Origin of the sequence: Flavonifractor sp. An100 (assembly GCF_002161175.1) — a bacterium.
GTDB lineage: Bacteria > Bacillota > Clostridia > Oscillospirales > Oscillospiraceae > Lawsonibacter.
Genome location: NZ_NFMA01000013.1, coordinates 1 through 54,649, shown reverse-complemented (window position 1 = coordinate 54,649; position 54,649 = coordinate 1). Strand labels below are relative to the sequence as shown.

At 61.0% G+C, this 54,649-nt stretch carries 64 protein-coding genes (1 of these 64 cut by a window edge); 50 read left to right on the top strand and 14 right to left on the bottom strand.

Features of this window, described 5'->3' with window-relative positions:
- The 32 genes from rplC to B5E43_RS08690 all read left to right on the top strand — a co-directional run.
- On the top strand, positions 1–207 hold the end of the coding sequence (gene rplC, locus B5E43_RS08845; protein WP_087395900.1) for a 50S ribosomal protein L3. It extends 522 nt beyond the left edge of the window; 207 of the gene's 729 nt are visible here — the last part of the coding sequence; its start codon lies beyond the left edge, outside the window; it ends in the stop codon at positions 205–207.
- Positions 208–226: 19 nt separating this feature from the next.
- Positions 227–847, top strand: coding sequence for a 50S ribosomal protein L4 (gene rplD, locus B5E43_RS08840; RefSeq protein ID WP_087395898.1), 621 nt, complete (start codon positions 227–229; stop codon positions 845–847).
- Positions 847–1,146 (top strand): 50S ribosomal protein L23, encoded by a 300-nt coding sequence (gene rplW, locus B5E43_RS08835; RefSeq protein WP_087395896.1) that lies wholly within the window; start codon positions 847–849, stop codon positions 1,144–1,146. The genes rplD and rplW overlap by 1 nt, the downstream gene beginning before the upstream one ends.
- Before the next feature lie 15 nt (positions 1,147–1,161).
- Positions 1,162–1,995, top strand: a complete 834-nt coding sequence (rplB, locus tag B5E43_RS08830; RefSeq protein WP_087395895.1) for a 50S ribosomal protein L2 — start codon at positions 1,162–1,164, stop codon at positions 1,993–1,995.
- A gap of 14 nt (positions 1,996–2,009) precedes the next feature.
- Positions 2,010–2,282 (top strand): 30S ribosomal protein S19, encoded by a 273-nt coding sequence (gene rpsS / locus B5E43_RS08825; protein ID WP_087395893.1) that lies wholly within the window; start codon positions 2,010–2,012, stop codon positions 2,280–2,282.
- Positions 2,283–2,296: 14 nt separating this feature from the next.
- Positions 2,297–2,629, top strand: a complete 333-nt coding sequence (gene rplV, locus B5E43_RS08820) for a 50S ribosomal protein L22 (protein ID WP_087395891.1) — start codon at positions 2,297–2,299, stop codon at positions 2,627–2,629.
- A 15-nt stretch (positions 2,630–2,644) separates the two neighbouring features.
- Entirely contained in the window at positions 2,645–3,508 is an 864-nt protein-coding gene (gene rpsC, locus B5E43_RS08815; protein ID WP_087395889.1) for a 30S ribosomal protein S3, read from the top strand.
- Entirely contained in the window at positions 3,508–3,939 is a 432-nt protein-coding gene (gene rplP / locus B5E43_RS08810; RefSeq protein WP_087395887.1) for a 50S ribosomal protein L16, read from the top strand. Before rpsC ends, rplP begins: the two co-directional genes overlap by 1 nt.
- A complete protein-coding gene (gene rpmC / locus B5E43_RS08805; RefSeq protein WP_087395885.1) occupies positions 3,939–4,136 on the top strand; it encodes a 50S ribosomal protein L29 in 198 nt (65 codons plus the stop codon). Before rplP ends, rpmC begins: the two co-directional genes overlap by 1 nt.
- Before the next feature lie 15 nt (positions 4,137–4,151).
- Entirely contained in the window at positions 4,152–4,412 is a 261-nt protein-coding gene (gene rpsQ, locus B5E43_RS08800; protein ID WP_023346506.1) for a 30S ribosomal protein S17, read from the top strand.
- Between the two features lie 12 nt (positions 4,413–4,424).
- The gene (gene rplN, locus B5E43_RS08795) at positions 4,425–4,793 is read left to right on the top strand and encodes a 50S ribosomal protein L14 (RefSeq protein WP_087395882.1); all 369 of its coding nucleotides are present in this window, start codon (positions 4,425–4,427) and stop codon (positions 4,791–4,793) included.
- A 15-nt stretch (positions 4,794–4,808) separates the two neighbouring features.
- The gene (rplX, locus tag B5E43_RS08790) at positions 4,809–5,126 is read left to right on the top strand and encodes a 50S ribosomal protein L24 (protein ID WP_087395880.1); all 318 of its coding nucleotides are present in this window, start codon (positions 4,809–4,811) and stop codon (positions 5,124–5,126) included.
- A 20-nt stretch (positions 5,127–5,146) separates the two neighbouring features.
- Positions 5,147–5,698, top strand: coding sequence for a 50S ribosomal protein L5 (rplE, locus tag B5E43_RS08785; protein WP_087395878.1), 552 nt, complete (start codon positions 5,147–5,149; stop codon positions 5,696–5,698).
- Positions 5,699–5,713: 15 nt separating this feature from the next.
- Positions 5,714–5,899, top strand: a complete 186-nt coding sequence (locus tag B5E43_RS08780) for a type Z 30S ribosomal protein S14 (RefSeq protein ID WP_087395876.1) — start codon at positions 5,714–5,716, stop codon at positions 5,897–5,899.
- A 642-nt stretch (positions 5,900–6,541) separates the two neighbouring features.
- Positions 6,542–6,940 (top strand): 30S ribosomal protein S8, encoded by a 399-nt coding sequence (rpsH, locus tag B5E43_RS08775; protein ID WP_087395875.1) that lies wholly within the window; start codon positions 6,542–6,544, stop codon positions 6,938–6,940.
- Between the two features lie 14 nt (positions 6,941–6,954).
- On the top strand, positions 6,955–7,500 hold the full coding sequence (rplF, locus tag B5E43_RS08770; protein ID WP_087395873.1) for a 50S ribosomal protein L6: 546 nt from the start codon (positions 6,955–6,957) through the stop codon (positions 7,498–7,500).
- A 17-nt stretch (positions 7,501–7,517) separates the two neighbouring features.
- On the top strand, positions 7,518–7,877 hold the full coding sequence (rplR, locus tag B5E43_RS08765) for a 50S ribosomal protein L18 (RefSeq protein WP_087395872.1): 360 nt from the start codon (positions 7,518–7,520) through the stop codon (positions 7,875–7,877).
- An 18-nt stretch (positions 7,878–7,895) separates the two neighbouring features.
- Positions 7,896–8,396, top strand: a complete 501-nt coding sequence (rpsE, locus tag B5E43_RS08760) for a 30S ribosomal protein S5 (RefSeq protein WP_087395871.1) — start codon at positions 7,896–7,898, stop codon at positions 8,394–8,396.
- Positions 8,397–8,410: 14 nt separating this feature from the next.
- The gene (gene rpmD / locus B5E43_RS08755) at positions 8,411–8,593 is read left to right on the top strand and encodes a 50S ribosomal protein L30 (RefSeq protein WP_087395869.1); all 183 of its coding nucleotides are present in this window, start codon (positions 8,411–8,413) and stop codon (positions 8,591–8,593) included.
- 18 nt (positions 8,594–8,611) lie between these two features.
- Complete coding sequence (gene rplO, locus B5E43_RS08750; protein ID WP_087395868.1) at positions 8,612–9,052, top strand: 50S ribosomal protein L15; 441 nt, start codon at positions 8,612–8,614, stop codon at positions 9,050–9,052.
- A gap of 1 nt (position 9,053) precedes the next feature.
- Positions 9,054–10,451: a preprotein translocase subunit SecY gene (secY, locus tag B5E43_RS08745; RefSeq protein WP_087395866.1), complete on the top strand. Its 1,398-nt coding sequence runs from the start codon at positions 9,054–9,056 to the stop codon at positions 10,449–10,451.
- Positions 10,452–10,475: 24 nt separating this feature from the next.
- On the top strand, positions 10,476–11,108 hold the full coding sequence (locus tag B5E43_RS08740) for an adenylate kinase (protein WP_087395864.1): 633 nt from the start codon (positions 10,476–10,478) through the stop codon (positions 11,106–11,108).
- 11 nt (positions 11,109–11,119) lie between these two features.
- Entirely contained in the window at positions 11,120–11,872 is a 753-nt protein-coding gene (gene map, locus B5E43_RS08735; protein ID WP_087395949.1) for a type I methionyl aminopeptidase, read from the top strand.
- A 3-nt stretch (positions 11,873–11,875) separates the two neighbouring features.
- On the top strand, positions 11,876–12,157 hold the full coding sequence (locus B5E43_RS08730; protein WP_087395862.1) for a KOW domain-containing RNA-binding protein: 282 nt from the start codon (positions 11,876–11,878) through the stop codon (positions 12,155–12,157).
- The gene (infA, locus tag B5E43_RS08725) at positions 12,150–12,368 is read left to right on the top strand and encodes a translation initiation factor IF-1 (RefSeq protein WP_020989775.1); all 219 of its coding nucleotides are present in this window, start codon (positions 12,150–12,152) and stop codon (positions 12,366–12,368) included. The genes B5E43_RS08730 and infA overlap by 8 nt, the downstream gene beginning before the upstream one ends.
- A 246-nt stretch (positions 12,369–12,614) precedes the next feature.
- Positions 12,615–12,728: a 50S ribosomal protein L36 gene (gene rpmJ, locus B5E43_RS08720; protein WP_008982609.1), complete on the top strand. Its 114-nt coding sequence runs from the start codon at positions 12,615–12,617 to the stop codon at positions 12,726–12,728.
- Between the two features lie 18 nt (positions 12,729–12,746).
- A complete protein-coding gene (gene rpsM, locus B5E43_RS08715) occupies positions 12,747–13,115 on the top strand; it encodes a 30S ribosomal protein S13 (RefSeq protein ID WP_087395859.1) in 369 nt (122 codons plus the stop codon).
- Positions 13,116–13,128: 13 nt separating this feature from the next.
- A complete protein-coding gene (gene rpsK / locus B5E43_RS08710; protein WP_087395857.1) occupies positions 13,129–13,533 on the top strand; it encodes a 30S ribosomal protein S11 in 405 nt (134 codons plus the stop codon).
- A 23-nt stretch (positions 13,534–13,556) separates the two neighbouring features.
- Positions 13,557–14,156: a 30S ribosomal protein S4 gene (gene rpsD / locus B5E43_RS08705; RefSeq protein ID WP_087395855.1), complete on the top strand. Its 600-nt coding sequence runs from the start codon at positions 13,557–13,559 to the stop codon at positions 14,154–14,156.
- Between the two features lie 132 nt (positions 14,157–14,288).
- Positions 14,289–15,239 carry a DNA-directed RNA polymerase subunit alpha gene (locus tag B5E43_RS08700; protein WP_087395853.1) on the top strand — a complete coding sequence of 317 codons (951 nt, stop codon included), beginning with the start codon at positions 14,289–14,291 and terminating at the stop codon, positions 15,237–15,239.
- Positions 15,240–15,405: 166 nt separating this feature from the next.
- Entirely contained in the window at positions 15,406–15,750 is a 345-nt protein-coding gene (rplQ, locus tag B5E43_RS08695; RefSeq protein WP_087395852.1) for a 50S ribosomal protein L17, read from the top strand.
- 437 nt (positions 15,751–16,187) lie between these two features.
- Complete coding sequence (locus B5E43_RS08690; protein WP_087395850.1) at positions 16,188–17,015, top strand: amidohydrolase family protein; 828 nt, start codon at positions 16,188–16,190, stop codon at positions 17,013–17,015.
- 48 nt (positions 17,016–17,063) lie between these two features.
- On the opposite strand, the gene B5E43_RS08685 is transcribed toward B5E43_RS08690, so the two are convergent.
- Positions 17,064–18,452, bottom strand: a complete 1,389-nt coding sequence (locus tag B5E43_RS08685) for an aldehyde dehydrogenase (RefSeq protein ID WP_275533004.1) — start codon at positions 18,450–18,452, stop codon at positions 17,064–17,066.
- A 101-nt stretch (positions 18,453–18,553) separates the two neighbouring features.
- Here B5E43_RS08685 and B5E43_RS08680 point away from each other — a divergent pair, with 101 nt between their 5' ends.
- The 3 genes from B5E43_RS08680 (at position 18,554) to B5E43_RS08670 (ending at position 21,735) form a co-directional block, all read left to right on the top strand.
- On the top strand, positions 18,554–19,780 hold the full coding sequence (locus B5E43_RS08680) for a Zn-dependent hydrolase (protein ID WP_087395846.1): 1,227 nt from the start codon (positions 18,554–18,556) through the stop codon (positions 19,778–19,780).
- Positions 19,781–19,931: 151 nt separating this feature from the next.
- A complete protein-coding gene (locus B5E43_RS08675) occupies positions 19,932–20,375 on the top strand; it encodes a MarR family transcriptional regulator (protein ID WP_087395845.1) in 444 nt (147 codons plus the stop codon).
- Positions 20,368–21,735 carry an MATE family efflux transporter gene (locus tag B5E43_RS08670; protein WP_087395843.1) on the top strand — a complete coding sequence of 456 codons (1,368 nt, stop codon included), beginning with the start codon at positions 20,368–20,370 and terminating at the stop codon, positions 21,733–21,735. The genes B5E43_RS08675 and B5E43_RS08670 overlap by 8 nt, the downstream gene beginning before the upstream one ends.
- Positions 21,736–21,811: 76 nt before the next feature.
- Here the strand turns inward: B5E43_RS08670 and B5E43_RS08665 are convergent, their stop codons facing one another.
- Positions 21,812–22,201, bottom strand: a complete 390-nt coding sequence (locus B5E43_RS08665; RefSeq protein ID WP_087395842.1) for a hypothetical protein — start codon at positions 22,199–22,201, stop codon at positions 21,812–21,814.
- Positions 22,180–22,575 (bottom strand): PadR family transcriptional regulator, encoded by a 396-nt coding sequence (locus B5E43_RS08660; RefSeq protein WP_087395840.1) that lies wholly within the window; start codon positions 22,573–22,575, stop codon positions 22,180–22,182. The genes B5E43_RS08665 and B5E43_RS08660 overlap by 22 nt, the downstream gene beginning before the upstream one ends.
- 147 nt (positions 22,576–22,722) lie before the next feature.
- On the opposite strand from B5E43_RS08660, the gene B5E43_RS08655 reads away from it, so the two are divergent.
- The 7 genes from B5E43_RS08655 to B5E43_RS08625 all read left to right on the top strand — a co-directional run bounded on the left by B5E43_RS08655 (position 22,723) and on the right by B5E43_RS08625 (position 31,677).
- Positions 22,723–23,481, top strand: coding sequence for a hypothetical protein (locus B5E43_RS08655; protein WP_087395838.1), 759 nt, complete (start codon positions 22,723–22,725; stop codon positions 23,479–23,481).
- A 245-nt stretch (positions 23,482–23,726) separates the two neighbouring features.
- On the top strand, positions 23,727–25,325 hold the full coding sequence (locus B5E43_RS08650; RefSeq protein ID WP_087395836.1) for an ATP-binding cassette domain-containing protein: 1,599 nt from the start codon (positions 23,727–23,729) through the stop codon (positions 25,323–25,325).
- Between the two features lie 269 nt (positions 25,326–25,594).
- Positions 25,595–27,286 (top strand): Na/Pi cotransporter family protein, encoded by a 1,692-nt coding sequence (locus B5E43_RS08645; RefSeq protein WP_087395835.1) that lies wholly within the window; start codon positions 25,595–25,597, stop codon positions 27,284–27,286.
- A 125-nt stretch (positions 27,287–27,411) separates the two neighbouring features.
- Positions 27,412–28,425: an alpha-hydroxy-acid oxidizing protein gene (locus B5E43_RS08640; RefSeq protein ID WP_087395832.1), complete on the top strand. Its 1,014-nt coding sequence runs from the start codon at positions 27,412–27,414 to the stop codon at positions 28,423–28,425.
- Positions 28,426–28,556: 131 nt separating this feature from the next.
- Entirely contained in the window at positions 28,557–29,030 is a 474-nt protein-coding gene (locus tag B5E43_RS08635) for an RNA polymerase sigma factor (RefSeq protein ID WP_087395830.1), read from the top strand.
- Positions 29,027–30,442 (top strand): hypothetical protein, encoded by a 1,416-nt coding sequence (locus B5E43_RS08630; RefSeq protein WP_087395828.1) that lies wholly within the window; start codon positions 29,027–29,029, stop codon positions 30,440–30,442. Before B5E43_RS08635 ends, B5E43_RS08630 begins: the two co-directional genes overlap by 4 nt.
- A gap of 197 nt (positions 30,443–30,639) precedes the next feature.
- Positions 30,640–31,677, top strand: coding sequence for an LCP family protein (locus tag B5E43_RS08625; protein ID WP_087395827.1), 1,038 nt, complete (start codon positions 30,640–30,642; stop codon positions 31,675–31,677).
- 60 nt (positions 31,678–31,737) lie between these two features.
- Here B5E43_RS08625 and B5E43_RS08620 read toward each other — a convergent pair whose 3' ends face one another.
- From B5E43_RS08620 to B5E43_RS08595, 6 genes are all read right to left on the bottom strand, one after another.
- Positions 31,738–31,977 (bottom strand): hypothetical protein, encoded by a 240-nt coding sequence (locus B5E43_RS08620; protein ID WP_087395826.1) that lies wholly within the window; start codon positions 31,975–31,977, stop codon positions 31,738–31,740.
- Between the two features lie 54 nt (positions 31,978–32,031).
- Positions 32,032–32,511: an 8-oxo-dGTP diphosphatase gene (locus tag B5E43_RS08615; protein WP_087395824.1), complete on the bottom strand. Its 480-nt coding sequence runs from the start codon at positions 32,509–32,511 to the stop codon at positions 32,032–32,034.
- Between the two features lie 15 nt (positions 32,512–32,526).
- Entirely contained in the window at positions 32,527–33,777 is a 1,251-nt protein-coding gene (locus tag B5E43_RS08610) for a trypsin-like peptidase domain-containing protein (protein ID WP_087395822.1), read from the bottom strand.
- A 30-nt stretch (positions 33,778–33,807) separates the two neighbouring features.
- Positions 33,808–35,247, bottom strand: a complete 1,440-nt coding sequence (locus B5E43_RS08605; RefSeq protein WP_087395820.1) for a HAMP domain-containing sensor histidine kinase — start codon at positions 35,245–35,247, stop codon at positions 33,808–33,810.
- 20 nt (positions 35,248–35,267) lie between these two features.
- Entirely contained in the window at positions 35,268–35,960 is a 693-nt protein-coding gene (locus tag B5E43_RS08600) for a response regulator transcription factor (protein WP_087395819.1), read from the bottom strand.
- A gap of 100 nt (positions 35,961–36,060) precedes the next feature.
- Positions 36,061–37,227, bottom strand: coding sequence for a cation diffusion facilitator family transporter (locus tag B5E43_RS08595; RefSeq protein ID WP_087395817.1), 1,167 nt, complete (start codon positions 37,225–37,227; stop codon positions 36,061–36,063).
- Between the two features lie 427 nt (positions 37,228–37,654).
- Between B5E43_RS08595 and B5E43_RS08590 the strand changes: the two genes are divergently transcribed.
- From B5E43_RS08590 to B5E43_RS14895, 3 genes are all read left to right on the top strand, one after another.
- A complete protein-coding gene (locus tag B5E43_RS08590) occupies positions 37,655–39,226 on the top strand; it encodes an AbgT family transporter (RefSeq protein WP_087395816.1) in 1,572 nt (523 codons plus the stop codon).
- Positions 39,227–39,318: 92 nt separating this feature from the next.
- Positions 39,319–40,425, top strand: a complete 1,107-nt coding sequence (locus B5E43_RS08585) for a M20/M25/M40 family metallo-hydrolase (RefSeq protein WP_087395814.1) — start codon at positions 39,319–39,321, stop codon at positions 40,423–40,425.
- Positions 40,426–40,441: 16 nt separating this feature from the next.
- Positions 40,442–40,666, top strand: a complete 225-nt coding sequence (locus B5E43_RS14895) for a hypothetical protein (RefSeq protein ID WP_143382979.1) — start codon at positions 40,442–40,444, stop codon at positions 40,664–40,666.
- Positions 40,667–40,956: 290 nt separating this feature from the next.
- Here the strand turns inward: B5E43_RS14895 and B5E43_RS08580 are convergent, their stop codons facing one another.
- On the bottom strand, positions 40,957–41,865 hold the full coding sequence (locus B5E43_RS08580) for a prephenate dehydrogenase/arogenate dehydrogenase family protein (protein ID WP_087395811.1): 909 nt from the start codon (positions 41,863–41,865) through the stop codon (positions 40,957–40,959).
- A gap of 201 nt (positions 41,866–42,066) precedes the next feature.
- On the opposite strand from B5E43_RS08580, the gene B5E43_RS08575 reads away from it, so the two are divergent.
- A complete protein-coding gene (locus B5E43_RS08575; protein WP_087395809.1) occupies positions 42,067–42,627 on the top strand; it encodes a hypothetical protein in 561 nt (186 codons plus the stop codon).
- A gap of 78 nt (positions 42,628–42,705) precedes the next feature.
- On the opposite strand, the gene B5E43_RS08570 is transcribed toward B5E43_RS08575, so the two are convergent.
- The 3 genes from B5E43_RS08570 to B5E43_RS08560 form a co-directional block, all read right to left on the bottom strand.
- On the bottom strand, positions 42,706–45,255 hold the full coding sequence (locus tag B5E43_RS08570; protein ID WP_087395808.1) for an S-layer homology domain-containing protein: 2,550 nt from the start codon (positions 45,253–45,255) through the stop codon (positions 42,706–42,708).
- Positions 45,256–45,693: 438 nt separating this feature from the next.
- The gene (locus tag B5E43_RS08565) at positions 45,694–47,352 is read right to left on the bottom strand and encodes a ribonuclease J (RefSeq protein ID WP_087395806.1); all 1,659 of its coding nucleotides are present in this window, start codon (positions 47,350–47,352) and stop codon (positions 45,694–45,696) included.
- Positions 47,353–47,691: 339 nt separating this feature from the next.
- A complete protein-coding gene (locus B5E43_RS08560; protein WP_087395804.1) occupies positions 47,692–50,055 on the bottom strand; it encodes a sugar phosphate nucleotidyltransferase in 2,364 nt (787 codons plus the stop codon).
- A 141-nt stretch (positions 50,056–50,196) separates the two neighbouring features.
- On the opposite strand from B5E43_RS08560, the gene B5E43_RS08555 reads away from it, so the two are divergent.
- Positions 50,197–50,529 (top strand): ArsC/Spx/MgsR family protein, encoded by a 333-nt coding sequence (locus B5E43_RS08555; protein ID WP_087395801.1) that lies wholly within the window; start codon positions 50,197–50,199, stop codon positions 50,527–50,529.
- A gap of 65 nt (positions 50,530–50,594) precedes the next feature.
- A complete protein-coding gene (locus B5E43_RS08550; RefSeq protein WP_087395799.1) occupies positions 50,595–51,584 on the top strand; it encodes a WYL domain-containing protein in 990 nt (329 codons plus the stop codon).
- A gap of 83 nt (positions 51,585–51,667) precedes the next feature.
- Here the strand turns inward: B5E43_RS08550 and ilvD are convergent, their stop codons facing one another.
- Positions 51,668–53,329, bottom strand: a complete 1,662-nt coding sequence (ilvD, locus tag B5E43_RS08545; RefSeq protein ID WP_087395797.1) for a dihydroxy-acid dehydratase — start codon at positions 53,327–53,329, stop codon at positions 51,668–51,670.
- Between the two features lie 123 nt (positions 53,330–53,452).
- On the opposite strand from ilvD, the gene B5E43_RS08540 reads away from it, so the two are divergent.
- Positions 53,453–54,127: a FadR/GntR family transcriptional regulator gene (locus tag B5E43_RS08540; protein ID WP_087395795.1), complete on the top strand. Its 675-nt coding sequence runs from the start codon at positions 53,453–53,455 to the stop codon at positions 54,125–54,127.
- 105 nt (positions 54,128–54,232) lie between these two features.
- The coding region (locus tag B5E43_RS08535; protein ID WP_087395793.1) for a TRIC cation channel family protein at positions 54,233–54,649 on the top strand (417 nt) is incomplete at its 3' end.

The following is a 54,649-nucleotide window of genomic DNA, read 5'->3' as shown; positions in this document are numbered from 1 at the left end:
CTGAACCTGGACGTGGTCAAGGTAGACGCCGAGCTGGGCCTCATCGCCGTTCGGGGCGCCATTCCCGGCCCCAAGGGCGGCGTGGTCTTCGTGAAGAACACCGTCAAGCACAATGTGGAGAAGAAGGGCGCCGCCGGCATCAGCGTCAACCCGCAGAAGGCCTCCGCCCGCGTCAATCCCCAGAAGGCTTCCGCCCGCAACAAGTAAGGAAAGGAGAGATTGAGTCATGCCTAAAGCGAACGTGTTTAACATGGCCGGTCAGCAGGTCGGCGAGATCGAGCTCTCCGAGGCCATCTTCGGGATCGAGCCCAACCAGGTCGTGGTCCACGAGGTGGTCAAGAACCACCTGGCCAACTGCCGTCAGGGCACCCAGAGCGCCCTGACCCGTGCCGAGGTGTCCGGCGGCGGCAAGAAGCCCTGGCGCCAGAAGGGCACCGGTCACGCCCGTCAGGGTTCCACCCGGGCTCCCCAGTGGACCCACGGCGGCATCGTGTTTGCCCCCAAGCCCCGCGACTACAGCTACACCCTGAATAAGAAGGTCAAGCGTCTGGCTCTGAAGTCCGCCCTGTCCGCCAAGGCCGCCGAGGGCGCCATCCTGGTGGTGGATGAGCTGAAGCTGCCCGAGATCAAGACCAAGGCCATGAAGGACTTCATGAACGCCGCCGGCGTCACCAAGTCCGTGGTCATCACCCCCGAGGTGGACGAGATCGTCATCAAGTCCGCCCGCAACATCCCCGGCGTGGTCACCACCACCGCCAAGATCCTCAGCGTCTACGACATCGTCAACGCCAAGCAGATCGTCATCGACAAGGCTGCTTTGGCGATCATCGAGGAGGTGTACGCGTAATGGCTACCACTGCTTATGATATCATCAAGCGCCCCATCATCACCGAGCAGTCCATGGAGCAGACCGAGGGCAAGCGCTACACCTTTGAGGTAGCCAAGACCGCCAACAAGATCGAGATCGCCAAGGCTGTGGAAGAGATCTTCGGCGTGAAGGTCGCCAAGGTCAACACCCTGAACATGCAGGGCAAGGAGAAGCGCATGGGCGCCCGGCCCGCCGGCCGCCGTCCCAGCTGGAAGAAGGCTATGGTCACTCTGACCGCCGATTCCAAGACCATCGAGTTCTTCGAGGGTATGGTGTAAGGAGGAGAATGAGAAATGGCTATTAAGACGTATAAGCCCACAACCCCCTCCCGCCGTCACATGACCGTGTCCGCCTTCGAGGGGATCGACAAGAAGGCCAAGCCCGAGCGGGCTCTGACCGAAGTGCTCAAGAAGCACGCCGGCCGCAACAGCTACGGCCGCATCACCGTCCGTCATCACGGCGGCGGCAACAAGCAGAAGTACCGCATCATCGACTTCAAGCGGGACAAAGAGGGCAAGGCCACTGTAGTGAACCTGCAGTACGACCCCAACCGCTCCGCCAACATCGCCCTCATCGAGTATGAGGACGGCGAGCGCCGCTATATCCTGGCTCCCAACGGCCTGAAGGCCGGCCACATCATCATGACCGGTCCCGACGCCGACATCCTGCCCGGCAACTGCCTGCCCATCGCCAACATCCCCGTGGGCGAGCTGATCCACAACATCGAGCTCTACCCCGGCAAGGGCGCTCAGCTGGTCCGCGCCGCCGGCGTGGCCGCTCAGCTGATGGCCAAGGAGAACGGCATGGCTCAGGTCCGTCTGCCCTCCGGCGAGGTCCGCTACGTCCGTGAGAACTGCAAGGCCACCATCGGCCAGGTTGGCAACACCGACTGGGCCAACATCCAGATCGGTAAGGCCGGCCGTAAGCGTCACATGGGCTGGCGTCCCACCGTCCGTGGCTCCGTCATGAACCCCAATGACCACCCCCACGGCGGCGGCGAGGGCAAGAGCCCGGTTGGCCGTCCCGGCCCTGTCACCCCCTGGGGCAAGCCCGCCCTGGGTTACAAGACCCGCAAGACGAAGAACCGCACCGATAAGTTCATCGTCAAGCGCCGCAACGCCAAGTAAGGAGGCAGTGAAAGATGAGCAGAAGCATTAAGAAAGGCCCCTTTTGCGCCCCCGAGCTGCTGAAGCGGGTTGATGAGATGAACCAGAACAACGAGAAGAAGGTGCTGAAGACCTGGAGCCGCGCCTCCACCATCTTCCCCTCCTTCGTTGGACACACCTTCGCTGTGCACGATGGCCGCAAGCACGTGCCCGTCTATGTCACCGAGGACATGGTCGGCCACAAGCTGGGCGAGTTCGTGCCCACCCGCACCTTCAAGGGTCACGCGGGCAGCAAGACCGGTAAGTAAGGAGGAGAGAGACGATGGAAGCTGTTGCGAATCTGAAATATCTGCGGATCTCTCCCCGTAAGGTGAAGATCGTCCTGGACCTGATCCGGGGCAAGGACGTGGCCACCGCCACCGCGATCCTCATGCAGACCCCCAAGGCCGCCTCTGAGCCTGTGCTCAAGCTGCTGAAGAGCGCCGCCGCCAACGCGGAGAACAACCACCAGATGGATCCTGAGAAGCTGTACGTGTCCGCCTGCTACGCCAACCCCGGCCCCATCATCAAGCGCATCATGCCCCGGGCCCAGGGCCGTGCCTATCGGATCAACAAGCGCACTTCTCATGTCACCATCGCCGTGAGCGAGCGCTAAGGGAGGAGGAACAATATGGGACAGAAAGTCAATCCCCACGGTTTGCGCGTGGGCGTCATTAAGGATTGGGACTCCCGCTGGTATGCCCGCAACGAGAAGGTGGGCGACCTGCTGGTAGAGGACAAGAAGATCCGTGACTACCTGAAGAAGACCCTCTACGGCGCTGGCATCCCCAAGATCGAGATCGAGCGGGACAACGCCAAGGTCCGCATCTACCTGCACTGCGCCCGTCCCGGCGTGGTCATCGGTAAGGGCGGCGAGGACATCAAGAAGATCGAGGCTCAGCTGGTGAAGCTCACCGGCAAGCCCGTGGACCTGAAGATCGTTGAGGTCCGCGACATCGACACCAACGCTCAGCTGGTGGCCGAGAACATCGCCCAGCAGCTGGAGAAGCGTATCGGCTTCCGCCGCGCCATGAAGAACTCCATGGGCCGGGCCATGCGCGCCGGTGCCAAGGGCATCAAGACCTCCTGCTCCGGCCGTCTGGGCGGCGCTGAGATCGCCCGCACCGAGCACTATCACGACGGCACCATTCCCCTGCAGACCCTGCGTGCCGACATCGACTACGGCTTCGCTGAGGCTGCCACTACCTACGGCCGCATCGGCGTGAAGGTGTGGATCTACAAGGGCGAGGTCCTGACTCAGGCCCTGCGCACCACCCCCCGTACCCTGGACACCAGCAAGCCCTACCAGGAGCGCCGTGACCGTCCCCGCCGCGACCGCCGGGATGGTGACCGCCGTCAGGGTGGGTTCAACCGCGACCGTCAGAACGGCGGCTTTAACCGCGGCCCCCGTCCCGCCGGCCAGGGCTTCAACAACAACCGTGGCCCCCGCCCCGCCGGTCAGGCCAATACCCCTAAGGAAGGAGGCGCTCAGTAATGCTGCTGCCGAAGCGCGTGAAATACCGCCGCGTCCACCGCGGACGCATGAAGGGCAAAGCCAGCCGCGGCAACACCGTCACCTACGGTGATTGGGGCCTGCAGGCTACTGAGCCCGCTTGGATTACCAGCAACCAGATCGAGGCCGCCCGTATCGCCATGACCCGTTACACCAAGCGTGGCGGTAAGGTCTGGATCAAGATCTTCCCCGATAAGCCCGTTACCGAGAAGCCCGCTGAGACCCGCATGGGTTCCGGTAAGGGTTCCCCCGAGTACTGGGTGGCCGTGGTTAAGCCCGGCCGTGTGATGTTCGAGATCGCTGGCGTCTCCGAAGAGGTCGCCCGCGAGGCTCTGCGCCTGGCCAGCCACAAGCTGCCCGTCAAGTGCAAGATCGTCAAGCGTGAAGAGACCGAGAAGGGTGGTGAAGCGTAATGAAGGCCAATGAAGTTCGCAAGATGTCCAGCGCCGAGCTGGAGACCAAGCTGAAGGACCTGAAGAAGGACCTGTTCAACCTCCGCCTCCAGCACGCCACCAACCAGCTCGACAACCCCATCCGCATCGCTGAGGTCAAGAAGGATATCGCCCGGGTCAAGACCATCATCCGCGAGCAGCAGCTCGCCGGCCGCTAAGAGGAGGAATAGAAGATGGAAAACAGAACTTCTTCCCGTAAGACCAGAGTCGGCCTGGTGGTATCGGACAAGATGGACAAGACCGTGGTGGTCGCCATCGCCGACCGCGTGGCCCATCCTCTGTACAAGAAGATCGTGAAGAGAACCTATAAGCTGAAGGCTCATGATGAGAACAACCAGTGTGGCGTGGGCGACCGCGTCAAGGTCATGGAGACCCGCCCCCTGTCCAAGGATAAGCGGTGGCGCGTGGTTGAGATCATCGAGAAGGCGAAGTAAGGAGGTGTCGGTATGATTCAGCAGGAAAGCTATCTGAAGGTTGCCGACAACACCGGCGCCAAGGAAATTAAGACCATCCGTGTCCTGGGCGGCTCCAAGCGCAAGTTCGGCAACATCGGTGATGTGGTCGTGGCTTCCGTGCGCAAGGCTCAGCCCGGCGGCACCGTGAAGAAGGGCGAGGTGGTCAAGGCCGTCATCGTCCGCACCAGCCGGGGCGTCCGTCGTGCCGACGGCTCCTATGTCCGGTTCGACGACAACGCCGCCGTCCTCATCAAGGAGGACAAGAACCCCCGCGGCACCCGTATCTTTGGCCCAGTGGCCCGCGAGCTGCGTGACAAGGACTATATGAAGATCCTGTCCCTGGCTCCCGAAGTGCTGTAAGGGAGGGCATGAAAGATGAATAAGATGAGCATCAAGAAGGACGATCTGGTCATCGTCCTGTCCGGTAAGGACAAGGGCAAGCAGGGCAAGGTCCTGGAAGTTATGCCCAAGGAGGGCAAGGTCGTGGTGGAGAAGATCAACATGGTCTCCCGTCACACCAAGCCCCGCAAGCAGGGTGATCAGGGCGGCATCATCCAGAAGGAGGCCCCCCTCTACGCCTGCAAGGTGCAGCGCGTCTGCCCCAAGTGCAACAAGCCCACCCGGCCCGCTCACAAGCTGCTGGCCGATGGCAAGAAGGTCTGCGTCTGCAAGAAGTGCGGCGCTGAAATCTGAGAGAGGAGGAGTGAATCGAAATGGCTAACACGCCCAACCTGAAGAAGCTGTATCAGGACGAGGTCGCTCCTGCTCTGATGCAGAAGTTCGGCTACAAGTCCACCATGCAGATCCCCCGCCTGGAGAAGATCGTGGTCAATGTGGGCTGCAGCGAGGCCCGCGAGAACGCCAAGGTGCTGGACGCCGTGGTCAACGACCTGACCACCATCACCGGCCAGAAGGCCGTGATCACCAAGGCCAAGAAGTCCGTGGCTAACTTTAAGCTCCGTGAGGGCATGCCCATCGGCGCCAAGGTTACCCTGCGCGGCAACAAGATGTGGGAGTTCCTGGACCGCCTGTTCAACGTGGCCCTGCCCCGCGTGCGTGACTTCCGCGGCATTTCCGCCGACGCCTTTGACGGCCGCGGCAACTATGCCCTGGGTGTCAAGGAGCAGCTGATCTTCCCCGAGATCGAGTACGACAAGATCGACAAGATCCGCGGCATGGATATCGTCATCTGCACCACCGCCCAGACCGATGAAGAGGCCCGTGAGCTGCTCAAGCAGATCGGCGCTCCCTTCGCCGGCCGCTAAGGAGGAGGAAGAATTATGGCTAAGAAATCTATGATCCTCAAGCAGCAGGCTGAGCCCAAGTTCTCCAGCCGCCGCTACAACCGCTGCAAGATCTGCGGCCGTCCCCACGCCTATCTGCGCAACTACGGCATCTGCCGTATCTGCTTCCGTGAGCTGGCTTACAAGGGCCAGATCCCCGGCGTGAAGAAGGCGTCTTGGTAAATCTCGCTCCCCGTTCCCCTGCCCTTCGGGCGGCGGGATGAGGGAAAAAACCGGATAAGATGATCCCCGGGAAGGGGCCGTAAGGTCCCTTCCCGGAATAATCTTTCCACGCGTTCGTGTGTGCGGACGCAAAAAACCTTGTAATCTCAGAAAATCTGGGGTATAATTAGTCGATTGCGCCGCAAAGGACAATCGCAATAAACTCCCAACGCTGTCGGGAGTGCGCACCCGGGACCGGTTACTCTAAAAAAGAAAAGCCGGCTGCGGGGATTTGCCCTGTCAGGGTGAAACACGAAAGCCGGAGACCGGCGCGCGATCCGCGCCCCGTCCGGGTGTCTCCCCCAACCGGGCACGACCAGTTTGGTCAACTCCGCCGGAATACGGCGGTTTTGATAGATCCAGCGCCTGCCCCAACCAGGCGCGAAGGCGATCAATAGGTCGGAGAAGGACCTAATCTCCGATACCTTATCGCCTGTACCGAGAAGCGCTGAGCCGTTGTGAGCCGCGCGGATGGACCAGAAGCGAGGGATACAAACCAAGGAGGGCCTCAGGCCCGAATGTTTGTGTCCTGAGCGGGCGGGAAGCCGCGCGCAGCGAGCAGGTGAGGCGTGACAGGTAATCTAAATAGGAGGTAAAAGACTCATGCAAATCACTGATCCCATTGCGGATATGCTCACCCGCATCCGCAACGCGAACAACGCCAAGCATGACACCGTGGACGTCCCCGCGTCCAACATGAAGAAGGCCATCGCGCAGATTCTGCTGGAGGAAGGCTATATCAAGAACTTCCAGCTCATCGACGACGGCACCCAGGGCGTTATCCGCATCACCCTGAAGTACGGAGCCGGCAAGGAGAAGGTCATCTCCGGCCTGCGTCGGGTGTCCAAGCCCGGTTTACGCGTGTATGCCGGCGCTGAGGAGCTGCCCCGTGTCCTGCGTGGCCTGGGCATCGCCATCGTATCCACTTCCAAGGGCGTCATGACCGACAAGAAGGCCCGTCAGGCCCATGTCGGCGGCGAAGTCCTGGCATTTGTCTGGTAAGGAGGGTTATAGGAATGTCCAGAATTGGTAGAGCTCCTATCGCCATTCCCGCCGGAGTGGAGATCAAGGTAGAGGACAACAACGTTGTCACCGTCAAGGGCCCCAAGGGCACCCTGACTCAGCAGTTCAACCCCAACATGGCCATCGCCATTGAGGAGGGTGTGCTTCATGTCACCCGTCCCAACGACGCCAAGGAGAACCGTGCTCTTCACGGCCTGACCCGCACCCTCATCCACAACATGGTGGTGGGCGTGACCGAGGGCTACAAGAAGGAGCTGGACGTCAACGGCGTAGGCTACCGTGTGGCCAAGGAAGGCAACAAGCTGGTGATGAACCTGGGCTTCTCCCATCAGGTCACCATGGAGGAGACCGACGGGATCACCATCGAGGTTCCCGGCCCCAACAAGATCATCATCCACGGCTGCGACAAGCAGAAGGTGGGCCAGTTTGCCGCCGAAGTGAGAGAGAAGCGTCCCCCCGAACCCTATAAGGGCAAGGGCATCAAGTATACCGACGAGGTCATCCGCCGCAAGGCTGGTAAGACCGGCGCCAAGAAGTAAGAAGGAGGTGTGCCACTATGATCAACAGACCCGATACCCGCTCTCAGCGGCTTAAGCGTCATAAGCGTGTGCGTGCGAAGATTTCCGGCACGCCCGAGCGTCCCCGTCTGAACGTGTTCCGCAGCGAGACCAACATCTACGCCCAGATCATCGACGATGTCAACGGCGTGACCCTGGTCTCCGCTTCTTCCCTGGAGAAGGACTTCACCTGTGAGGGCACCAAGTCCGACGCCGCCAAGAAGGTGGGCGTCACCGTGGCTGAGCGTGCCAAGGCCAAGGGCATCGACACCGTGGTGTTCGACCGCGGCGGCTATGTGTATCACGGCCGCGTGAAGGCTCTGGCCGAGGGCGCCCGCGAGGGCGGCCTGCAGTTCTAAGGGAGGAGGAAAGGTTAAATGGCTAGATTTGAGAGAGAGCCCAGCGAGTTCGTCGAGAAGCTGGTCTATCTGAACCGTGTATCCAAGACCGTCAAGGGCGGCCGTGTGAACAAGTTCTCCGCCCTGATGGTGGTGGGCGACGAGAAGGGCCGCGTGGGCTTCGGCCTGGGCAAGGCCGCTGAGGTGCCTGAGGCTATCCGCAAGGGCATCGAGGACGCCAAGAAGAACATGATTACCGTGACCCTGTCCGGTACCACCATCCCCCACGAGGTGATCGGCGAGTTCGGCGCCGGCCGCGTGCTGATGAAGCCCGCCGCCCCCGGTACCGGCGTGATCGCCGGCGGTCCTGTCCGTGCCGTGATGGAAGCCATCGGCATCAAGGACATCCGTACCAAGTGCCTGCGCTCCAACAACCCGCAGAACGTGGTCTCCGCTGCCTTTGAGGGCCTGAAGGCCCTGCGCAGCCCCGAAGAGGTGGCCCGGATCCGCGGCAAGAGCGTGGAAGAGATCGTGGGTTAAGGAGGGCTTTGAACATGGCTAATTTGAACATTAAGCTGGTCAAGAGCCTGAACGGCCGCATCGCCAAGCATCAGGCGACCGCCGAGGCCCTGGGCCTCCGTAAGATCGGCGACTGCACCGTGCAGCCTGACAACCAGGCCACCCGGGGCAAGATCGCCCAGATCGGGTACCTGCTCCAGGTCACCGAGGAAAACTAAAAGGAGGCGCGAGTTACTATGAATCTGCATGAACTCTCCCCCGCCGCCGGCTCCAACGCCAAGGCGTATCGCAAGGGCCGTGGCAACGGCTCCGGTAACGGCAAGACCGGTGGCCGCGGCCAGAAGGGCCAGTGGGCCCGTTCCGGCGGCGGTGTCCGCGTGGGCTTTGAGGGCGGCCAGATGCCTCTGTCCCGCCGCATCCCCAAGCGCGGTTTCAACAACATTTTCGCCAAGCCCCTGGAGGCCGTCAACGTCTCTGTTCTGGAGAAGTTTGAGGACGGCGCCGTGGTGGACGCCAAGGCTATGCTGGAGAAGGGCATCCTCTCCAAGTGCGAGTACGGCGTCAAGATCCTGGGTAACGGCCAGCTGACCAAGAAGCTGACGGTCCAGGCGTCCGCCTTCTCCGCCTCCGCTAAGGAAAAAATCGAAGCTGCGGGTGGTAAGGCGGAGGTGATCTGAGATGATCCAGACGATCCGTAACGCTTGGGCTGTGCCCGAGCTGCGCAAAAAGATCCTCTTTACCATCTTTGCGCTGCTGATCTTCCGTTTGGGCTCCGCGATCCCCGTCCCCTATATCAACAACGACGCCCTGGAACTCCATCTCATGAGCCAGAGCGGCACCATCCTGGGTCTGATGAACGCCATGAGCGGCTCCGCCTTTGCCATGGCTACGGTCTTCGCCCTGTCCATCCAGCCCTATATCAACAGCTCCATTATTATCCAGCTGTTGACCGTGGCCATCCCCGCCCTGGAGCGGCTGGCCAAGGAGGGCGGCGAGGAGGGCCGCAAGAAGATCGCCTCCATCACCCGGTACACCACCGTGGCCATCGCCCTGCTCCAGGGCTTCGGCTACTACTCCCTGATCAAGAGCTACGGCCTTGTGGACGGAGGCAGCCTGAACGCGATTTGGGTGGGCGTGGTCATCGTCCTCTCCTTCACCGCCGGCTCCGCCTTCCTGATGTGGCTGGGCGAGCAGATCACCGAGTTCGGCATCGGCAACGGCATCTCCGTGCTGCTGTTCGCCGGCATTGTCTCCCGTTTCCCCAACATGGTCACCGACTGCATCAGCGGCGTGTCCCTGTGGAGCAAGGTGCAAAACGGCACTGTCACCGCCCAGAGCATTCTGGACGCTAACCCCACGGTGTACGCCAACCTGGATGAGGCCCAGGCCTATCTGGACCGGGCTGCCCTGGCCCCCTGGATGATCCCCCTGATCATCATTGGCATGCTGCTGCTGGTTGTCTTCATTGTCTATATCTCCAACGCCGAGCGCCGTCTGCCCGTGCAGTACGCCAAGCGCGTTGTGGGCCGGAAGATGTACGGCGGCCAGTCCACCCACATCCCCATGAAGGTGAACATGTCCGGCGTTATGCCCATCATCTTCGCCCAGTCCATCGCCTCCCTCCCCGCCACCATCGGCGCTTTCGCCGGCTGGACGGTGAAGAGCGAGGGCTTTGGCGGCGGCATGATGCGGCTGTTCGACACCACCAAGCCCTTCTACAGCATCCTCTATTTCATCCTCATTGTGGGCTTCAGCTATTTCTACGCTACCATGCAGTTCAACCCCATTGAGGTGTCCAACAACCTGAAGAAGAACGGCGGCTTTATCCCCGGCTTCCGTCCCGGCAAGCCCACCGCCGACTTCATCGCCAAGGTTCTGGGCAAGATCACCATGTTTGGCGCTTTGTACCTGTCTGTGGTGGCCATCGCCCCCATTATTACGGGCAACATCGTGGGCTATAGCTCCCTGGCCATCGGCGGCACCTCCATCATCATCGTGGTGGGCGTCGCTCTGGAGACCGTGAAGCAGATGGAGGCCCAGATGCTCATGCGCCACTATAAGGGCTTCCTGGAGTAAGAGAAAGGTTGGAGAAGTATGGGAATGAAGCTGATTCTGCTGGGCGCCCCCGGCGCCGGCAAGGGAACTCAGGCTGAGATCCTCAGCGCCAAGCTGGGAATCCCGACCATCTCCACCGGAAATATCCTCCGTGCCGCCATCAAGGAAGGCACCCCCATCGGCTTGGAGGCCAAGGGCTATATGGACGCCGGCAAGCTGGTGCCCGACTCCGTCATCATCGGCATCGTGGCCCAGCGGCTGCAGCAGAGCGACTGCCAGAAGGGCTTTATCCTGGACGGCGTGCCCCGCACCATCGGCCAGGCCGAGGCCCTGGACGCTCAGGGCGTCACCTTCGACCACGTGATCTCCATTGAGATCTCCGATGAGGAGATCGTGGAGCGCATGGCCGGCCGCCGGGTCTGCCAGAGCTGCGGCGCCCCCTACCACGTGAAAGCCAAGCCCCCCAAGCAGGAGGGCGTGTGCGATTCCTGCGGCGGGGCCCTGGTGCAGCGGGAGGACGACAAGGCCGAGACGGTTCTCAACCGCCTGACGGTCTACCACAATGAGACTGAGCCCCTCAAGGGCTACTACCAAGGCAAGGGCATTCTGGTCCCCGTGGCCAATCAGCCCACCATTGAAGCAACCACCAAGGTTCTTCTGGAGGCGCTGGGCATCTGATGGGACTGGAAATGATCTCGCTGAAATCCCCGCGGGAGATTGAGGCCATGCGTCGGGCCGGGCGAATTACCGCCCAGGCCCGGGCCCTGGCCGCCTCCATGATTCGTCCTGGCGTGACCACCCATGAGATTGACACCGCGGTGCGCCGCTTCATCGAAAGCCACGGCGCAAAGCCCTCCTTCCTGGGCTATGCCGGCTTCCCCGGCTCCGCCTGCATCTCCGTCAACGAGGAGGTCATCCACGGCATCCCCGGCCCCCGGAAGCTGAAGGAGGGGGACATCGTCAGCGTGGACGTGGGCGCCTTTATCGGTGGCTTCCACGGCGACTGCGCCGGCACCTACCCCTGCGGACAGGTGAGCGATGAGGCCATGCGGCTGATCAAGGTCACCGAACAGAGCTTTTGGGAGGGCATCAAATTTGCCCGTCAGGGCAACCGGGTGTCCGACATCGGCCACGCGGTCCAGGCGTATGTGGAACAAAACGGCTTTTCTGTGGTCCGCGACTTTGTGGGCCACGGGGTGGGCGCTAAGCTCCATGAGCCCCCCGAGGTGCGCAACTACGGCCCCGCCGGCCATGGCCCCCGGCTTCTGCCCGGGATGACCCTGGCGGTGGAACCCATGGTCTGCGCCGGAGACTGGCAGGTCAAGGTATTGGCCGACAAGTGGACCACCGTGTCCCTGGACGGCTCTTTGACCGCCCACTATGAAAACAGTATCCTGATCACCGACGGTGAGCCGGAAATTCTCACCGTCACCGGAGAGTAAGCCATGTACGACTACACCGGCTGGCTCGTCCGCGCGGAAGCGGGACGGGATAAGGGCGGGCTGTTCTGCGTGGTGGGTATGGAGGGGGATCTTCTGCTCCTGGCCGACGGCAAGCGGCGGAAGGTCCTGCACCCCAAGCGGAAAAAGCTGGGGCACCTCACCCCCCTGGATTCGGCCCGGTTTGACCACCCGGCCATCGGGAAGCTGAAACAAGGAGAACCGGTATCGGACCGGGAACTGAGACGGGCGCTGGCCGCCTTCAAGGAGGGAATCACCCTTGGCTAAGGACGATATGATCGAACTGGAGGGAGTGGTCACCGAATCGCTCCCCAACACCACATTCCATGTGGACATTGGAAATGGCCACATCATTTTGGCACATATTTCCGGCAAGCTGCGGATGAACTTTATCCGCATCCTGCCCGGCGACAAAGTCACCGTACAGATGTCGCCCTACGACCTCACCCGAGGCCGTATCACCTGGCGTTCTAAGTAACTATAAACGACCGAATCGTCCGGCTTTTCCCAGAAGCCTTGCCTTCAAGGGATCCGTAAGACTCCCGTCCCCCCGCAGGGACAGCGGCCGCAGGCCGCTCCCAAATGCGAGCCCAGCGAAGTGGGTCGCATTTGGAGAGGAGAAACAGCGGAGTGACTGAGCCCTCGCACTCGTGCGGGGGCGAGGGATACGGAGCTTGTTTCGACGAGGAGGGGCCATCAAGGCATTCATCAGGAGGTTTTAACAATGAAAGTCAGACCGTCCGTGAAGCCCATGTGCGAGAAGTGCAAAGTCATTAAGCGCAAGGGCAAAGTCATGGTAATTTGCGAAAACCCCAAGCATAAGCAGAGACAAGGTTAATTGGAGGTGCTGTAACAAATGGCTCGTATTGCCGGTATTGACCTGCCGAAGGAAAAGAGAATCGAGATCGGCCTCACTTATATCTACGGCATTGGGCGCACCAGCGCCAACAAGATCCTGGCCCAGGCCGGGATTAACCCCGACACCCGCGTGAAGGATCTGTCCGAGGAGGACGAGGCCAAGCTGCGTGACATCATTGGCCATGAGTACACCGTGGAAGGTGACCTGCGCCGCAACGTGGCGATGGACATCAAGCGGCTGACCGAAATCGGCTGCTACCGCGGCATCCGTCACCGTAAGGGTCTGCCCGTGCGTGGTCAGCGGTCCAAGACCAATGCCCGTACCCGCAAGGGTCCCAAGCGCACTGTGGCCAACAAGAAGAAGTAAGGAGGGATAAGCAATGGCTACTGCTAATACCAAGGGCAAGAAAGTTGTCCGTAAGCGCCGTGAGCGCAAGAATGTGGAGAAGGGCCAGGTGCATATCCGCTCTTCCTTTAACAACACCATGGTCACCGTTACCGATTCCCAGGGTAACGCCCTGTCCTGGGCTTCCTCCGGCGGCCTGGGCTTCCGTGGTTCCCGTAAGTCCACCCCCTTCGCCGCTCAGACGGCTGCTGAGACTGCCGCCAAGGCCGCGATGGAGTATGGCCTGAAGACCGTGGAGGTCTTCGTCAAGGGCCCCGGCGCCGGCCGTGAGGCCGCCATCCGGGCGCTGCAGGCTGTGGGTCTGGAAGTCACCCTCATCAAGGACGTGACTCCCGTTCCCCACAACGGCTGCCGGCCCCCGAAGCGCCGCCGCGTCTGATCAGAGAAGGAGGTTTTTGACACATGGCTAGAAATATGCAGCCCATCGCCAAGCGGTGCAAGGCCCTCAACCTGTCTCCCGCCGCCATGGGCTATGCCAAGAAGAACACCAACCGCAACCAGACCAACATGCGCAAGAAGAAGTCCGAGTATGCCATGCAGCTGACCGAGAAGCAGAAGGTCAAGTTTGTCTACGGCATCATGGAGAAGCAGTTCCATATGTACTATGAGAAGGCTTCCCGCATGCAGGGCAAGACCGGTGAGAACCTGCTCACCCTCATCGAGCGCCGTCTGGACAACGTGGTCTACCGCCTGGGCTTCGCCCAGACCCGTCGTGAGGCCCGTCAGCTCACCACCCACGGCCACTTCACCGTCAACGGCCAGCGGGTGGACATCCCCTCCTACCTGGTCAAGCCCGGCGACGTGATCGAGGTTCGGGAGAAGAGCCGCTCCTCCGTCAAGTTTAAGCGCCTGCTGGGTGAGGACGCCCCCGTGGTGAACCTGCCCAAGTGGCTGGACCGCGCTAAGAACACCCTCCAGGGCACCGTCGTTGCCATGCCCACCCGGGACGACATCGACTTCCCCGTGGAAGAGCACCTCATCGTCGAGCTGTATTCTAAGTAATGCTTTTCCGCCCCTCCCCTCCGGAGCCTTCCGGAGAGGAGCGGCGGCCTAGACTTAGACAACCCTCAGATATTGGTGAGCTGAATCAGGCGGCCGCAGTGGGCCGCCGAGAAAAGGAGGGTATCCTAGCATATGGTAGAAATCGAAAAGCCCCGCATCGAATGCATAGAAAATCCCGGCGACGCCTCTTACGGCAAGTACGTGGTGGAGCCCCTGGAGCGGGGCTACGGCACCACTCTGGGCAACTCCCTGCGCCGGATCCTGCTGTCTTCTCTGCCTGGCACCGCGGTGACCTCCATCAAGATCGCCGGTGTCCAGCATGAGTTTACCTCCATCCCCGGCGTGAAGGAGGACGTGACCGAGATCGTCCTCAACGTCAAGGGAATCATTGCCAAGCTGTACTGCGAAGGCACCAAGACCGTCCACATCGAGTGTGCCGGTGAGTGCAAGGTGACCGCCGGAGACATCAAGGCTGACTCCGACGTGGAGATCCTCAACCCCGACCTCCATATCGCCACCCTGGGTCCCGACGCCACCCTGTCCATGGAGCTGACTTTGTCCCACGGCCGGGGCTATGTCTCCGCCGACAAGAACAAGTCCGCCCAGACCGTGATCGGCGTGATCCCTGTGGACTCCATCTACACCCCCGTGCGCAAGGTCAACTATACGGTGGAGAACACCCGCGTGGGTGACGCCACCGACTACGATAAGCTGACCCTGGAGGTGTGGACCAACGGCACCATCGACGCCCGCGACGCGGTGTCCCTGGGCGCCCGTATCCTGTGCGACCACTTCACCCTGTTCACCGACCTCAGCGAGACCATGGGCAACAAGTCCACCGTGGTGGAGAAGGCTGAGACCCAGCGGGACAAGGTGATGGAGATGACCATCGACGACATGGACCTGTCCGTGCGTTCCTATAACTGCCTGAAACGGGCCAACATCAACACGGTGGAGGACCTGATCTCCAAAACCGAGGAAGAGATGATGAAGGTTCGGAACCTGGGCCGCAAGTCCCTGGAAGAGGTCATCAACAAGCTGGCCATGATGGGCCTGTCCCTGGCCAGCGACGATAACAATTAAAACGCTCCTCCCTGAGGGCGTTTGGGGCAGCGAGGAAGGTATGTAACGTTCCGCTTCCCGTGCGGCCCAAGGGCCGTCCCGATTTTGGGTGTCCCGGACCCCGTTTGGGGTCCGCTGAACGAATTTATGTTGGATCTCGCCACGCGAGGTCGAAGGAGAGTTTGCTATGTCTCTGAAGAATCGTAAGCTGGGCCGCACCAGCGATCAGCGCAAGGCTATGCTCCGCGCCATGGTGACCTACCTGCTGGAGAACGGCCAGATCAAGACCACCGTTACCCGCGCCAAGGAAGTCGCCCCCGTGGCCGAGAAGATGATCACCCTGGCTAAGGACAACACCCTGACCTCTTACCGTCAGGCTCTGGCCTTCATCACCAAGGAGGATGTGGCCAACAAGCTGTTCAAGGAGATCGGGCCCAAGTACGCCGACCGCAACGGCGGCTACACCCGTATCGTCCGCATTGGCCCCCGGCGTGGCGACGCCGCCGAGATGGCTATTATTCAGCTGGTGTAATCCAGGTCCGGCTGACCATCCCAAAGGCAACACAAAGCGCCCGTCCCTCTGGGGACGGGCGCTTTTTTTGTGGCGGCGCCGCGCCGGGTAGGAATGGGGGCCCCGGGAAAGGGCAAAGCCCTTTTCTGGGGGGAGGAGGAGCCGCGGACTGAGTGAGCCCTGCCGCTGACGGCGGGGCGAAGGATAGGGAGCGGGCGACGACGAGGTGACGCCGCCGAGATGGCCATCATCCAGCTGGTGTAATCCAGGTCCGGCTGACCATCCTAAAGGCAACACAAAGCGCCTGTCCCTATGGGGACGGGCGCTTTTTTTGCGGCGGCTAGGCGCAAAACAGGAAGCACAGCGGCGGCAGGCCGCAAGGGCAGTGGCAAAGTTGCCGGCAGTCTGCTATAATGGGGAAAAGGAACCTTGTCAAGCAACCAAAGGAGCGAAGACCAATGAAAATTATTGATGCCCACCTGCACCTCTTCCCCCCCGACCCACGTACCGATGAGATGGCCCGTGGGGTAGGACACGAAAATTCTGTGGACCACCTGCGGCAGGTCTATGGGGAGCTGGAGATGGTCCACGGGGTGGTGATGGGAAACCGCAGCCTGGAGGTGAGCTACCACAATTACCCCTCCGACCTTTTCCACTACTGCGTGGGTCTGGACAGCACCTTGATGGAGGGGGGAAAACGGCTCATCCCCGACCTGCCCGACATCGTAGAGGAGCACCTGAAGCGGGAGGCGTGCTGCGGGGTGAAGCTGTACCCGGGCTATAACCGGGTGTGGCTCTACGACCCCATGTATGAGCCTATTTATCAGCTGTGCGCCCGGTACGACAAGCCGGTGGCCATCCACATGGGGCTCACCGCCTATCCCCGGGCCCATTTGAAATACTGCCACCCCCTGGTGCTGGACGAGGTGGCTGCCGATCACAAGCGCACCCGGTTTGTCATGTGCCACTTCGGCAACCCCTTCCTGGAGAGCGCCGCCGCCGTGGTGGAGAAAAATCCCAACGTGGCCACCGATCTGTCGGGACTGCTGGAGGGACGGGTGGATCTGGAGCGGTATTTCCAGGAGCAGGCGGGCTATGTGGGGCTGCTGCGCACCTGGCTGACCGCCATCTGCCAGTGGGACGATGTGATGTACGGCACCGACTGGCCCATTGTCAACCTGGGGGAGTATATCCGCTTTATCCAGGGTATCGTTCCCCAGGAGCACTGGGAGCAGGTGTTTTTTCATAACGCCAACCGCATTTACGGTCTGGGACTGGAGGAATAAGAATCAGGGCCGCCGGAGTTCCGGCGGCCCTTTCTATTTGGTCAGAGACTATTTCAACAACCGCCGCAGCCACTTCATCTGCTGAGGGGTGTAGGGCGGGTAGCGCAGGGGCATGTCCACTGTAGTGGAGGCCTGGAAAATCCCCTTGGTATGGGAGAAGGTGTCGAAGGAGTATTTGCCGTGGTAGGCCCCCATGCCGCTGTTCCCAACGCCGCCGAAGGGCAGACGGGAGGAGGCCAGGTGGAGGATGGTGTCGTTGACACAGCCGCCCCCGAAGGGCACCGTGCGGAGGATCTCCCGCCGGACCGCCCGGTCCTCAGAAAAGAGGTAGAGGGCCAGCGGGCGGGGTCGGGACCGAATGAAGTCCACCGCCTGGGAGAGGTGGTCGAAGGAGAGAATGGGCAGGATGGGCCCGAAGATCTCCTCCCCCATCACCGGGTCGTTGGGGGTCACCCGGTCCATGAGGGTGGGCTGAATTTTTCGGCGGTCCGGGTCGCTTTCCCCGCCGAAGATCACCTTCTCCCGGTCCATGAGCCCCAAAAGGCGGTCAAAGTGCTTTTGGTTGATGATGGAGACATAGTCGGGGTTGGACAGGGGGTCCGGGCCGTAGAGGGCGCTGCACCAGTGCTTCAGCCGCTCCACCAGATCCTCCTTCACCGAGGCGTGGACTAGCAGGTAGTCCGGGGCCACACAGGTCTGCCCAGCGTTGAGCAGCTTACCGAAGGCGATGCGCTTGGCGGCCAGGTCCAGCTTGGCGGTGGCATCCACCAGGCAGGGGCTCTTGCCCCCCAGCTCCAGGGTGACGGGGGTGAGATGGGCGGCGGCCTTCTCCATGACCTGCCTACCCACGGCGGTACCGCCGGTGAAGAAGATGTAGTCAAATTTCTCCTCCAGAAGGGCCTGGTTCTCCGCCCTTCCTCCCTCCACCACCGCCACATAGTCGGGGGGAAAACAGGCGGAGAGGAGCTTTTGCAGCACGGCGGAGGAGGCGGGGGCGTAGGCTGAGGGCTTGAGCAGACAGCAGTTGCCCGCCGCCAGAGCTCCAATGAGGGGCTCCAGGGAAAGGAGAAGGGGGTAATTCCAGGGGGCCATAATGAGGGTCATCCCGTAGGGCTCCTGGTACACCCGGCAGGAGCCGGGGAACTGGGCCAGAGAGGGACGGACCGGGCGGGGCTTGACCCACCGGGGGAGATGACGGCGGACGTGGGACAGCTCAGCGCGGAGCATCCCTACCTCGCACTGATAGCCCTCCCCGGCGGACTTGTTCAGGTCCGCCTTTAACGCGGAGAGCAGCTCCTCCTCCCCTTCCCGCAGGGCCCGGTCCAGCTTAGCCAGCGCCTCCAGGCGGAAGGACAGGTCCAGGGTTGCCCCGGTGCGGAAAAAGGCCCGCTGCCGGGCTACAAGGGTGTGAATATCCATAGTGGTCTCCTTTGGAATATAATTGCCTTTATTATATCCACTTTCCCGGGAAAAGAAAAGCTTGACAGGATGGGAAGGGGGAACCTAGAATCGAAGGAAAGAGCAAAGGAGTGTGTGCCATGGAAGGACTGGAACAGGCCATTGCCCGGCGGATCGAGGAATTTAGCCGCTTTACCGCCACCCCCGGCCAGGGGTGTACCCGTCTCCCCTTCAGCAAGGAGACTAGGGCGGCGGCGGAGTACCTGAAGGAAGCGATGGGGCAGCTGGGGCTGGAGGTATGGGAGGACCAGGCCGGAAGCGTCTTTGGGCGGCTGGCCGGCCGGGACCGGAGCCTGCCCTGTGTGATGTGCGGCTCCCATCTGGACTCGGTGGTCTCCGGGGGCAACTACGACGGGGCGGGGGGAATCATGTGCGCCCTGGAAATGGCTCGCCGCCTGGACCGGGAAAAGCTGGAGCGGGACTTTGTGGTGTGCGCCCTGATGGACGAGGAGGGCTGCCGCTTTGGCGGGGGCTACTTTGGTTCCTTGTCCGTCATGGGAAAGATCGACGCGGCATACTGCCGCCGGGTGAAGGACCCGGAGGGGGTGAGCGTGGCGCAACAGATGAAGGCATACGGCCTGGACCCGGAGGACATCGCCCAGGCGGCCTGGGCCCCCGGCTCCATCGGGGATTACCTGGAAATCCACGCCGAGCAGGGGCCTGTGTTGGACCAGCAGGGGGTCCCCCTGGGTCTGGTGACGGGGATCGTGGGCATCCGCCGGTATGAGGTGACCGTCCTGGGCCAGAGCAACCACGCGGGGACCACCCCTATGGACCAGCGGAAGGACGCCCTGACGGGGGCGACCCGGGTGTTTCTCCAGGTGGAGGAGCTGGCCCAGGCGCGGGGGGACTGTGTGGCTACGGTGGGCCGCATCCAGGCCTTCCCCGGCTCCTATAACATTATCCCCGGCCGGGCGGAGTTCCTTTTGGAGATGCGGGCCCTGGAGCAGGAGCGGCTGGAGGAGCTGGAGGGGGCGCTGAACCAGGCGCTGGAGGAGGCCCGGGCCGCCGGGCTGGAGGTACGGCTGGAACCCACCTCGGCCTCGGAGCCGGTGCGCCTCTCCCCCACCCTACTGCGGTACAACCGGGAGGCCTGCACCCGGCTGGGCATCCCCTGCCTGGAGCTGGCCTCAGGGGCGGGACACGACGCTCAGATTATCGCCGGAGGGGCCCGGGCGGCCATGCTCTTTGTGCCCAGCCGGGGCGGACTGAGCCACTGTCCCCAGGAGTGGAGCGACAGTGCCCATCTGGCCCAGGCCGTTCAGGTGGGGCTGGAGCTGGTGGGGCAGCTGCAGCAAGAAAAATAATCTCGGAGGAAAATCATCCCAGCGGGACCGTCTGCCTTCCTAGAGAGAGGGCCGGACGGTCCCGCTATTTTTGTGGGTTTTGCGCATAGAAAAAGGGGGGCGATTGTTGTAAAATACAACAGTTGAGTTTTGCAACAAAGGAGGGAGAAGGATGCAAGACCGAGTGGATGTTTTTCGCCGGGTGGAGCGACAGTATCTTCGGGACCGGCTGGGAGACAAGGGCTTGCAGGTGTTGGACAGCATGGTCATCCGGCTGCTGGCCCGGCTGGGCCGAATGCGCCAGGAGGACATTGTCCACAAGCTGGTGCTGGACAAAAGCGCGGTGGCCCGGACGCTGGCCCGGCTGGAGGAAGCGGGATTGGTGGAGCGGGCGGTGAGCGACCGCTGCCGGCGGGAGAAGCTGGTGGCCCTGACCCAAGCGGGTATGGAGTCCTGCCAGTATATTGAACGTGTGCTGGAGGAGTGGAAGGAGATCTGCTACCGGGGGTTTTCCACCTGGGAGCGGGAGCAATATGACGCCTTCTTGTCCCGGATTACCGACAATGTGACCCAATACAAGTGGAGTGAGGAAGAAAGAGAGGAGACCCATGGTTAAAAATCTGACACAGGGCAAGCCCCTGCCCCTGCTGTTTTTCTTTTCCCTGCCCATGGTGGCGGGCAACCTGTTCCAGCAGCTGTACAACATGGTGGACACCGCCGTGGTGGGCAAGTTTGTGGGCGAGGACGCGGTGGCGGCCGTGGGCTCCTCCTTCCCCATCGTCTTTCTCTCCGTGGCAGTGGCCTCGGGACTGTCCATGGGGTGTAACGTGGTGGTGTCCCAGCTCTTTGGAGGCAAGCGCATCCATGAGATGAAGTCCACCATCTCCACCGCCATTATCGCCCTGAGCGTGCTGGGCCTCATCATCATGGCCCTGGGCACCGTGCTGGCTGGTCCCCTGCTGACTCTGCTGGGCACCGACGCCGACATCATGGCCGACTCCCAGACCTATTTACGCATTTACTTTGGAGGAGCGGTGTTCCTCTTCCTCTACAATACCCTCAACGGCATCTACAACGCCCAGGGGGACAGCCGAACCCCCCTCATTTTCCTCATGATCTCCAGCCTGACCAACATCGTGCTGGACCTGCTTTTCGTCATCCGGTTTAACATGGGGGTGGCGGGGGTGGCCTGGGCCACCCTCATCGCCCAGGGGATGTGCGCGGTGGCCTCTCTGCTGGTGATGTACCGCCGCCTGAAGCGCATGCCCTGTGAGCCGGGCAAGGAGGGGGTCAAGGTGCCCCTGTTCCACATGCTGGCTGTGCGCCGCATCGCCAAGATTGGCCTGCCCTCCATGCTCCAGCAGTCCCTGGTCTCCCTGTCCATGATGATGATGCAGGGACTGGTCAACTCCTTCGGCAAGGTGCTGGTGGCCGGCTACACCGCTGCTACCAAAATCGACACCCTGGCCATGCTCCCCAACATGAACTTCTCCAACGCCATGTCCAGCTACACCGCCCAGAACATCGGCGCGGGCAAGTATGAGCGGGTGAAGGAGGGCCTGAAGGCCTGCCTGTTCATGGTGGTGGTCTTCTCCCTGCTCATCACCATTATCATCTTCCTCTTTGGTAGCCAGCTCCTCTCCCTGTTCCTGGACCCGGGGGATACCTCCGGCGCCCTGGGCTATGGCCTGACCTATATGAAGACGGTGTCCATGTTCTATATCCTCATGGGCCTGCTCTTTGTCTCCAACGGCATGCTCCGGGGAGCGGGAGACATGGGAGCCTTTACCCTGAGCTCCATGGCCAACCTCTTCTCCCGGGTGGCCATCGCCTATGCCCTGGTCTACCTCACCCCCCTGGGGGCTAACGCCATCTGGTGGTCCATCCCCGCCGGCTGGGCGGTGGGCTCGGTGGTCTCCCTGCTGCGGGTGAAAAGCGGTAAGTGGAAGCGGGACTCGGTGGCCGAGATGGAGTGAGCAAACATCTTTGGGAACAAAAACCCCCGGAAGGACCAGCTTGGTCCTTCCGGGGGTTTTTCATGGAGGTGCGGCCTCAGGATGCCGCACCGTTTTCATAAATGATGAGGGTTTCTGTGGAAGTGACCATGGGGATGGGTCGAAAAAACAGATGAAGCGCCCAGGCGGCGGCGAGGAGACAGAGAAAAATTAAAAAGAGGAGTACGCCCCGGCCAAGATATTTACGGCGGCGCTGATAGCGCAGCAGAGACTCCTGGTCCAGGGTGTCCAGGTAGCCCCGGGCCAACTCCTTTGGGTCGCCCAGGAACGCGACAATCTGGCTGGGAGAGACCCCGGGGTTGCCCAGGCGAAAGTCCTCCGCCATGCGGCGGGCGTCAGCCAGAAACCGCCTGCGGTCCTTAGATGGACAGGGCAGCAGCTCTCGGAGCCGGCGGAAGTAGTGTTTTAATTCCCCTGTGCGCTCCATGAAAGCGGCTCCTTCCGTTTCAGGTTGAGGATCTGGTCCACGGTGCTGGTAAATTGGAGGTATTCCGCAGTAATTTGCTCCAGATAAGCGGCTCCGGCTTCGGTAATGGTAAAGTAGATGCGCACCCGGTTGTCCTCCGACACCACCTTGCCGTACTCCTTAATAAACCCAAAGTCCTGCAGGCGGTAAATGGACAAATACAGGGTGTTAAAGGTGATGGTTCCGCCGCTGAGGGATTCAATCTGATTCATCATCTCATAGGTGTACATGGGTTTTTGCCCCAGCAGATGCAGCACCAGCATCTCGGTGGTGGCCTTTTTGAGGGATTCCCGGATTCCGGCAGGGGTCCCGCTGTGCTTTGCTTTTGGCTCCATCCTGGTTCCCTCCTTTCTACTGCCATCAGTATAGGTGGATAAATACTTATTTGTCAACCATAATTTTTATTGACAAATATATATACGGGTGATATCTTACAAGCAAGAGAACCCTGAGGGAAAACGATTGATGAGGAGGTATGATCCATGAAGAAAAGCAAAGTCAGCGGACAGAAACGGGGATTTGTGGCAGGGCTGGTGACGGCGCTGGCCCTGTGCGCCTGCGTCACGGCGTCCCTGGCGGCCACGGGAGCGGTCCAGTTCAACCAGATGGAATTGAGTCTGAACGGTGGAACCCTCCTGCCCAAGGGGGAAAACCTGACCACGGAGAGCGGAGCGTCCATCCCCTCCTCCATCCTCTACACCGATGAGCAGGGGGGCGGCACCACCTACATCCCCATCCGGGTGCTGACGGAGAAGCTGGGCTGGGAGACGGTCTGGGACGGACAGCAGGGGACCCTGGACGTGCGGCTGACCGGAGATCTGGCGCTGAGCCTGATGTCCCTGAACCAGGCGGGGAAGACCTGGGTGGGCCTGATGGAGGAGGTGGAGCCGGTCCAGCCCCAGGAGGGATACAAGCTGCTGGACCAGGTGGAGCACAGCGGCACCCAGCCCTACTGGCACTCCTTCCAGAACCTGGACCTGGAGAAAGGGACCTGCCTGAGCATCACGGTGACCAACAGCGGCAGCGCACCGGTGCGGTTTGACCTGGGCTTTGGGACCTCTGCCCAGGCGTTTACCAGCGACGCCACCCAGGTCCCCGCCGGGGAGACGGTGACCCGGACGGTGAAGCTGCTCTCTCAGGAGGCAGTAAACGAAAGGCTCCTCTCCATCCAGCTGCGGGGGGCGGAGGGGACCGACCACACCCTGGACCTGACGGTGGACGCCGTCCAATTTGACGGCTGACCCTGGGACAAGGACAGACAGCTCCTCAGGCCGGGGCTGCCCATGGAGGCGGCCCCGGCCATTGAGCGGCTGGGCAACGAAAGAGGACCGAGCTGGGGAAGCACCGGAAACATCACGGAGAACGGCCTGGAAAAGGGGAGAAAAACGGGCAGGTTTTTTTCAAAAAAACCTGTCTTTTTTTTGTTGCCTATGATAAAATGACTGGAAAACTGATTTGAAACGGAAAAAGGAGCAAGAGCAAGTCTATGATCACTGTCACCGACCTGAGCCTCAATTACAGCGGCACCCCGCTGTTTTCCCACGTGGACCTGCAGTTCCTCCGGGGCAACTGCTACGGCATCATCGGCGCCAACGGAGCGGGCAAGTCCACTTTCCTGAAAATCCTCTCCGGGGAGCTGGACTCCACCTCCGGTGAGGTGTCCATCCTGCCCAACATCCGCATGTCCGTGCTCAAGCAGGACCAGAACGCCTACGACGCCTATAACGTGATGGACACGGTCATCATGGGCAACCAGCGCCTGTACGACATCGGCAAGGAGAAGGAGGCCCTCTACGCCAAGGAGGAGATGACCGACGAGGACGGAATGCGGGCCTGCCAGCTGGAGGAGGAGTTTGCCGAGCTGGGAGGCTGGGAGGCGGAGTCCGACGCCAGCCGCATCCTCCAGGGCCTGGGCATTGGCACAGAGCTGCACTACAACGACATGGCCACCCTGGACGCCCGCCTGAAGGTGAAGGTGCTCCTGGCCCAGGCGCTGTTCGGCAACCCCGACCTTCTGATGATGGACGAGCCCACCAACAACCTGGACATCGACGCGGTGAACTGGCTGGAGGACTTTTTGCTGGACTTTGAGGGCACCGTCATCGTGGTCAGCCATGACCGCCACTTCCTCAACACCGTGTGTACTCACATCGTGGACATCGACTACGGCAAGATCAAGATGTACGTGGGCAACTACGACTTCTGGTACGAGTCCTCCCAGTTGGTGCAGCAGCTGATCAAGAACCAGAACAAGCGCAACGAGGAGAAGATCAAGGAGTTGCAGGACTTTATCTCCCGCTTCTCCGCCAACAAGTCCAAGTCCAAGCAGGCCACCGCCCGCCGCAAGCTGCTGGATAAGCTCACCGTGGAGGAGATGCCCGCCTCCTCCCGCCGCTATCCCTGGGTGGGCTTCACCCCCGACCGGGAGGTGGGCAAGGACATCCTCTTTGTCACCGACGTGAGCAAGACCATTGACGGGGTAAAGGTGCTGGACAAGGTGTCCTTTATTGTGGGCCACGGGGACAAGATCGCCTTCGTGGGCGACAACGAGAATGCCCACACCGCCCTGTTTAAAATTTTGGCCGGGGAGATGGAGCCCGACGAGGGCACGGTGAAGTGGGGCCAGACTGCCACCTTCTCCTACTTCCCCAAGGACAACACCCCCTACTTCCAGGACAACGACGACAACCTGGTGCAGTGGCTGCGCCAGTATTCCTCCGATCCCCAGGAGCAGTACCTGCGGGGCTTCCTGGGCCGGATGCTCTTCTCCGGGGACGAGGTGTATAAGCCGGTGAAGGTGCTCTCCGGCGGCGAGAAGGTGCGGTGTATGCTCTCCCGGATGATGCTCTCCGGTGCCAATGTCCTCATGCTGGACCAGCCCACCAACCACCTGGATCTGGAGTCCATCGCCGCCCTCAACAAGGGCCTGGAGGCGGTGAAGTGCAACGTGCTGGTGGCCTCCCACGACCATCAGCTCATCCAAACGGTGTGTAACCGGGTCTTTGACTTTACCGCCGACGGGAAGCTCATCGACCGTAAGACCACCTATGACGAATATCTGGAAAGCCAGAAGGAACAGGCCTGACGCCTGGTACAAGGGGCGGGAGCGGTAAGCTCCCGCCCCCTTTGTTTGCCCGGGGTGTTATGGAAATGTTAAATCCTCGTAAAATCTGTTGACGCAGTTCCCCTCAGCCCCTATAATAATACTGGGAACATTTGAGAATCATAAAAAGGAATGGCGGCCAATGGCGGGCCGTGGGAAGGACCGCCGCTCTGTAAGACAGGACATAACTTGGACCAGGTAGGTGCGGGCTGTGTCTTTTTTCTTGGCCGCAAGGAAGGAACGAAAACGAAATGGGAATCACAGATATCCTATCCCTGCTGGGCGGACTAGCCCTGTTTTTGCACGGGATGCAGATGATGAGCTCCGGTCTGGAGGCCGCCGCAGGCAGCCGCATGAAACAGATTTTGGAGCGGCTGACCGCCAACCGCTTTTTGGGCGTGCTGGTGGGTGCCCTTATTACCGCAGTCATTCAGTCCTCCTCCGCCACCACCGTCATGGTGGTTGGCTTCGTCAACGCAGGCATGATGACCCTGAACCAGGCCGTTTGGATCATCATGGGCGCCAACATCGGTACCACCGTCACCGGTCTGCTCATCGCCCTGGACGTGGGTGAGCTGGCTCCCATGTTCGCCTTCCTGGGCGTGGTGCTGATGGTCTTTGTAAAAGAACCCAAGCTACAGCACATCGGCCAGATTTTGGCCGGTCTGGGCGTGCTCTTCATCGGTATGGATATGATGAGCGCCGCCATGTCCCCCCTGCGGGAGTCCGAGGGCTTTATCAGCCTCATGTCCACCTTCTCCAACCCCATTCTGGGCATTCTGGCCGGCACCGGCTTTACTGCCGTCATCCAGTCCTCCTCCGCCTCGGTGGGTATCCTCCAGGCCCTGGCCAACAGCGGAATCATCCAGCTGTCCAGCGCGGTGTTCGTCCTCTTCGGTCAGAATATCGGTACCTGTATCACCGCCGTTTTGGCCGCCATCGGCACCAACCGCAACGCCAAGCGGACCACCATCATCCACCTGATGTTCAACGTCATCGGCACCATTATTTTCACCACCCTCTTTATCCTCTTCCCCATTGCCCATATCATTGACGGCTCCCTCATCCTGCCCGGCGGACTGGGCCAGTCCATCCACGCCCTCATGCCCGGCACTCCCGCCGGCCAGATCGCCCTGACCCACACCAGCTTCAATATTATTACCACCATCATCCTGCTCCCCCTGGGCAATTACCTGGCCAAGCTGGCCGTGCGCATCTTGCCCGAGCTGCCTCAGGAGGAGAGCGACGAGCAGCAGATGAAGCTGGCCTATTTGACCCCCGTCTCCGCCTCCGGCAAGGAGGGCGGCCTGGGTGTGTCCGCCATCGTCATCGACCAGCTGCGCAATGAGCTCAACCGCATGCTCTCCATGGCCCGGGACAACGTGGCCGACAGCTTCCACGCAGTGCTGGCCCGGGATACCGACCAGCTACAGGAGATTGAGGAGCGGGAGGAGTATATTGACTTCCTCAACCGGGAGATCTCCCGCTATGTCTCCCACCTCATTTCCATCGAGACCAACGAGCAGGGCTCGGCTACCGTGAGCAGCTACTTCACCATTTCCGGCAACATTGAGCGAATCGGCGACCACGCCGACAACCTGGCCGGCTATACCCGCCTGCTGGTGAGCAAAAATATTGCCTTCTCCGAGACGGCCCAGGGTGAGATCGTCGCCATGCGGGACATCTGTCTGGAGGCCATCTCCGCCCTGCTCCACCACCGGGCCGGAGAGATGGTCTGGCTGGCCGATGTGGCTCAGCTGGAGCAGCGCATCGACGACATGACCGCCCAGTACCGCCGCAACCAGCTGGATCGGATGCGCACCGGGGACTGCGATCAGGAGTCCTGTATCCTCTACTCTGAGCTGCTCACCGACTTTGAGCGAATTGGCGACCACGTGCTGAACATCGCCCAGGAGCTGACCAAGTCCCAGAGCCACCTGTAAGAAAACCCATCAGATGCCCCATAGACGCGCTGCCCGGAGGAAAACGGGCGGCGCGTTTTTCCTCGCCCTTGACGAACGGTGCCGGGGGCGGTATGATGGGAAAGAATTGAGAGGAGGAGTTCCCCATGACCTATCAGGAAGTTTTGGAACAAGCCCGGGGCTGCATCGGCCCCTATTGTAAAGCCTGCCCGGTGTGCAATGGCCGGGCCTGCAAAAACACCATGCCCGGTCCCGGCGCCAAGGGCAGCGGCACCGTGGCCATCCGCAATTACGACGCCTGGCAGGAGGTGTGCCTGAACATGGACACCATCACCGAGAATGTGCCGGTGGACACCCACTACACCTTCTTCGGCGAGACCTACGACCTGCCCGTCTTTGCCGGACCCGTGGGAGCGGTGAAGCTCCACTACGGGTACAAGTTTACCGACTCGGAGTACAACGCGATCCTGGTCCCCGCCTGTGTTCAGGCTGGCATCGCCGCCTTTACCGGGGACGGCACCGACCGCACCGTCTTTGACGCAGCCTCCAAGGCCATCGGCCAGAACGGGGGCAAGGGCATTCCCACAGTGAAGCCCTGGGACCGGGACACCGTATTTGCCAAGCTGGACGCCGCCAAGGCCTCCGGCGCCAAGGTGTTTGCCATGGATATTGACGCCGCCGGTTTGCCCTTCCTGAAGGGCCTGACCCCTCCCGCCGGCTCCAAGACGGTGGAGGAGCTCCGGGAGATCATTGACTACGCCGGGGTGCCCTTCATCATCAAGGGCATCATGACCGTGGCCGGGGCGAAAAAGGCCCTGGAGGCGGGAGCTGCCGGCATCGTGGTGTCCAACCACGGCGGCCGGGTGCAGGACGGAGTGCCCGCCACCGCCGCCGTCCTCCCTGCCATCGCCGACGCGGTGAAGGGTAAGATGACCATTCTGGTGGACGGAGGCATCCGCTCCGGTGTGGATGTGTGCAAGGCCCTGGCTTTGGGTGCCGACGCCTGTATTCTGGCCCGGCCCTATGTGAACGCCGTCTACGGCGGCGGAGCCGAGGGCGTGAAGGTGCTGACCGACAAGCTCCGCGGGGAGCTGGCGGACACCATGGCCATGTGCGGGGTCCACAGCCTGAGCCAGATCAGCCGGGATCTGATTTTCTAATTCCATACATATTGGTTTTGTGCCGGAACGGCCGCCTCTTTTCGGGGCGGCCGTTTTTTTTAAAAAATTTTCCTTTCTGTGCAGCAAAAACGCTCCCTCACACGTCTAATGGGGTGAAAGGAGGTGGCCCTATGGCTCAGCAATCCAGCCGGCCGGTGGATTGGGAAAATCTGGTCACACAGCATACCCCAAGCCTCTATCGCACCGCTCTGGCCATTCTGGGGAATCCCCAGGAGGCGGAGGACGCGGTGCAGGACGCCTTTCTCACCTTTTTGGAAAAGGCGCCGGACAATTTGGAAAAGCCGGGAGCCTGGCTGACCCGGGTACTGGTCAACGGCTGTAAGAGCCGGCTGCGCCTGGCCTGGCGGCGGGTGGGCCCCCTACCCGACACCCTTCCCGCGGCGGACCCCCAGGAGCGGGCAGAGCTGGAGGAGCTCTTTGCCCTGCCGCCCGCCGACCGGGCGGTAATCCACCTCTATTATTACCAGGGGTACTCCACCCGGGAGATCGCCCGCCTCACCGGCCAGCGGCCGGGGACGGTGCGCTCCCGTCTTGTCCGGGCCCGTTCCAGACTGAAACGATTGCTGGAAGGAGAATCGACATGAATGGATACCGACAGTATATGAACCGGCAGGCCCCATCCCCCCAGCTGATGGACCGACTGCTGGAATTGGAGCCCGGGAGGTCCTCCCGGGGGCCCAGGCCCTGGCGGGCCTGGGCGGCGGCTGCGGCCTGCTGCGCAATCATCCTCGGGCTGTGGCGGCTGGTCCCGTCCCTGGGGCTGGCCACACCCTCCGGCCCTTCCCCCAATCCGGGGACTGTGGCGGGAAGCGGCCAGGGAAATCCAGCGGAACAGGAGGAGATCACCAAGGACTACCTGGTCATGCCCCCGGAGATTCATTATGCGGACAAATCCGCCTCCATGGATCTTGCAGCCTCCATTGCCTTTCCGGACGGCTCCTATGATGTGGAGCTGGGGCAGGAGGAGATTCAGAGTATCTTTACCTCCCGCCAGGAGGAAAACAGCTCCCCCAAGGGGGAGGAGCGGGACTGGATGGAGGTTCTGGGCTGGGAGGACTACGTTCTCACCGGCCGGGCCACCTACGACGGAGAGGGACAGCTGTTCTGGCTCCACATCTGGGGGGAACACCCCAGCGGGGCCTCCTTTACCCTCACCCTCTCCCCCGACCACCTGCCCCCTAACTGTCTGCTGGAGCCCGGCCGCCAGACCAATGAGGTGGGCGGCGTGGCCGTCACCGCCTGGGCCGAGAGCTACGACCAGGACGGAGACGAGGAAACCGAGCATGTGTGCGGCAGCGAGTTTTTAGCCGGGGACGTGGGGGTGCGCTTTGAGAACACCGACAGCCCCTTCGGCTCAGAGTATGACGGACAGACTGATTTAGCGGCGGGGGGCGCCCGGATGCTCAACGCCCTGCTGGTGGGCTATGCCCTGGAGGGAGAAGGACTCCATCTGGATGGGCTGCTCACCAACGGGGATATCCCGGCCTGGGAGGAGCGGGAGTTTGCCTCCCTCCGGCAGGCTCTGGGGGAAGCGGCCTTTGCCCCCTACCTGCCCCAGTCGGAACCGGCGGGCTACGGCGGCTTCTACGGCCGGCGGTCCTACCAGGAGGGAAACTATGACACCCTCTGGGTGCGGTGGAGCCGGGGGTACGACGACGTGGAGGTGCTGGTGCGCTGCCCGGAGGACGGGCAGCTGCCCCAGACGGTGGACGTGGAGCACACAGAGGAATATGACCTGCGCCGATACTCCATCCCCTGGTCTGAACATGTGCCAGAGGCGTACCGGGAGAGCGTGAACTTCCCGGTGTTCCGGGCCCAGGACATGTCCCAGTCGGTGGTGGAGGCCCGGGGCAAGGAAAAGGACACCGGCGGTCTGGCCTTTGACTTCGGCGTTCTCTTCCCCAACGGCGTCACCGTGGAGTACCGCTGCGACGGCCTGAGTGTCCAGGCGGTGTGGAAGATGGTGGAAGGGGCCATCGATGGGGGCAACCTTTAATTTTTTATGAAAAATTTTCCCGCCTCTTGCCGAATAGAACAGATACAGGTATACTAGAAAGGAATTTGCACAGGGAGGGACCAGCACTGGAACAGAAATATATCAGCGTATCCCGCCGGGGAAGCCGGCAAGAACCAGCGCCGCCCTCCAGACGCACCAGCCGCTCCGCTCCGCCCCCCAGGCCGGAGGGCAAGGGAATGCGGCGGAAAAAGCCCCTGCCCGCCCGGCTGTTTTGGGCCTTTTATAAGTTTGCGGTGGTCCTCTCCGCCGTGATCGTGGCGGGGTTCGTGGCCTATCAGATGTTCATTAAGCCCCCACCCATCCCCCAGACCTCCGACCCCGGAAACACAGGCACCGCGCTGCCCACCGGCGACACCAGCCAGGTGGAGGAGGAGCCGGTGCGTGAGCGCCGGGAGGGGGTATACAACTTCGTCCTGCTGGGCAAGGACGTGGACAGCGGCAACACCGACAGCATCATTGTGGTCAGCTACGACGTGCCCAACAAAAAGGTGGGTATGATCTCTATCCCTCGGGACACAGCGGTGGAGCGCACCTGGCGGAAGCAGCCCAAAATCAACGGGGCCTTCTATGGAGCGGGGGCCGATGTGCTCAAGGAGGAGATCGAGCACACCTTTGGCATCCCCATCGACTACTACATCCTGGTGGACCTGAAGGGGTTCATCGCCCTGGTGGACGAGCTGGATGGCGTAGAGGTGGACATCCCCCTGGACATGAACTACGACGACCCCATCCAAAACCTACATATCCACTTCTCCAAGGGCACCCAGACCCTCAGCGGCCAGGAGGCCATGGAGGTGGTGCGCTACCGCCATGACAACAAGGACAGCCCCAATTACCTGGCCAACCAGTGGTACACCGATGTGCAGCGGGGAGAGATGCAGCGCCAGGTGCTGATGCAGCTGGCCAAGAAGGTGGTCTCCTGGAACTCGGTGGCCAAGGTGACGGAGTTTGTCTCCATTTTCAATGAGTACGTGAAGACCGATCTATCAGTCACCGACATGATCTACTTTGCCACCCAGGCCCTCCAGGTGGACCTGTCCACCGGCGTGACCCAGGGCACCCTGGAGGGGGACGGAAATGCCACCTGTAAGGGATTCCAATACTGCTTCGTCTATGAGGCGGAGGACATCCTCCCCGTTCTCAATGAGCAGGTCAACCCCTACAACATGCCCTTGACGGAGGAGGACCTCCATCTCATGAAGCCCGACAGCTGAATCAAACAAAAAAACCCCGGAGGACGGCCGTCCTCCGGGGGTTTTGCTTCTATGGGAAGGTTATTCCAGACCCAGGGTCTGAATGAGCAGATTGCGCAGGGAAATGGCGCTTTGCTTGTTCATCACGATGGAGGCCACCTGCTCGGCGTTGGGGGTGGCCACATTCTCCAGGCCCTTGGGGGTGATGGTGATGGCGGTCTCCATGTACTTATAGGTCATGTCCAGGGTGACCTCCAGGATTTCTCCTTCCTTGTCCGACACCTTGCGGATGCCGAAGGTGTTGGCGTACTGGGGCTTCATAAGCCCGCCTCCTTTGTAATTGAAATAGTGAGGGGGATGGAGCGGCTGGAACGCCTAACCGGGCAACGGCAATGCCTTGCCGTCCAGCACGGCCTGGGTCAGCTCCTCCCCCTGGTAGCACAGCTTTAGGGAAAAGAAGGGGGTGTCCGTCCGGCCAATCAGGTCCAGGAAAATGGCGTCCCCCGCCCAGTGGGGCAGGGAGAGGAGGGTGGAGCGGGGAATCCACTCCAGCACCCCCTCGTCGCACTCCTTCAGCTCCCCCGTCCAGCCGTCGGCGGTGAACAGGTGCATATATTCCGTGGGCCAGCGGTCGGAGACAAAGGTCACCAGGCCCCGGTAGCGGTAAGAGGTGAGGGTCAGGCCCGTTTCCTCCCGCACCTCCCGGAGCAGACAGTCCTCAGGGCTCTCCTTGTCCTCAAACTTGCCCCCAATGCCAATCCATTTATCGTGGTTGAGGTCGTTTTCTTTCTTGATCCGGTGGAGCATCAGGTAGTCCCCGCCCCGCTGGAGGTAGCACAAGGTGGTATTGATCATGGAAGGTTCCTCCTGTCAGCCCACGTCCGAGGCGTCCACCAAGGCCACATCCACCGTGTAGACCTGCCCGTTGCGCAGGTAGGTGAGAGTGACCATATCCCCCGGGCCCAGGGACAGCTTTAAACGGGCCAGATCCTGAGTGGAGGTCACCTCTTGGCCGTTGGCGGTGAGGATGATGTCGCCGGGCTGGAGGCCCTTGGCGTAGGCGTCACTGTTGGGGTCCACGCTTTGCAGCTCCAGTCCACCCCCCGATACCGGCCGGATGATGACGGTGAAGCCGAAGACGCCGGTGCGAATCTCCTGGCCGTCAATGAGGGAATCTACCACATATTTAACCCGCGTGGAGGGAATGGCAAAGCCCAGTCCCTCCGCCGAGCCGTCGTCGGTGACGATCTTGATGGTGGTGATCCCCACCACCTGGCCGTACTGGTTGATAAGGGCGCCGCCGGAGTTGCCGAAGTTGATGGCGGCGCTGGTCTGGATGAGGACCATGGTGCTCCCGTCCACATCCACCTCCCGGTCCAGGGCGGAGACAATGCCGTCGGTGATGGTGGAGCGGTAGCCCAGAGGGTCGCCGATGGCGGCCACCGGGTCCCCGCACTGGAGCAGGGAGGAGTCCCCAAATTCCGCCGGCGTCAGGCCCTGAGCGTCCACCTTCAGTACCGCCAAATCCTCGTCGGAGTCAAAGCCCACCAGACTGGCTTCCCGGACGGTATTGTCATAAAACACCACCTGAACCTGTTCCGCCCCGGCCACCACATGGGCGTTGGTGACGATATAGCCGTCCTGGGTGAGGACGACGCCGGTGCCGGTGCTGTACTCCTTGGGGGTCTGGGCCTCGATGGAGACCATGGAGGGCAGATTCTTCTCATAAATCTCCGTGTAGGAGAGGGTTTGCCCGCTGGAGGGGGAGAGGGTGAGGGTCACCCCTGTCCCGGTCTGGGCCCGGGGAATGGAGGGGGGCTGGGTGGAATACTCCTGAGTCTGGGAGGGCTGTCCTCCGCTGGGGGGAGACAGAGAAATGTCTCCGCCGGTGGTCAGGAGGAAGAAAACTCCGGTGAGCAGAAACACGCCCAGCAGGACCCCGGCCCCCAGGGCCAGGAAAGGCCACAGATGCCGGCGCCGGCGCCGAGGGCGCAGCACAGGCCGGGCTGGGCGGGCGCCGTCGGGCAGAAAAACGGCCGGCGGCGGAGAAAAGGAGGGGGAGGGCTGCTCCCAGGGCCCTCCCTGCCAAAGATCTGAGTTGCGGTTGTCCAAAACATCCATCGCCCCCTTGGGTGATACTGTGGAAAACGGTTACGCCAGGGTGAGGGTAAAGGTGAACTCCGTCACGCCATCCTCGCTGGTTACGGTAATGTTCTCCTTTAGGTTGCCCAAAATGGTCTTTACGATATACAGACCTAGGCCCACCCCTTCCCGGTCCATAGAACGGGAGTAGTCCGCCTTGTGGAAGCGGTCAAAGAGCAGGGGTAGCTCTTCCGGGGAGATGGTGGCTCCCAGGTTGCGGACACAGGTATAAGCCTTGCCATCCTTTTTAGTGATCTGGACGGTGATGGTGCTGCCCTGGGCGGCAAACTTGGCGGCGTTGTCCACCAGATTGTAGCACACCTGGGTGATGGAGTCCGGGTCGCCCCAGACCATCAGCTTGTCCTCGGGCATCTGCACATCCACATCCAGTCCCCGGCTGGTGATCTTGCCCTCCAGACTGATGAGTACCCGGGAGACCACCTCGGTGAGGTCAAACTGCTCCTGGGCGGTGAGGGTATTTTCTGCCAGGGCATTGAGCCGGCTCAGATCCAGCATCCGCCGCACCAGGCGGGATAGGCGCCGGGTCTCCGAGACGATGATCTGTAGCGACTCCTTCTCCCGTTCCGGGGGGATGGTGCCGTCCAGAATGCCCTCGGCAAAGCCGGCAATGGTGGTCATGGGGGTTTTCAGCTCGTGGGAGACATTGGCAATGAACTCCGAGCGCTGGCTCTCCACCTTGGCCAGGGAGTTTGCCATGGAGTTAAAGGCCTCGGCCAGGGTGCTGATCTCATCGCACCGGCCCTCGTAGCCGGTGACCCGCACATCAAACTCCCCTCGGCCAAACTTTCGGGCCGCTTCCGCCATCTCGTTCAGGGGCCTGGCCTGGTGGGCGGAGGTGATGGTGCTGGCAATGACCGCGATGAGCAGCACCACCACGGCGGAGAAGAAGAAAATGGTGGCGGTGGCCGACCACATCTCTGCCAGGCTGGAGGCGTCCGCTGACACCAACACCAGACCGTGGACAATGGTGTTGCCGGCAATGGTGGAGGAGAACACCGGGCGGGCGGCCATGTACCGCCGTTCGGGATAGATTCCGCCCAGATTGGTCATTCCGGTATAGCTGCCCTGGTCCAATACCTGGGAGACCAGGTTCTCGGGGACTTTGGTGTTTTTGTATTCGTAGAAGTTGTGGCCGTCGGTGGCGTAAATGATCTCGCCGTCGGGATTGGCTACGATGACATAGGAGTCGGAAATCAGGGCGATGGAGGCCACATAGCTGCGGTAGAAATCGTCCTGAATGCTGAGGTAGCGCTGGTAGTAGGAGGACGTGAAACTGACAATATAGCCGGCGTTGCGCTCCATGGAGTCCCGCTTTTCCGAAATAATATAGCGGTAGGACAGGAGCATAAAGGCGGTGGACAGCAGAGTAAAGGAGAGAACGGTGACGCCCACCATCATAGCCAGCTGCCGCTTATACAGGGATCGCAAAGGCGGTCACCTCCTTTGTGTCAATTGGTTCCGCCAACCTCAAACTTATAGCCCACGCCCCACACAGTCTTCAGACGCCACTGGTCGCTGACCCCTTCCAGCTTTTCCCGCAGACGTTTGATGTGCACATCCACCGTCCGGCTGTCTCCGAAGTAGTCAAAGCCCCATACCTCGTCCAGCAGCTGGTTGCGGGTAAAGACCCGGTTGGGGGCGGAGGCCAGGTGGTAGAGAAGCTCCAGCTCCTTTGGGGGGGTATCGATCCGCTGGCCGTCCACCAGCAGCTCGTAGGAGTCCAGGTTGATGACCAGCTTGTCAAAGGACAGCTTCTTCTCCCCCGGCTCCTCCTCCGCTCCCGAGCGGCGCAGCACCGCGTGGATCCGGGCCAGGACCTCCTTCATCTCAAAGGGCTTGACGATGTAGTCGTCCGCCCCGCCCTCCAGGCCGGTGACCTTGTCCTCGGTCTCCCCCTTGGCGGTGAGCATGATTACCGGGGTCTTGTCCGATTCCCGGATCTTTTTCAGCACCGACCAGCCGTCCATCACCGGGAGCATGATATCCAGCAGCACCAGGTCGGGCTGGAAGGTGCGGAAATATTCCACGCCCTTGCCCCCGTCCTTGGCCACCTGGGTCTCAAAGCCCTCTTTTTCCAGGTAGAGGTGGAGCAGCTCGGCGATGTTGCCGTCGTCCTCTACAATTAACACCTTCTTGGGCATAGCAGACACCTCATTTTATGATATAGTCCTTCCTATTTATTATAGCGCGAAACCCTTATCTTGGGTGAATAATTTGTAAATTACCGCCAAAAGGACCCGTTCACCGGTGATCCACATAGGAGTGGTCCACCTGAATGACAGGGTAATAGCGGTCGGAGAGAGCCTTGATTTTGGCCGACAGCTCCCCGCAGACCTGGCTGTCACTCATGGAAAAGCCGTAGGGCACCACCACGTCAAAGATCAGGTTGGTGTGGATGGGCCCGGGGGTGATGCGGAAATCGTGGATGGACAGGGCGGGGTCAATGGACTGGGCCAGGTCGGAAACCTGCCGGCGCAGACCGTCGGTGCGCTCGTCCTGGACCACCGGGTCCATGTGGATGACCGTCTCGATGTGGTGCTTGGCCTTCATTTCCCGCTCAATGTGGTCAATGATATCGTGGATCTCCAAAAAGTCCGCGTTGGCGGGCACCTCGGCGTGGAAGGACATCATGGCCCGGCCGGGGCCGTAGTCGTGGTACACCAGGTCGTGGATGCCCAGAATGGGGCTGTGCCCCGTGGCCAGCTCGTCGATGTCGGCGGCCAGGTCCGGATCCATGGGCCGGCCCAGCAGGGGGTCAATGGTGTCCTTCACCGCCTCAAAGCCCGTTTTCAAAATCAGCAGGGCCACCAGCATGCCCGCCAGCCCGTCGATGGGCAGGGAGGTCAGCCCGCTGGCCAGGGCGGAAATCAGAACCACGCTGGTGGAGGCCATATCCGACAGGGAGTCGGCGGCAGTCGCCTCCATGGCGGCAGAGTGGAGCCGGCGGCCCAGCGCCCGGTTAAACAAAAACATCCAGAACTTCACCCCAATGGCCGCCACCAGAATCACCAGGGAAATGGGAGTGACAGAGACCTGGGAGGGGTGGATGAGGGCGTCCAGGGAGGACTTGCCCACCTCGAAGCCCATAAGCAAAATGGCAAGGGCTACGATCAGCCCGGTGATGTACTCGATCCGGCCGTGGCCGAAGGGGTGGTCGGCGTCCGCCTCCTGGCCGGCCAGACGAAACCCGATGAGGGTGACGATGGAGGTGGCCGCATCGGACAAATTGTTCACCGCATCGGCGATCATGGCCACCGAGGAGGTGAGAATCCCCGCCAGCAGCTTACCCAAAAACAACAAAATATTCAGTCCAAGCCCCATTCCCCCGGAAAACGTTCCGCAACGACGGCGGGTTTCTGGGTCCTGGGCATCCCCGCCTCGCAGGCAAAGTTCAACAAAAAAATCCATCTCTTCTGATCCCTCTCTATAGCTCCCCGCCCAGTTAGCAGGAAATCTTTTTCTGGTAACATTTTATTATCGCATACGGAGAATAGACCGTCAAGGGATATGGCACACATAACAAACACTCTTTTCGGAAATCATAGAGGGAGCCAGAGGGAAAAGAGAAATAGTGGAAAAACGTACTCTCAGCAAAGACACAACAAAAACGGGCAAAAAGAAAGACGGAATTATGCAAAATCACAACGGGTGTGCTTTAACACGATGCTGCGCTAGCGCAGCTACATTGACGGGGAAATTGTGGAAATGATACAATAAAATTGCTGGGCCCCCAGCCCGAGAGAGACACAAAATGGAACATGAAGGAGGGCAGGAGTTTTGCGTTCCCCCTTGGACTCGAAATGAGGGCACAACAAATTTATAAGGAGAGAACAACATGTCAAATCGTTCAGGAGAGAAAAAGATCAGCTTGTATAACCGTTGGCTCAATGGCATTGAGGCGGTGGGCAACAAGCTGCCTCACCCCATTGCACTGTTTGCCCTTTTGGCTTTGCTGATTGTGATCATTTCTGCGGTGTGCGCGGCGATGGGCGTATCTGCCACCGGCGAACTGATTTCTGGGGATGAGCTGAAGGAGACTACAGTAACCGCAGTCAGCCTGCTGACGAAAGATGGATTGGCGTACATCTTCTCCAAAGCAGTGAGCAACTTTACCTCTTATGCACCCTTGGGAATGGTGCTGGTGGCCATGCTTGGCGTGGGCGTGGCGGAACAGTCCGGGCTGATCAACGCTCTGCTCAAGCAGACCGTGAAGGTCACCCCCAAGGCCTTTATTACCCCCGTGGTGGTGTTTCTGGGTGTTATGTCCAACATCGCCTCCGACGCCGGCTACGTGGTGCTGATCCCCCTGGGGGCTATGGTATTCCGGGCCTATGGCCGGCACCCCATGGCAGGTCTGGCCGCCGCCTTCTGCGGTGTGTCCGGCGGATTCTCCGCCAACCTGTTGGTAGGCACTCTGGACCCCCTGCTGGCGGGTATTTCCCAGACGGCTGCCTCCATCATTGATCCCAACTACCATGTGGCGGTCATGGGTAACTACTATTTCATGTGTGCCTCCACTTTCCTGATCACCATATTGGGCACCATTATCACCGACAAGCTGGTGGAGCCCCGCCTGGAGGCCTTTGGCGGCGAGCTGCTGGCCGACGAGGACACCTCCCTGACCACCATTACACCCGAGGAGAAGAAGGGCTTAAAACGGGCGGGTATCGTGGCTTTGATTTTTGTCCTGGTGATTGTGGCCGCCTGCATCCCCCAGAACTCCTTCTTCCGCAATGCCAACGGCTCTCTGTTGGGCCGGCCCGCCTCCCCCCTCATTGACGGCGTGGTGGTTCTCATTGCTCTTTTGTTCTTCTTTCCCGCCGTGGCCTTTGGCAAGACCGTGGGCACCCTGAAGGACCACCGGGAGGTCTGCAACGCCATGTCCAAGTCCATGGCCGCTATGGGCTCCTTCCTGGCCCTGGCCTTTGTTTCCTCCCAGTTTATTCAGTATTTCAACTATACCAAGCTGGGCACCATCATCGCCCTCAACGGCGCCAACTTCCTCCGGGAGGCCAAGGTGGGCCTGATCCCGCTCATGGTGATTTTCGTCCTCTTCTCCGCCTTCATGAACCTGTTTATGGGCTCGGCCTCCGCCAAGTGGAATATTTTGGCCCCCGTGTTTGTGCCCATGTTCATGCTCCTGGGCTACAGCCCCGAGCTGTGCCAGCTGGCCTACCGCATCGGCGACTCCAGCACCAACATTATTACCCCCATGATGACCTACTTCGCTGTGATCGTGGTCTTTGCCCAGCGCTATGACAAAAAGGCGGGCATCGGCACCATTACAGCCACTATGTTGCCCTACAGCATCTGCTTCCTGTTCTTCTGGACCATTATGCTGGTGATTTGGCTGTCTCTGGGGCTGCCCATCGGCGTGGACACCGGCCTGTTCTACCCCGCGGTATAACTATACTTTGTGTAAATCCAACTTTGTGTAAATCCAAGGCCGCGGCCGGAAAACCCGGCCGCGGCCCGTTTTAGCAAGGAGGACTTTTGTTTATGATCAACCGACAGCGTCTATTGGAGACCTTTTTGGACTATGTGCGCATCGACAGTGAGAGCACCCATGAGGGGGCCATGGCAGACCGTCTGGCCGTCGATTTGGAGGCCATTGGCTGCCGGGTGGAGCGGGACAACAGTCAGGCCCAGACGGGCAGCGAAACGGGCAACCTGTTCTGCACCCTCCCGGCCACCGGCCCTGGCCAGCCCCTGCTGTTGTGCGCCCACATGGATACGGTGACCCCCGGCGTGGGGGTGGAACCGGTCATCGAGGAGGGAGTGATCCGCAGCAAGGGAGACACCGTCCTGGGCGGCGATGATAAATCGGGAGTGGTGGCCATTGTGGAGGCTATGCGCACCGTAGTGGAGCAAAACCTCCCCCACCCGGAGCTGCAGGCAGTGTTTACCGTCTGTGAGGAGATCGGCCTGAAAGGCTCCCGGCACATGGATTACAGCCTGCTGGCAGGGAAACGGGCGGTGGTTCTGGACAGCAGCGGGGACGCGGGCAAAATCATTACCAGCGCTCCGGGGCAGTATAAGCTCAATGCCACCGTGGTGGGACGCCGGGCTCACGCCGGTGTGGCTCCGGAGGAGGGGATAAGCGCCATCCAGGTGCTGGCCCACGCCATCGCCAACATGAAGCTGCTGCGCATTGACGAGGAGACCACCGCCAACATTGGTTCCGTCTGTGCCCAGTATGCCACCAACATTGTCCCGGAGCGGGCCCAGATCCAGGCCGAAGCCCGCAGCCGCAGCGATGAAAAGCTGGAAGCCCAGGGCAAGCATATGATGGACTGCCTGGAGCAGGCCTGCCAGAAGTTTGGAGCCACCCTGGAGGGCGGCTTGAGCCGGTCCTATACCGCTTATTCCTACCGGGAGGACGATCCCTTTGTGCTGGCTGTATCCCAGGCCTGTCGCCGGGCGGGTCTGACCCCCTCCCTGGCGGCCAGCGGCGGCGGAAGCGACGCCAATAATCTCAACGCCCACGGAGTCCAGGCCCTTGTGCTGGGTACGGGAATGACCAAGGTGCACACCACCCAGGAGGAGATTACCGTCAAAAATCTGGAGGATACCGCGGCTCTGGCCCTGGCCTTGATGACGGAATAAGAGGAGAAAATGGGGCGTGGGAAAGTTCACAAAAAATTCATACTGGAGTCACGGTTTTGACGTAAATGTTTGGTACTTTATACTCGTAACCAGTGATTCAAAAAATATCTCCCATTTCTCCCTCTCCTTTACAACACACACAGGTAAAAGGCCCCGGGTTAAAAACCGGGGCCTTTTGCTGTCAATTTTTCCCCTTTCAATGGGGTGGGATGTTAACAAAAAATTCACCTGCGATACATAAAATCGCCATGTTTCTCCGATAGAATAAACGCGTACCCAGACAAGAGGTACCTCCCATTTCTCCCTCTCCTTTACAACACACACAGGGAAAGGGCCCCGGCTCAAACCGGGGCCCTTTGCTGTTCCAACCACAGGGAACGTTTGTTAACAAAAAATTCACCTGCGATACATAAAATCGCCATGTTTCTTCGATATTATAAACACGTACCCAGACAAAACTCTTCCATTTCTCCCTCTCCTTTACAACACACACAGCAAAAGCCCCCGGGGGTAACCCCGGGGGCTTTTGTGTTATGGAGCCGTTTCGCCATTAAGGCGCTTTTTTATGCCGTCCCGGCCCACAGCGCCCCGCTCTTCCTCCAAACGGGTCATTTTCCGTTTGCGGGCGGAGGAAAAGGCCAGCTTTTGGGCCAAGGTGTTGAGATCCCCGCTCTGGATGCACTGCCGGTAGGAACGGAGATTTTCCTCCAGCTGTTCCAGAGCCGCCCCCAGTGCGTGGGCATTCATGGAAAACAGCTGGGTCCACAAGGACACATCCAGGGCGGCCACCCGGGTGCAGCCCCGGAAGGAGTCCCCCTCAAAGCCCTGGTACTGGAACAGGCTGGGGTCATCACAAACCGATACTGCGATGATGTGCATCATCTGACTGGTGTAGGCGATAATGGCGTCGTGCTGTTCCGGAGTGGTTTTGACCACGTCGGCACAGCCGATGTGACGGGCCAGCCGTTCCATCAGGGCCACATGCTCGGGAGAGGACTGCTGGTTGGGGGTGAGAATGTAGTGGGCGCCCTGGAACATATTGACCAAGGCGTGCTGGATGCCGGAAAACTCCGTTCCCGCCATGGGGTGTCCCCCCACAAAGGAGACGGTATCGGGGAGTACCTTTGCCCCCTCCAGAATGGCCCCTTTGACGCCGCAGACATCGGTGACCATGGCTCCAGGTTTGAAGTGGTCCCGGTGCTGCTCCATAAACTCCACAATCCCCCTGGGATGCAGGCACAAAAATACCAGATCCCCCTCCCGCAGGGCGGGAACGGGGTCGTCCCATGCCTGGTCTACAATGCCGTTTTCCAGAGCGTAGCGCAGGGTGGGCTGGCTGACATCTACCCCCACGATCTCGTAATCTTCAAAGCCATGGAGGGCCTTAGCCAGGGAGCCGCCAATGAGGCCCAGGCCCACAATGACAAGATGTTTACTCATAAATGGTTCCTCCGTATTCTCCGCCACGGGTGGATATGGTCACTGTAGCACGTTTGTCGGTTTGGGTCAAGGAAAGGATTTTAAGGAGATAGTTGTGCTGCAAGTTCCAGAAAATGTATAAAAACGTCTTACAAACTCGCAGGTACTGCCTATGGGTAGAGGGGGCGGTGAGCCGCCCGAACGACAAAGGAGGAATACAGCATGGCAAGCGGACAAACCAGCCGCTATGGACTCAGCCAGTGGCAGCCGGAGGACAAGGTGCTCCGGGAGGAATTTAATGGGGACAACGGCAAAGTGGATGCCGCCCTGGGAGGTCTGGCGGACCAGATGGACACCAAGGCGGGCCAGGCAGACCTGGATGGGGTGAAGACTCAGTTGGCGACCAAGGCAGCCCAGAGCGCTCTGAACAGCCTGTCGGCTTCGGTGACGGCGGGGCTGGCTAAAAAGTATGGGACGGACAACTCCTATATCAAAACGGGGAGCTATGTGGGTGACGGTACATTTGTCCGGTCCATCACAGTAGGCTTTCGTCCTTCGCTGGTAATGATTTTTTCTATGGATTGTGACAATACGGACTATAATCATGCGTTTTTATTGGGCGACGACAGTGTTCAAGTGGTAATTCCCATTAAATTCCGCACAAAAATCTGCCAAGATTGGCTTCAATTTACGGATACCGGGTTTACCCTACATTTGGAAACCACATCCTATTCCCACTTTAATAGCCAGGATTTATCTTTTTATTACATTGCCCTTAAATAGCGATAAGAAAAGCAGCCCCCCAATTGGGGGGCTGCTTTTGATTTGCCCAAGTTCGACAGCAATCAGATCAAAATCTGATTAGCCCTTGACCTCAGTGATCATGACAGCAACCAGAGCGCCGTCGTCAATGATCAGGATGGTCTCGTCGTTCTTGTCGGTCTTGATGCCGTCAGCATCGGTCACGGACAGCACGTCGCCGTCGAAGTAGCCGACCACAGCCACATTGTCGCCGGAAGGACGATAGTTGTAGTTCTCACCATCGTAATCGAAGCCCAGGATACCAGCGGAGGTCATAGCCTTAGTGCCCTCGTAGGTATAGATTACCTCGACATCCTCAGGATCGGGAACATTCTCATCCACGTCGGTAACAAAGCCCTTGGTGTTGTAGGTGATGCCGAAGTAGACACCGATCTCCTTCTCGTCCAGCTCGAACAGCTTCTCCATAGCGTTGGTGTCGGCCTTCACGTTCAGAGTGGTGACCTCACCGTCCACAATGGCGTCATACACATAGTAGGTGCCGGAGGAATCCTTGATGGGCTTGCCCTCGTTGGCAGCGCTCAGGCCCACGACGAAGGCAACATCCTTGGCAGCACCCTTGACGGAAGCGCCCTCAGTGGTGACCACGATCACCTTGGCGATGCCGCTCTTGGTGTAGGCAATGACGTTCTCGCCAGCAGCGCTGATCTCAGGAACATTGTTGTAGCCCACATACAGGTTGTACTCATCCTCGCTGACGTCGTCAGCCACGATGAACACGGTGTTCTTGTCGGCGTTCAGGTACAGGTTGCCGTCGTCATTGGTCAGCTTAACGCTGGAGTTGCCATTCTTGGTCATCTCAGCGGTGCCGGTGCCGTTGGCGTTGGTCTTGACGGACATGGTGTAGGTGCCGTCATCCTCCTCGGAGTAGGCAACGATCTGGTTCTTCAGGTTGTCGAAGTTCTCCTCAACAGCGTCGCCGTTCTCGTCCTTCAGCTCATACTTCTTGGCGGTGTCGCCGTCGATCTCCACCTTGGAGAGGATGGTGCCGTCAGTCAGCAGCAGCTTGGCGTAGAACACGTCGTCAGCGTTCTGGAAGGTAGCGCTATCCACACCGATGTCCATGACATAGGCGTAGTCGTTGGACTCGAAGGCCTCGTCCATCTTGATGATGTTGCCCTGCTGGTCCACATAGAAGGCCACACTCTGGCCAACGGAATCGGTGGTCAGCTTGTCGTCGGCAAAGGTCTTGCTGTACTTGTAGGTGGTCTCGTCGATGGTCACGCTGTCGTTAGCCTTAATCTTGCTGGCCTCACCCTCAACGCGCTCAGCCAGGCCGATCACGGACTCCACGGACCAAGTGTCAGAACCCTCGTCATAGGACTTGGTGTAGAGGATGATGTCCTCCTCATCATAGCCCTCGATGTCGAACTCCAGGCTCTGATCATCGATAGTGATGGTGCCATCGTCAACCTTATTGACCTCAGCCACGAAGGTGTCAACGATAGAAACAATTACCAGAGAAATGGAGACAGTCTCACCGTCCACAACAGTGGTGAAGTCGTCATCCACATACACATAGGTAGTAGCGCCGCGGTTGATGCCCTTCAGATCCTTGGTGTCGTTAGCGACCACGTCAGTCTTGGTGAACATATCCTTGTCCTCACCAGTCTGCTCGTAAGCCTCTTCGCCATTCAGGAACATAATCCACTCATAGTCCTTGGCCACGTTCTTGCCCACGGTGTCATACATGACGTTGCTCTTCACAGGGCCCTCGAACACATAGTCAGCATCCTTGGCGTAGGTGCCGATCTCCACATTCTTGTAGGTCCACTTGTTGGAGGGAGCGCCGAAGTTGTTGAAGGCAGAGTCATCCAGCTTCAGGGAGCCCAGGTACAGCTTCTCGCCCAGTTCCACAATGCGCTGGCCGGAGTTGACCAGGCTGCCGGAAACATTCAGGCTCTTGATAGCGCCGGAGTAATTCTCACCGCTGGTGATGTAGTTGTAGGTGACCTTACCAGCCTCAACGGACACGCCGTCAGCCTCCACCTTGATGGTGTCATCGTCAGCCTCAACCATGCCGGACTTCAGGGTGTTCAGAACCAGCTGAGCCACGTCGTTACGAGTCATGGCCTCGCGGACACCAGACTCCACGTCCACAAACAGGTCGATCTTGGTGCCCTGGCTCACGGTGGCCAGCTGCCAGTCATCGCCGAAATCGGACTGGTACTGGAAGTAGCCCAGAGCCTTCATCAGCATCAGGGCAGCCTGAGCAGTGGTGACGGTCTGATCGCCGCCGTAGATAGTGGCGCTCATACCAGAGGTGATGCCGTTGGTGTAGCAGGCAGCCACATAGGGCTCAGCCCAAGAGGGGACATCGGTGAAGGGAGAGGTGCCCTCATAGCTGGCCACACGGTAGTCCATGAGGTTCGCCATGACAACAGCCATCTCGTTACGGGTGACGTTCTGGTCAGGATTGAAGTCTCCATTCTCGTCGCCAACCATGACGCCGATCTTCTGGAGAACCTCGATGGCTTCCTGGTTGTCCTCGGAAGTCACATCCTTGTAGCTCGCGCCGGTGCCGACGACCATCATGCCCAGCAGCATGACGGAAGCCATCGCCAGGCTCAGAGCCCGCTTCAGGTTTCTCATTCGGAATTCCTCCTTAAATTTTTCTTGGCTCGCAAATGTAACTTTTTGAGCCTCATTTTCGAGAAAAATTCCCGAAAACTTGGGGTTTGGGAACTATTTTGACCAACTAGTCAAGTATAACTCCCCTTGCCTCGGCATTATAATATCAGATGCCAGAGGGGAAGTCAACAGCTCCGGGGCAAGTGTAACAAAACCGTAATATTGCGCCCCCACTGTTACAATGGGGGAAAACAGCAACTTTTCCGGGGGTATTTTGGGGTTTTCCTCGTGGCTGCCACAAGATATAGTCCCCCCTCCCTTTGGGCGGGGGAAGGGAAGATGTTTCACACACACGTACACCCAAAGGGAACCTGTCTGTCAGCAAAAAACTCCCCCAGGTCTGTATGACCTGAGGGAGTGGTGCTGCCTTATATATAATATGGTATGAAAAAATCGGCGTCACACTTCCATAATCACAGGCAGGATCATGGGGGAGCGCTTGGTCTTTTTATAAAGGTAGTTGGACATATCCCCCTTGATGACCCCTTTGATGGCGGACCAGTCGGTGGCGTAACGGGTGTCCACGCTCTGCAGGGCCTCCAGGGCCACCTGGCGCAGCTCCTCCAGCAGGCCCTCGGACTCCTTGACGTACACAAAGCCACGGGTAATGATATCCGGGCCGGAGACCAGGCTGCCGTCCTCTCCCGACATGGAGAGCACCACCACGATCATGCCGTCCTGGGCCAGGTGCCGGCGGTCCCGGAGCACCACGCTGCCCACATCGCCCACGCCGTAGCCGTCCACAAAGACCTGGCCGGCGGTGACGGTCCCCGCCAGCTTGGCGGACTTGGGGGTGAACTCCATCACCCGGCCGATGTCGCTGATGAGCACATGGTTGGGGTCCATGCCCATGCTCTGGGCCAGCTTGGAGTGGATTTGCAGCATCCGCTGCTCGCCGTGGATGGGAATGAAGAACTTGGGCTTGACCAGAGCGTGGATGATCTTCAGCTCCTCCTGGCAGGCGTGGCCGGAGACGTGGAGGGCCAGCTCCCGCTCGTTGAGCACCTCGGCCCCCTTGCGGTAAAGCTCGTTGACCACGTTGCCGATGGCATTTTCGTTGCCGGGGATGGCGGAGGCGGAGATGATCACCCGGTCCCCGGGCATCAGATCCACCTGCCGGTGGGTGTTAAAGGCCATCCGGGTCAGGGCGGACATGGTCTCGCCCTGGCTGCCGGTGGTGATGATACACACCTTGTGCTTGGGGAGGGACTTGATGTGGTTGAGGTCCATGAGGATGCCGTCAGGGATGTTCATATACCCCAGCTCGGTGGACACCTTCATAATGTTCTCCATGGACCGTCCGGTGACCGCCACCTTCCGGCCGTACCGGGCAGCCACATCGATGATCTGCTGGATGCGGTCCACGTTGGAGGCGAAGGTGGTGACGATGATCCGCTCTTCGCAGCCCCGGAACAGAGCGTCGAAGGAGGCACCCACGCTGCGCTCGCTGCGGGTGTAGCCCGGGCGCTCCACGTTGGTGGAGTCGGCCAGCAGGGCCAGCACGCCCTCCTTGCCCAGCTCGCCCAGACGGGCCAGGTCCATCATGCCACCCTGGATGGGGGTGGTGTCGATCTTGAAGTCGCCGGTGTGGACGCACACGCCCACCGGACACTTGATGGCAAAGGCCACCGCGTCGGCAATGGAGTGGTTGACGTGGATGAACTCCACGGAGAACTTGCCCGCCTTCACCGTGTCCCCCGCCTCGCAGGTGATGAGCTTGGTCTTGTCCAGCAGGCGGTGCTCCTCCAGCTTCAGCTTGATGAGGCCCGCACTCATCCGGGTGGCGTAGATGGGGGCGTTGATGGACCGCAGCACATAGGGCAGGGCCCCAATATGGTCCTCATGTCCGTGGGTGATGAAGATACCCCGGATCTTGTTCTGGTTTTTGATCAGATAGCTGACGTCGGGGATGACTACATCGATGCCGTACATGTCGTCATCGGGAAAGCCCATGCCGCAGTCGATGACCACGATGTCCCCGCCGTACTCGTAAACCGTCAGGTTTTTGCCGATCTCGTTCAGGCCGCCCAGGGAAATGATTTTCAGTTTTTCTGCCATAAATACTCCTTACTCCTATAAATTTGAGATGTATCCCCGCGTCAGCCCAGCACAAGAAAGCCGTGCTCTTCGCACAGCGAGAGGACGAAGGACGCCCCGCCTGTCCGGCCCTGCCTCGCCGGAGGTGAGCGCGCCCCTTCGCCTTGTCTGAAACAGAAACGCGGATTGTGCCCCGGAACCGTCCCCGCCTGTGGTCGCGGTTTGTGGCTTCCAGGATATATTTAGACGCGCGGGGCGGCTGCTGCCGGCCCCAAACGCGTATAAATCGAAAAAATGGTACTCTTAGTATAGCACACCTTCCGGGGAAAGTATACTAGATGTTTCCAAAAAACAGAAGTGCTAATTTTTTGCTTCCCCTTGGGTAGATTGCGCACAGTTCTCCCGGTCGGCCTGGATGGCCCGCTGGGCAAAGAAATCACACAGCTCCGCCGCCAGCTCCAGGTCAGGCCCCTCCGCCAAAATCCGCAGGGCCTGCCGCCGGGCCAGAGGGGTGAGGTAGACCCAGCCGTTCCCCGTGCGCACCCGCAGCCCCTCCCCGGAGCCCGGCCGGGCCCGGTCCCCCGCCAGGGCCTGCATCACCCGACCCCGGTCGGAGAGCAGAGGCACCTCCCGCCGCCAGGCATGGAAGCGGGGGGTCTTGGCCATCAGGGCCTCCAGCTTCTGCCCCGAGGTCCCCATCCGGGCACAGATCCGGGCCGCCGCACTGGGGGCCGCCCACAGCCAGGGCAGAGAGGCATATAGCCCCCGGGCCTCCTCCCCGTTCCGGTCCAGACGGAGGACCGTCCCCCCGTAGCCCGCCGCCACCAGATCCACCGCAGCGCTCCCTCCCGGGGGCACCGCCACCTTGCCGCCCCCGTTTTCCATCTCAATGAGGGTAACCAGGGTGAGTAGCTGCCCCGAGTCCAGCAGCACCCCCTTCTCATCCTGGGCGGTGAGGCGAAATCCCCCGTGCCCGGCGGAGAAGGCGGGGATACCCGGCCGCCACTGGTCCTCCACCTGACACCCCAGGGCCTTCAGCACCAGTCCCAACGCCCGGTCCTCGGGGGTGTCCCGGCCCACCCCCACCGTTGGACGGCGGAGGAAGGGCCGGCCCAGGGCTGCCTGGTGGGCCACCGTCTCCGCCCACAGCCGAACAGACAGCTCCAGCCGCTGGGGCTCCGTCACTCGCCCTGCCCGCACCCGGCGCAGCTCCCCCTGGGCCATGGCGTGCTCCAGCTTCCGCTCCCAGACCCGGTCCGGGGGCAGGCCCCGGGAGTCAAAGAAGTGGAGATAAACCGGCCCCTCCCCCTCCGCCTCCACGAAGAGGGTGATGGCCAGCTTCTCCTTGCCTGCCGCCCAGGCCCACTGAACGGGGCAGTCCAGCTCTCCCGTCCGGCTCACACCCCCGGCGGCGGAAATCCCCGCCGCCGCCGCCCGGGCCAGCATCCGCCCGGCGGGGGTGTTGGAGCAGCCCAGCCCCACCGGACCCTCGGTCCCCAGAATGCTGCCCAGGGTGAGCAGGGCCTCGGGGCCCAGGTCTTCTCCCAGTACCCCCTGAATGGTCCCCCCATCCCCAAAGCGCAGGCTTCCCTTCTGGCTCCCGCTGGTCACCGACCGGGTCAGGCGGCACCCGGACTCCGCCCGTTGGCCGGGCCACAGCTTCACCCGCTCCAGCAGCTGGGCGCCCTCCTCTGCCAGGGCATTTTCCCCCAGAACCGCCCCCTCGTTGAGCACCGCCCCCCGGCGGGCGGTGGAGTTTCGGTCCAGAATGGCTCCATATAAGGTGGCGTGGGGGCCAACCCCCGCCCCTTCCAACAGCACCGACCTCTGGACCATGGCCTTCTCGCCCACCCAGGCCCCCCGGTCCAGCACCACATGGGGACCAATGAGGCAACCCGGCTCCAGCCGCACCTGGGGAGCGATCCAGCAGGGGGGCACCAGCGCCACTCCCTCGGGCACCGGCTGGTCCGCCCAGATGCCCGGGGCGCGGAGGGGCAGGCCGGGGTCCAGCTTTACCTTGCCCCCTAACGCATCGCAGACGCACCCCAGGTAGTCTCCGCAGTCCCCCATGTCCCGCCAGTAGCCCTCCAGGGGGCAGCCGTACAGGGGGGCGTCCTCCGCCAGCAGAGCGGGGAACAGGTCCCGGCCGAAGTCCCAGGCCCTCCCCTTGGGCGCCCGCTCCAGGGCGGCGGGGGAGAGGACATAGATCCCCGTGTTCACCAAGTCGGAGACCACCTGGCCCCAGGCGGGCTTTTCCACAAAGCGCTCCACCCGGCCGTCCGGCCTTGTGACCACCATACCGTACTCCAAAGGGGCCTGGTGGCGGGTGAGGGCCAGGGTGGCGATGGCGCTCCGCTCCCGGTGAAAGGCGGCCAGCCGCCCCAGATCCAGGTCGCACACACAGTCCCCGCTGAGCACCAAAAAGTCCTCGCCCCCCAGATTGGCCCCGCAGTGGGCCACGCTCCCCGCCGTGCCCAGGGGCTCCTCCTCCAGCATGTAGGTAAGCTGAACCCCAAAATCCGTCCCGTCGCCAAAGAAGTCCATCACCGCCTGGGGCTGATGGCCCAGGGTGATAATCAGGTCGGTGACCCCGTGGCTCTTCAAAAGTCCAATGAGGTGCTCCAGCACCGGCCGCCCCAACAGGGGCAGCATGGGCTTGGGGCTGCCCAAGGTCAGGGGACGCAGGCGCGTCCCCTCTCCCCCTGCCATGATCACTGCTTTCATATGGATGATCCCGCCCTCTCTGCATCAATTCTGTGAGAGTTAGTATGGCTCCGCCGCCCTTCTTTCATCCCCGGCCCTTGTCCCGGAGAGCGGGGCATGGTATACTCGTCTCAACCACACCAAAAAGGAGCGGAAACGGCCTTGAACATTCAGATTTTCGGAAAAAGCAAGTGCTTCGACACGAAAAAGGCGGAGCGTTATTTTAAGGAGCGGCGCATCAAATTTCAGGCGGTGGACGTGAAAAAGTTCGGCATGAGCCGGGGGGAGCTGGCCAGCGTGAAGAACGCGGTGGGTCTGGAGGCCATGGTGGACCCCGGCCACCCCGACGCCGTGCTGCTGTCCTACCTGGCCAGCGATCAGGCCAAGCTGGACAAGCTCTTTGAGGACCCCACCCTGCTGCGTACCCCCATCGTCCGCAACGGAAAGCAGGCCACCGTGGGCTACTGCCCCGATGTGTGGGCCAAGTGGGAGTAAAGTCCGGTCTATCGGACAATTCTTTCGGTATGCTGGTGGTATGACCAAAAAAGGAGAGGATATTCGTGGCAAAAAGTTCCAATCAAAAGACCAAACTGCTGCGCCTTTCCCAGCTGCTGCTGCGGCAGACTGACGAGGACCATCCCATGCCCGTGGCCCAGATCATTGAGGAGCTGGGGAAGTACGACATCAAGGCCGAGCGCAAGAGCATCTATGACGACCTGGAGGTGCTGCGCCAGCTGGGGATGGACGTGCAGTGCCGAAAGGGCCGGGCTCCGGGGTGGTTCATCGGGGAGCGGGAGTTCCAGCTGCCCGAGGTGAAACTGCTCATGGACGCGGTTCAGTCCTCCCGCTTTCTCACCCAGAAAAAGAGCGACGCCCTGCTTTCCAAGCTGGAGTCCCTGGCCAGCGTCCACCAGGCCCGGCAGCTGCAGCGGCAGGTGTACGTCAGCGGACGGATCAAGGTGATGAACGAGAGTATCTATTATAATGTAGATAAGATCCACACCGCTCTGGGACGGCAGCGGGCCATTACCTTTAAATATTTCGATTACGACATCCACCGGGAGAAGATCTACCACCGGGACGGGCGGCGGTACACCGTCTCCCCCTACGGCCTCATCTGGAACAACGAGAACTATTACCTGGTGGCCTTCGACCACCTGAACCGGGAGATGCGCCACTACCGGGTGGACAAGATGACCGACATCGTGGTCACCTCCCTGGACCGGGAGGGGCGGGAGCTGTACCCCAACTTCCAGATCGCCCAGTACGGCCAGAAGCATTTCGGCATGTACTCCGGCCGGGAGGTGACGGTGACCCTCCGGGGCCGGCGCTCCATGGCGGGGGTGGTGTGGGACCGCTTCGGCCAGGAGGTCATTCTGGTGCCCGACGGGGAGGACCACTTCACCGTCACCCTGCCGGTGGTGATGAGCCCCCAGTTTTTCGGCTGGCTCTTCGGCCTGGACGGGGGACTGGTGCTCACCGCACCCCCCTCGGCGGTGACGGAGTACCGCAGGCGGCTGACCTCCGCTCTGGAGGAGTCCGAACCCTGAGACCCTTGCACCCAACAAAAAGCCCCCGCCCTGTGCCTTTGGCACGGGGCGGGGGCTCCTTTTATAATTTCCCGGGGAATGGCTTACAGCAGGATGGCGCCCTTGTCGGCAGAGGAGACCAGCTTGGCATAGCGGGCCAGGTAGCCGGTCTTGATCTTAGGCTCGGGGCACACCCACTTGGCCTTCCGGTCGGCCAGGGTGGCTTCGTCCACCTTCAGGGTGATGGAGTGGTTGGGGATGTCGATGGCGATGAGGTCGCCCTCCTCCACCAGACCAATGGGGCCGCCGGAGGCGGCTTCGGGGGAGACGTGGCCGATGGAGGCCCCCCGGGTGGCGCCGGAGAAGCGGCCGTCGGTGATGAGGGCCACGTCCTTGTCCAGGCCCATTCCCGCAATGGCGGAGGTGGGATTGAGCATCTCCCGCATGCCGGGGCCGCCCTTGGGGCCCTCGTAGCGGATGACCACCACGTCGCCGGCCACGATTTTACCGGCGTAGATGGCCTCGATGGCCTCCTCCTCGGAGTTAAATACCCGGGCGGGGCCCTCATGGACCATCATCTCGGGGGCCACGGCGGACTGCTTGACCACACAGCCGTCGGGGGCCAGGTTGCCCTTGAGGACGGCGATGCCGCCGGTGGGGGAGTAGGGGTTGTCGATGGGCCGGATCAGGTTGGTGTCCCGGTTGACCACGCCCTCCAGGTTTTCCGCAATGGTCTTTCCGGTGCAGGTCATCAGGCTGGTGTCCAGCAGGTCCTTTTTGCTGAGCTCCGCCATGACGGCGTAGACGCCGCCCGCCCGCTCCAGGTCCTCCATGTAGGTGTCCCCGGCGGGGGCCAGGTGGCAGAGGTTGGGGGTCTTGCCGGAAATCTCGTTGGCCATGTCGAAGGACAGCTCAATGCCGCACTCGTGGGCGATGGCGGGGAGGTGGAGCATGGTGTTGGTGGAGCAGCCCAGGGCCATGTCAATGGTCTCGGCGTTGTGGAAGGCCGCCTCGGTCATGATGTCCCGGGGGCGGATGTTCTTGGCCACCAGGTCCATGATCTGCATGCCCGCGTGCTTGGCCAGGCGCAGCCGGGCGGAGTAGACGGCGGGGATGGTGCCGTTGCCCCGGAGGGCCATGCCGATGGCCTCGGTGAGGCAGTTCATGGAGTTGGCGGTGTACATGCCGGAGCAGGAGCCACAGGTGGGGCAGGCGTTGTTCTCGTACTCCTCCACGCCCTCCTCGTCCAGCTTGCCGGCGTAGTAGGCGCCCACCGCCTCAAACATGTGGGACAGGCAGGTGCGGCGGCCGCTGTTCAGGGTTCCGGCCAGCATGGGACCGCCGGAGACGAAGATGGTGGGGATGTTCACCCGGGCGGCGGCCATGAGCAGACCCGGCACGTTCTTGTCGCAGTTGGGGATCATCACCAGGCCGTCAAACTGGTGGGCCATGGCCATGGCCTCGGTGGAGTCGGCGATGAGGTCCCGGGTGACCAGGGAGTACTTCATGCCCACGTGGCCCATGGCGATGCCGTCACACACGGCGATGGCGGGGAACTCCACAGGGGTGCCGCCGGCGGCACGGATGCCCGCCTTCACCGCCTCGGCGATCTTGTCCAGGTTCATGTGACCGGGGACGATCTCATTGTAGGAACACACCACGCCGATGAGGGGCCGCTCCAGCTCCTCCTTGGTGTAGCCCAGGGCGTAGAGCAAAGAGCGGTTGGGGGCGGTGGGGATACCTTTTTTCACAACGTCGCTGCGCATGGAAAACCTACCTCCTCATAAAATCAAAATCAGTTGTCTGATTTCTCTTGCATTGTCTGACTACATATTATATGATAGGGCTAGAAATGTCAAGCCCAACCGGGGGCGCAAGGAGGAATTTTCATGGAAAAGCAGAGCCGGTCCCAGCAGGCGGCCCAGACCCTGTACCGCCAAATCGTGGTGGAAAAGGCCCTCTCCCCGGGGGAGAAGCTGCCCAACGAGGTGGAGCTTTCGGCCCAGCTTGGGGTGAGCCGGGCCACCCTGCGGGAGGCCATCCGGGAGCTCACCGCCCAGGGGGTGCTGGAGGTGCGCCGGGGCAAGGGCACCTTTGTGGCCCAACAGGTGGGGGAAATGGGGGACTTCGGCTTTGGCGGACTGGCCCGGGTGAAGGGACAGCTGCGGGACCTGTTTGAGCTGCGGTCCATCTTTGAGCCCCAGGCCGCCCGGCTGGCCTGCGGCCGGGCCACCCCGGAGGAGCTGGCCGACATTCTGGCCAAGGGGGAGGCGGTGGAGGTCTGTATCCGGGCGGGGAGCGACCGCACCCGGGCCGACCGGGCCTTTCACGCCGCCATTGTCCGCTCCACCCACAACGAGTTTATGGTCCGCCTGCTTCCGGTCATCAACCAGGCGGTGGAGACCGCCATCGGCACAGGGGAGAACCGGGAGGCCCTGGCCCAGGTCACCCTTCAGGACCACGCTCTGCTCATGGACTTCCTCCGCCGCCGGGACGAGGAGGGGGCGGAGCACGCCATGGCCATCCACATGCGCCACGCCATGGACGAGATGGGGCTGGAGTGACCGCCCCTTAACGGGAGAAATTGTCCTTCTCCCGTTGACGTTTTGCCCTTCCTTTGTTATTCTGGACAGGACACGTCCAACGATCGACAGAAACGGAGTCTTTTCATGGAGCAGTTTATTTTTGTCATCAACCTCATCGGCACGGTGGCCTTTGCCGCCTCGGGTGCCATGATCGGTTTGCAGAAGAAAATGGACATTTTTGGGGTGTGCATTCTGGGGCTGACCACCGCCGTGGGGGGCGGGATCATCCGGGACCTGATTTTGGGGCTCACCCCCCCGGCTGCCTTCCGGGACCCCACCTGCGCCATGGTGTCTCTGGCCACCTCCGCTCTGTTTTTCCTGTGGCATATCCGCCGCCTGCTCATGCACAACCCAGACCACTTCAACCGGCTGCTGTTCTGGATGGACGCCCTGGGACTGGGGGCCTTCTCGGTCATCGGGGTACAGATGGCCTATGAGCAGGTGGACCACCCCACCCTCTTTCTCGCCGTATTTGTGGGGGTGCTCACCGGGGTAGGGGGC

Bases quoted from the DNA above. Each gene is read 5' to 3' on its own strand.
- rplD (WP_087395898.1), top strand. From the start codon at position 227: ATGCCTAAAGCGAACGTGTTTAACATGGCCGGTCAGCAGGTCGGCGAG.
- rplW (WP_087395896.1), top strand. From the start codon at position 847: ATGGCTACCACTGCTTATGATATCATCAAGCGCCCCATCATCACCGAG.
- rplB (WP_087395895.1), top strand. From the start codon at position 1,162: ATGGCTATTAAGACGTATAAGCCCACAACCCCCTCCCGCCGTCACATG.
- rpsS (WP_087395893.1), top strand. From the start codon at position 2,010: ATGAGCAGAAGCATTAAGAAAGGCCCCTTTTGCGCCCCCGAGCTGCTG.
- rplV (WP_087395891.1), top strand. From the start codon at position 2,297: ATGGAAGCTGTTGCGAATCTGAAATATCTGCGGATCTCTCCCCGTAAG.
- rpsC (WP_087395889.1), top strand. From the start codon at position 2,645: ATGGGACAGAAAGTCAATCCCCACGGTTTGCGCGTGGGCGTCATTAAG.
- rplP (WP_087395887.1), top strand. From the start codon at position 3,508: ATGCTGCTGCCGAAGCGCGTGAAATACCGCCGCGTCCACCGCGGACGC.
- rpmC (WP_087395885.1), top strand. From the start codon at position 3,939: ATGAAGGCCAATGAAGTTCGCAAGATGTCCAGCGCCGAGCTGGAGACC.
- rpsQ (WP_023346506.1), top strand. From the start codon at position 4,152: ATGGAAAACAGAACTTCTTCCCGTAAGACCAGAGTCGGCCTGGTGGTA.
- rplN (WP_087395882.1), top strand. From the start codon at position 4,425: ATGATTCAGCAGGAAAGCTATCTGAAGGTTGCCGACAACACCGGCGCC.
- rplX (WP_087395880.1), top strand. From the start codon at position 4,809: ATGAATAAGATGAGCATCAAGAAGGACGATCTGGTCATCGTCCTGTCC.
- rplE (WP_087395878.1), top strand. From the start codon at position 5,147: ATGGCTAACACGCCCAACCTGAAGAAGCTGTATCAGGACGAGGTCGCT.
- B5E43_RS08780 (WP_087395876.1), top strand. From the start codon at position 5,714: ATGGCTAAGAAATCTATGATCCTCAAGCAGCAGGCTGAGCCCAAGTTC.
- rpsH (WP_087395875.1), top strand. From the start codon at position 6,542: ATGCAAATCACTGATCCCATTGCGGATATGCTCACCCGCATCCGCAAC.
- rplF (WP_087395873.1), top strand. From the start codon at position 6,955: ATGTCCAGAATTGGTAGAGCTCCTATCGCCATTCCCGCCGGAGTGGAG.
- rplR (WP_087395872.1), top strand. From the start codon at position 7,518: ATGATCAACAGACCCGATACCCGCTCTCAGCGGCTTAAGCGTCATAAG.
- rpsE (WP_087395871.1), top strand. From the start codon at position 7,896: ATGGCTAGATTTGAGAGAGAGCCCAGCGAGTTCGTCGAGAAGCTGGTC.
- rpmD (WP_087395869.1), top strand. From the start codon at position 8,411: ATGGCTAATTTGAACATTAAGCTGGTCAAGAGCCTGAACGGCCGCATC.
- rplO (WP_087395868.1), top strand. From the start codon at position 8,612: ATGAATCTGCATGAACTCTCCCCCGCCGCCGGCTCCAACGCCAAGGCG.
- secY (WP_087395866.1), top strand. From the start codon at position 9,054: ATGATCCAGACGATCCGTAACGCTTGGGCTGTGCCCGAGCTGCGCAAA.
- B5E43_RS08740 (WP_087395864.1), top strand. From the start codon at position 10,476: ATGAAGCTGATTCTGCTGGGCGCCCCCGGCGCCGGCAAGGGAACTCAG.
- map (WP_087395949.1), top strand. From the start codon at position 11,120: ATGATCTCGCTGAAATCCCCGCGGGAGATTGAGGCCATGCGTCGGGCC.
- B5E43_RS08730 (WP_087395862.1), top strand. From the start codon at position 11,876: ATGTACGACTACACCGGCTGGCTCGTCCGCGCGGAAGCGGGACGGGAT.
- rpmJ (WP_008982609.1), top strand. From the start codon at position 12,615: ATGAAAGTCAGACCGTCCGTGAAGCCCATGTGCGAGAAGTGCAAAGTC.
- rpsM (WP_087395859.1), top strand. From the start codon at position 12,747: ATGGCTCGTATTGCCGGTATTGACCTGCCGAAGGAAAAGAGAATCGAG.
- rpsK (WP_087395857.1), top strand. From the start codon at position 13,129: ATGGCTACTGCTAATACCAAGGGCAAGAAAGTTGTCCGTAAGCGCCGT.
- rpsD (WP_087395855.1), top strand. From the start codon at position 13,557: ATGGCTAGAAATATGCAGCCCATCGCCAAGCGGTGCAAGGCCCTCAAC.
- B5E43_RS08700 (WP_087395853.1), top strand. From the start codon at position 14,289: ATGGTAGAAATCGAAAAGCCCCGCATCGAATGCATAGAAAATCCCGGC.
- rplQ (WP_087395852.1), top strand. From the start codon at position 15,406: ATGTCTCTGAAGAATCGTAAGCTGGGCCGCACCAGCGATCAGCGCAAG.
- B5E43_RS08690 (WP_087395850.1), top strand. From the start codon at position 16,188: ATGAAAATTATTGATGCCCACCTGCACCTCTTCCCCCCCGACCCACGT.
- B5E43_RS08680 (WP_087395846.1), top strand. From the start codon at position 18,554: ATGGAAGGACTGGAACAGGCCATTGCCCGGCGGATCGAGGAATTTAGC.
- B5E43_RS08675 (WP_087395845.1), top strand. From the start codon at position 19,932: ATGCAAGACCGAGTGGATGTTTTTCGCCGGGTGGAGCGACAGTATCTT.
- B5E43_RS08670 (WP_087395843.1), top strand. From the start codon at position 20,368: ATGGTTAAAAATCTGACACAGGGCAAGCCCCTGCCCCTGCTGTTTTTC.
- B5E43_RS08665 (WP_087395842.1), bottom strand. From the start codon at position 22,201: ATGGAGCGCACAGGGGAATTAAAACACTACTTCCGCCGGCTCCGAGAG.
- B5E43_RS08660 (WP_087395840.1), bottom strand. From the start codon at position 22,575: ATGGAGCCAAAAGCAAAGCACAGCGGGACCCCTGCCGGAATCCGGGAA.
- B5E43_RS08655 (WP_087395838.1), top strand. From the start codon at position 22,723: ATGAAGAAAAGCAAAGTCAGCGGACAGAAACGGGGATTTGTGGCAGGG.
- B5E43_RS08650 (WP_087395836.1), top strand. From the start codon at position 23,727: ATGATCACTGTCACCGACCTGAGCCTCAATTACAGCGGCACCCCGCTG.
- B5E43_RS08645 (WP_087395835.1), top strand. From the start codon at position 25,595: ATGGGAATCACAGATATCCTATCCCTGCTGGGCGGACTAGCCCTGTTT.
- B5E43_RS08640 (WP_087395832.1), top strand. From the start codon at position 27,412: ATGACCTATCAGGAAGTTTTGGAACAAGCCCGGGGCTGCATCGGCCCC.
- B5E43_RS08635 (WP_087395830.1), top strand. From the start codon at position 28,557: ATGGCTCAGCAATCCAGCCGGCCGGTGGATTGGGAAAATCTGGTCACA.
- B5E43_RS08630 (WP_087395828.1), top strand. From the start codon at position 29,027: ATGAATGGATACCGACAGTATATGAACCGGCAGGCCCCATCCCCCCAG.
- B5E43_RS08625 (WP_087395827.1), top strand. From the start codon at position 30,640: ATGCGGCGGAAAAAGCCCCTGCCCGCCCGGCTGTTTTGGGCCTTTTAT.
- B5E43_RS08620 (WP_087395826.1), bottom strand. From the start codon at position 31,977: ATGAAGCCCCAGTACGCCAACACCTTCGGCATCCGCAAGGTGTCGGAC.
- B5E43_RS08615 (WP_087395824.1), bottom strand. From the start codon at position 32,511: ATGATCAATACCACCTTGTGCTACCTCCAGCGGGGCGGGGACTACCTG.
- B5E43_RS08610 (WP_087395822.1), bottom strand. From the start codon at position 33,777: ATGGATGTTTTGGACAACCGCAACTCAGATCTTTGGCAGGGAGGGCCC.
- B5E43_RS08600 (WP_087395819.1), bottom strand. From the start codon at position 35,960: ATGCCCAAGAAGGTGTTAATTGTAGAGGACGACGGCAACATCGCCGAG.
- B5E43_RS08595 (WP_087395817.1), bottom strand. From the start codon at position 37,227: ATGGATTTTTTTGTTGAACTTTGCCTGCGAGGCGGGGATGCCCAGGAC.
- B5E43_RS08590 (WP_087395816.1), top strand. From the start codon at position 37,655: ATGTCAAATCGTTCAGGAGAGAAAAAGATCAGCTTGTATAACCGTTGG.
- B5E43_RS08585 (WP_087395814.1), top strand. From the start codon at position 39,319: ATGATCAACCGACAGCGTCTATTGGAGACCTTTTTGGACTATGTGCGC.
- B5E43_RS08580 (WP_087395811.1), bottom strand. From the start codon at position 41,865: ATGAGTAAACATCTTGTCATTGTGGGCCTGGGCCTCATTGGCGGCTCC.
- B5E43_RS08575 (WP_087395809.1), top strand. From the start codon at position 42,067: ATGGCAAGCGGACAAACCAGCCGCTATGGACTCAGCCAGTGGCAGCCG.
- B5E43_RS08570 (WP_087395808.1), bottom strand. From the start codon at position 45,255: ATGAGAAACCTGAAGCGGGCTCTGAGCCTGGCGATGGCTTCCGTCATG.
- B5E43_RS08565 (WP_087395806.1), bottom strand. From the start codon at position 47,352: ATGGCAGAAAAACTGAAAATCATTTCCCTGGGCGGCCTGAACGAGATC.
- B5E43_RS08560 (WP_087395804.1), bottom strand. From the start codon at position 50,055: ATGAAAGCAGTGATCATGGCAGGGGGAGAGGGGACGCGCCTGCGTCCC.
- ilvD (WP_087395797.1), bottom strand. From the start codon at position 53,329: ATGCGCAGCGACGTTGTGAAAAAAGGTATCCCCACCGCCCCCAACCGC.
- B5E43_RS08540 (WP_087395795.1), top strand. From the start codon at position 53,453: ATGGAAAAGCAGAGCCGGTCCCAGCAGGCGGCCCAGACCCTGTACCGC.